The organism is Mucilaginibacter phyllosphaerae (assembly GCF_004378255.1).
Classification (GTDB): domain Bacteria; phylum Bacteroidota; class Bacteroidia; order Sphingobacteriales; family Sphingobacteriaceae; genus Mucilaginibacter; species Mucilaginibacter phyllosphaerae.
Window position 1 is genome coordinate 230,433 of sequence record NZ_SNQG01000003.1, and the last position, 57,671, is coordinate 288,103.

Consider the following 57,671-nt stretch of genomic DNA (forward strand, 5'->3'; position numbering starts at 1 on the left):
AACAGCCATTTGCCGGCTTTAATATCTTTAAACCAGGCGGTGTAGGTAGTGGTGTTTTTTATTTTATTGGGGTTTGCTTCTAATAAAAAAGCGTAGGTGTTACCTGCCTGCCATGGGTAGTGCAAATAGCTTTGCCCGCCAGATCCTTCATCGCCAAAAACGCCGCCATGCACTTTATCGCCTTTTTTTAATAATTTAATACGCAGGCTATCCGGGATGCTGTTAGGGTCATCAGTATTAAATGGGCTCCATACCGAGAACAATACCCTGCGCTCGGCAGCAGAATTTACCTGCATACCAAAGTAGCCCTCTTTAAAACCATCGGCCATAAAATAAGACCCGATCACATCCATTTTTTGGGGAACGGTGATCTCGTTGTAAAACCATTTTACCTCATTTTTTACAGCGTTGGGCACCTGGTAAGTTAAATGCACCGATGGCCCCCGCCTGCCAAAATGAAAGGAAGAGCCGGCAACTACGTAGGTTAGCGTATCCTGGGGTTTTAGGTCGTCTACAATCAAATCGGTAACCTGTGCATAAACGCTGTCTGTTTTGCTGATACCTTTTAGCGCCACTTTTACATAACCGGGCCGCCTTATATTTAAAGTACCCAGGCTTACAGTATCAAAAACAGCGTTGTTTAGTTTTTTAACAAAAACGATATTTGCCACTGTTGCAGCTATGGTGCTTTTACCGGCAGGCACACGCAATCTTAAAGCAAGCTTTAAGGGGTGCGCGCTATTTGTTTTAAAATAAATGTTGATGACATCCTGCCTGTTTTTCCAGTTAAACGCACCGCCATCTGTTATAACGGCATTGCCTTTTGCCCAGGCATTGCCCCCAAGTGGGATAGCCATTTTGGCCGACTGGCCAAATGCCAAATTGTTGAGTAATACAATTGCGGCAACAATAAATACGATTTTCATGAATTAGCTAATAAGCGGATAGGTAAAGATAAAAAGATAAACCCGTTTACATCCATTTTATCACGAGTGTCTCTTCTGCTTCTATACTAATATGGCCACCGCCAATTTTACCGCCGTTATTTGCAAATAGGATGATAGGCTGTAAGGCAGCGTCTTTTTGAATCAACTTAAATTCGCGCCGCACATCAGCTTTATTTACAAGGATAGTTACTGTTTCCTTGCCGTTTACCATGGTTTTCATTAGTACGCCATGTTGGGGCGCTTCAAAAACAAAGGGCATGTTACGGGTGCTGTAATCAAGCGCTTTGGCCATAAACATATTTAAATGCCCGTAATCGCCCAGGATACGGCTGCCTAAACCCACCAGGGATGGCAGCCAGTACACCGATCCTTTGCCTAATTCATTATGGGTTGCCATAATATCGTTATCGCGGGCAGCAATGCTATTTGCTGTGGTGCTTTTTAACAATGCCTTCCATTGATAGGCGGGTAAAGCTATGCTATCGACCACCATTTCTTCCATATCATCTATGGCTTTATATTCCAAAACATCTGCCCCAAGCAAATTACGCAGGGGGAAGCCAAGGCGTATCGTAGCAACAGCGTTCTCGTCGTAATAACCGGTTAAGCCATCGGCAATCAGTTTGCCGCCCTGTTTTACAAAACATTCTAATAAAGCCCGGTATTTTGACGGAATAGAGATTTGATGCGGAAGAATAATAGCGATGCCGTTATAACTGCTTTTGTTAAAATCAAACTCGCTTATTTCTTTAAAGTTAGCTTGCACGCCAGCCTCGCCCAAAGCCTCAAAATAGGCAATGGCTGATTTCATCACCCCACCTTCATCGCGTCCCTCATAGCTTTTGCCGCCCATTTGCAGCGTTTTTTCAATCCACAGGGATTCGCGGGTATAAAGTATGTTAATGCCCGATTCTACTTCCCTTGCGCCTTTAAAAAAGCTACTGTGTTCATTTAGGGCGTTAATAACATTGGTGGCAGCCAGTAACCTGTCAGATGGTTGGTTGTGATAGTTAAGCATAGCCCATTCCCCGGCTTCAATACCGGATGAGCGCGGGTTTAAGCACCAAAAAATAGCTCCCTTACTTTCGCTGCCTATCGCTATCCATAGCCACTGCGCAATCTCTTCTTTTGTTGGGCAGAGCGCTAAAAAGCCGCTGTAGGTATTGTTGCCGCCCTGCAACTCCGTCATAAACCAAGGGATCTCTCCTGCCCCCGAACGTAGGATCTCGCAGTTAGCCGCAACCGCCAAAGCATACTGCTGCCTGTTAAAGTATGCAAAATGCCAGCTGGCATGTGCCGAGCCGCCCAGGCTGGTTAAAAAATTGCGCCACGCAGGGAAATCATATTCGGCCACGTTTTTAAATATAGCGTGGTTATTTATGTGGATAATGCTGCCGGGGTCATGTTTATGGATCTCATCCGTTAGCCATTGTAAGAACCAGGTATTGTAATACAGATGAAAACGTTCGTCGGCAAAGTTAAAGCGATCGTAGCCGCCGCTGTTGTATTCGGGATTAGACTGGGCCGACTGCCATTCTTTAAATTTATCTGTCGCAAATTGTTCTTGTGGAAAATGCCCCACGCCCGGCTCGTTCACCGGCACCCAGCCATAGCAGGATCTGAACTGTTTAAAGTGGCCTACCACATTTTCTACATATCGCGCAATTGTACCAAGGTGTTTTTCATCCTTCGGGAATTTTAACCCGCCCAGGTCGGTAAAGGCCGTAGCCGGAAACAGGTTGCCATAAATTTTGATACCGTATTTATCGGCAGCCTTGTAAGCTTCATCAAATAATGTAAAATCCCAGGTTCCATCATCATTGTGCATATAGGTTTCAAACAGGCGGACGCGGGTAACCGTCATCCCGGCTTCCTGTAAACGTTTAAACCACAGGTCAATCTCCTGGGGTGATTGCCCGGGCTCTATAAAAACCTCGGCACCCAGCATTATCGGCGTAGCTTGTTCTTTTGATGAATAGGGCATAATAATTTACAGCGTTTATTTAGCTGCAAATTATTAACTTTTTAATACGCGAATGGTTTTAGGCGCTGTTTAAGTGGACTGTATATAGCTGTGCAACTGCTCTATGGTTTCTTTTTGTGAGTGAATGGTTTCGTAAACCAGATCGTTAATAGAGATAATTCCGCATAGCTTTTGTTCCTTATCAAACACGGGCAGGTAGCGAATGTTGCGCTCGCTCATGATGAGCATGCAATCATCTACAGACGATTCCGGAGTGATATGCGGAAACCCGTTGCTCATGATCTCGCCAACCGTAGTATCATCAGAATGTTTTCCCATCAGGATGATCTTACGGGCATAATCCCTTTCGGTTACCAGGCCAAGGTATTCATCGTTTTGGGTAACCACTACCGAACCGATATTTTTTTCGGCCATTAGTTTTAATACGTTTAAAACAGTGGTTTGCGCGGGTACGGCAATAACATTGCTCCCCTTGCGGGCAAGGATGTGTTTTACGCTTTTCATATATCAATTCAGGTTATTGGGAGACCTCAATTTACAAATAACTAATAGAAAAACAATAAGTTAGCAAAAAAAAATCTGCCCGCAGTTAGGTTATGGCGATTACCTTATCTTTTAATACGCCAAAAACACGATCGGCCTTTCTGCTCAAAATAGCCACTTTACCGGTAAACCTGCCAAAAGATGGTAGTATGGCCTGGTTTTTACCAAAAGCAAAACAAGGCAGTGTAACACTTTGCCGGCCCCTGCCAACCAGGCTCACGCCAGGGTGAATATGCCCGCATAAAACATAGCCGCCTTCCTCTTTTTGTTCCGGATTGGCAAGTGGGTGATGAAGCATCAGGAACGGCCCCATAATTAACTTTTTATGCAGGGTGATGCCCAGATCTATATAGTTTTTATCGCTGATAATGTCATGATTGCCTTTTATCAGGATGATCTGTAATTTAGGGAACTGACTGCGCCAAAGTACAAACCAATCCCAATCGTTATTCATATCGCTGTGGAATAGGTCGCCCAGAAATATAAGTTTTTGGGGTTGATGCTCGTGGATCAGGTCTGATAACATGGCAAGGTCATCCTGTTCCATATTGCGGGGTATGGCGATGCCCGCCTTACGGAAATGCCCAACCTTGCCAAAATGTACGTCAGCTGCTATCAAGGCATTTTCTTGTTGCCAGTAAATAGCCTTTTGCGGCAATAATAAAAGATCCTGATCTAAAAATTGGAAAGGTGTGCCCACACTCATCGTCATAACGGTTGCAAAGATAATGATTTGGTAAGCTTAGTGAGTGGAGAGTGGTTGATTTGTGAGTGGTTTTCGGGCGTTGAGTTCCTCATCCGTGGCACTAAGTTCTCAACCCTCTATTCGCGCAGGCAAAGAGCGGGTGGACGAGCGAAGCGATGTTGGGGTGAGTAAAATAGCCGCTATGCGCATAACCATGCCACCTCACCTTCCAAATTTTTCTATCTTGCCTTATGGAAATTAAACAAGCCCAGCAACTGGTTGATGAGTGGATAAAAACAACCGGGGTGCGTTATTTTAATGAATTAACGAATACCGCTATGTTGATGGAAGAAGTAGGCGAAGTTGCCCGCATTATGGCGAGGCAATACGGCGAGCAGTCGTTCAAGGCATCGGATAAAGAAGTTAACCTGGCCGATGAAATGGCCGATGTGCTTTTTGTGCTGATCTGCCTGGCTAACCAAACCGGGATTGACCTGACCGAAGCGCTGGAAAAAAACATGAAAAAGAAAAACATCCGCGATGCCGACAGGCATAAGAGTAATGAAAAACTAAAATAACACAGCTATTAAACGAGCTTAACCAGCTTTTCGCCATCCAGTACCGGGATAGCCGTAGTAAGATCTACCTGCAGGCAAAACGCTATATCTTTTTCGATGCCCAGCTTTTTGAGGCGTTCGCCATGGGATGTTTTGCTAAGGTATTGGGCTATATCCTGTTTGCCTATCCGGAACAGATCGTTTGCGGCAATAGCAGGGTCATCCAGTATAAAGCCGGTATCTTTCAATTGTTCTATCACGGCGCCGGCAAAAAGGGTGTCTTCCAGGTTAAAGTTGTTTTTCCAGCCCGCACAAACCAGCAGGATGTTTTCCTGCTGTGTTTTTAACCAGTTACAAAGTGCAGTTAAATTCAAAAAAGAACCTATCACTATTTTTTTGGCACTGCGCGATAAATGCAGCGCATGTGTACCGTTGGTAGTAGTAAGCACCACCGTTTTACCAGATACCTTTTCGGCCGTATAGGAGAATGGCGAATTGCCAAAATCAAAACCATCTACTACCTTACCATCCCGCTCGGCTGCTATCAAATAGTTTAGCCCCTTTTCACGATAGGCGGCGCATTCCTCTACTTCAGATACCGGGATAATGGCCTCGGCGCCATTTTCTATCCCATAGCAAATAGACGAAGTGGCCCGGAAGATATCTATGACCACTACGATATAATCCTGCACATTATATAACGGTATAAGGGCAGGGGTAAGGCAAACGTCTAACGAAGCCCCCCGGCCCCCTGAAGGGGAAGTAGGATTATTCTGATCGGTCATGATGTGCTAATCAATTTCTGTTTCCCCTGCAGGGGGTTAGGGGCTCTATTTATAAAACGGAGGTTTAGCAACCTTTGCTTTTACTTTATTATCGCGGATAAGGATGTAAATCTCCGTACCTTCTTTAGCAAATTCATTTTTAACATAACCCAGGCCAATTGCTTTTTGCAGCGATGGCGATTGAGTGCCTGATGTTACTTTACCAATAACATTACCATCGGCGTCAACAATCTGGTAATCGTGGCGGGGGATGCCGCGGTCTATCATTTCAAAACCGATTAACTTACGTGTTACACCCGCTGCTTTTTGTTCTTGTAAAGCTGCTGAGTTGGTAAAATCTTTATTGAATTTGGTTACCCAGCCCAAGCCTGCCTCTAACGGCGAAGTAGTATCATCAATATCGTTACCGTAAAGGCAAAAGCCCATTTCTAAGCGTAAAGTATCGCGCGCAGCCAAACCAATTGGTTTGATGCCAAATGGCTCACCGGCTTTAAATACTTCATTCCAGATAAATTCGGCATGCTCATTATCAAAGTAAATCTCAAACCCGCCGGCGCCGGTGTACCCGGTAGCAGAAACGATAACGTTTTCAATCCCGGCAAATGTGCCCTTTTTAAAGGTATAGTATTCCATCGAAGCCAGGTCTATATCTGTAAGGCTTTGCAGCGCATCAGCAGCTTTAGGGCCTTGTACGGCTAACAGCGAGGTGCGGTCTGATATATCTTTCATATCCACCCCATCGGTATTGTATTTGGCTATCCAGTTCCAGTCTTTCTCTATGTTTGAAGCGTTAACAACCAGCATGTAGGTTTTTTCATCTATCCGGTAAACCAGCAGATCATCTACAATACCGCCGTCCTCGTTTGGCAGGCACGAGTACTGCACTTTACCATCATAAAGTTTAGAGGCATCGTTACTGGTAACACGTTGGATCAGGTTAAGCGCCTTTTCGCCTTTCAGTATAAATTCGCCCATGTGGCTCACATCAAACACACCCACGCCCTTGCGCACGGTATCATGTTCGGCATTAATGCCAACGTATTGTACCGGCATGTTATAGCCCGCAAACGGCACCATCTTAGCGCCCAGATCTGTATGTACTTGTGTTAAAGCTGTATTCTTCATGGTTAAATTTAGTATTGTGGCAAAAATAGCAAAATAGCTGTAGTGCGTAGGTGTGTTTATATAATTGATTGGTAAAAGCCGGCCAGCTGCAGGGTAATGTTATTTATATCGTGTTGCTGCTGTACCAGGTGGCGGGCAGCATGGCCAACCTGCCTGCAATAATGCTCATCGGTAATGCATTTTTTTATGGCGTTATAAAATTCGTCTATATCATTAGCAATAATGATATTTTTACCGGTTTCGATATTTATGCCTTCTGCACCTAAAGTTGTAGATATGATGCATTTCTCCATCGCCATACCTTCTACGATCTTTACCCGCATGCCCCCGCCGGATAGCAGCGGCACGATCATGATGGATTTACTGTTCACAAACTCCAGCGCATCGTCAACCTCGCCATGTATAAATACTTTGCCAAGTACTTCATAATCGTCAAACTGCTCGGGGATGTTGTGGCCTGCCACATAAAACCGGGCTTTCAGGTCGCCGTCTGTAAGTTCTTTATGAAAGTTATCGATGAACCACTCTATCCCCTCCCTGTTGGGCAGCCAATCTAACGATCCGAGAAAAAACAGGCTCGGAAAATCATCTTTACTATGGTCGGGTTTATAAAGGCTCAGGTCAATACCTATCGGCAGCACAATAAGCGGTATCCTTGTACCAAAGGATAGCATGGAGGTTTTATCCTGCTCGGTAAATACTACCATGGCATCAAACTTATTAAGCAGCGCCAGTTCGTAATTTTTGATGCGCCGGGCCAATAGCTGCAGGTACCAGCGTTTAAAGGGGTCGCTTTTTTGCTGGGCCAGCTTTTGCCAAACCTGATGCTCGATATTATGCGCCCTGAAAATTACCTTAGCTTTTGAATTTTTGCGAATAACACCCAGATATGGCGCTACAAAGATGCCCTCTAACTGGATGATATCGTACCTGTTATCTATAAGAGTTTTAAAAAGCAGTTTCTCGAACCCGGCATGGTAATACTTATCAATGTTGTAAGAGTTATTGGTAAATAGGTTGCTTACCGCCTCTATGATGGTAACACGGGTATCGATATCGTACTCGCTGTAGGTGATCTTATCCAGCAGTGCATCGCGCTCCGCCGGTGATCTGTTCTTTTTTACGTTGAGGGATAATAACGTTACCTGGTGGCCAAGCTCAACCAGCCCTTTAATGGTATTGCCTACCACAATGGGGTAGCCGCCATTTTGGGGGAACGGTGCGCGGTGTGTTAATATCAGTATCCTCAAGGCCGGGCGTAATTGGTTCGTTCAAAGGTATTAAACCTTGCAGGGTTTGGCAATTAACTTTTATAATTCAACCAGTTCGGGGTCGGTTATCCGGAAAGTTTTACGATGGTATGGCGTATGCCCGCGTTCCATCACCATTTTACGGTGGCTGATGGTTGGATAGCCCTTGTTGCTTTGCCACTCGTATTCCGGGTGCTCTAAGGCAATTTGTTTCATATAATCATCGCGATAGGTTTTGGCCAGGATGGATGCTGCCGCTATACTAAAGTATTTTGAATCGCCTTTAACAATACAGGCATGCGGAATATCGCGGTATTTATTGAACCGGTTGCCATCAATAATTAAGTATTGCGGTATGCAAAGCAGCTTATCTATAGCACGGTGCATAGCCAAGAAGGATGCATTCAGGATATTGATCTCATCTATCTCCAAATTATCACACCAGGCAACAGCATGGGCAATGGCTTTTTCCTCTATTTCGGCACGCAGCGCATAACGCACCTCTTCATGTATCAGTTTGGAATCATTTAGCAGGCTGTGGTTAAAATCGCGGGGAAGGATAACCGCCGCAGCAAATACAGGCCCGGCCAGGCAACCGCGACCGGCTTCGTCGCATCCTGCTTCAATATATTCGTGCTGATACCTGGCTAATAACATATACGTTTATGGGGTGCTTGTAATGATACAAATATCTTAAAATAAGCTGCGGGCCTAAAATATTTTTATGAAAATAACTATAAACCAAACAAACAGATAAAACCAACAACTGCTAAGAATGTTAAAACAGGGGATGAAGAAATTAGTATTGATATTATTTATTTTTTGCGGGTTAAACGGGTTTGCCCAAAAAAAAGTAGCACTGCCGCACGGAATGGTTTTTGGCAATAAGCCCAAGGGCATTGCGCCCGTGCCGGCTACCAGGATAGAAACGCTGATGGGCAAAAAGATAAGGCAAACCACCGCGTTAAGCGGTACTATAATACGTGTAACCCAAGAAAAAGGCGGCTGGTTTGAAATGGATGCCGGCGGCGGGAAGATCATAGCAGCACATTTTAAAAACTACAATATTAAACTCCCGGTGCAGTTAAAAGGCCGTGGGGTAATTATACAAGGGGTAGCCCAACGGGTGTTAACAGCGGATGACCTGCAGCACTTTGCAGGCGACACGGTTACCGGATCTAAACAACACAAAGAAAAAGTTAACCCTAAAGCGCGGCTTACGTTTGAGGTATGGGGGTTAGTGGTGGACAGATAGTTTGTTATTACACTAATAACAGTATATAAAAAAAAATAGCGAGGAGCTTTCAACCCATCGCTATTAAATCTTTTCAATTACTTTTTAAATCATCTATGCAAACCTTGCTTCTTTTCTTAAGGAGGATGGCTCCACCGATAAGTAATCGGCAAAAAGGGCTTTTACTTTTCCTGCAATTTCTGCACGGTTAACGGATGATGCATCGCGGCGGCATTTTAAATAATGCTCGCGGGCAATTTTTTCGGCCAGGTCGCCAAGTGTTTTTACTTTAAGTTCGCGGCCAAATTTGCCAGCCAGGATCAATCCTGCAACAGAGATCACCATGCCGATGTAGCCTATAACGCCATAAACAAAGCTAAGGCTTATAAAAACAAGCAACGATATGGCAAACGCCCACACAATACCTGGTTTAGGGCGCAACAGGTTCATGTGCAAGCCCATTTCGTTCTCTACATCAGCAACAACCTCAATCCGGTTATCTCGCGGAAAAAGTTCGCAAAGTTTGGTTTGCGGCTTTAGGTCGCAGCGCTCTATAGGTTTTTTGGCGTTAATGGCACTGCGCAGCTTATAAAAGGCCTGCTGCGTTGTACAGCTGTCGCTTTGTACCTGTTTAACCTTATCCACAACCAGATCGCACAGGGCGCCAAAGGTTTTAATGTGGGTTAGGTCTTCATCTATAAACCTGATATTAAACGATCTTTCGATCTTTAACAAAACATCACCTACATCCTCCGGGTCGATATTACTTAAATTAACAACCGGCGCATTATTCTTTAAACTAACTTTCAATACAGTACTCCTAAATTAAACCATATTAACCGCCTAAAAATATAGGCGGCTAACCTTAAATTCAAACCTGATGCCAGTATGAATTTATTTGCTCAAATACATTGACTTTTCTTTATACAGGTGCCTGAAATATGGGTCTTGCAGATCAGGAATAAACCTGATAGCCTCGCCTGTTGATTTCATTTCGGGGCCAAGCTCCTTATTCACTTCCGGGAACTTATCAAACGAAAATACGGGCTCTTTTATTGCGTATCCCTTAAGCTTACGCTCAATGGTAAAATCTTTTAATTTGTTAACACCCAGCATTACTTTGGCGGCTATATTGATGTAAGGTACATCATAGGCCTTAGCTATAAACGGTACCGTACGTGATGCCCGCGGGTTGGCTTCTATTACATAAACCTTATCTTCTTTTACTGCAAACTGGATATTCAGCAAGCCGCGTACGTTTAAGGCACGTGCTATTTTGGCGGTATATTCTTCCATCTGGCTAATCACGTTATCGCTCAGGTCAAATGGTGGCAGCACGGCAAATGAGTCGCCCGAGTGGATGCCGGCCGGCTCAATATGTTCCATCATACCAATGATATGCACATCCTCGCCATCGTGGATAGAGTCTGACTCGGTTTCTGCAGCACGATCCAGGAAGTGGTCAATTAATACCCTATTACCGGGTAAATTTTTCAACAGGTTTACCACTGCTTTCTCCAGGTCTTCATCGTTGATCACAATGCTCATTCCCTGGCCGCCTAATACATAGCTTGGGCGAACCAATACCGGGTAACCAACTTCATGTGCAACTTCCAGTGCTTCTTCAGCACTTTCTGCAACCCCATATTTAGGGTAAGGAATATTTAGGTCTTTTAACAGGTCGCTGAAACGGCCGCGGTCTTCGGCCACATCCATATCATTGAATGATGTGCCGATGATCTTAATGCCGTGCTGATGGAGCTTTTCGGCCATTTTAAGGGCGGTTTGGCCCCCTAATTGGACGATAACGCCCTCCGGTTTCTCCAGATCGATGATCTCGCGTACGTGCTCCCAGAAAACGGGCTCAAAATAAAGCTTATCGGCCATGTTAAAATCGGTAGATACGGTTTCGGGGTTACAGTTAACCATAATGGCTTCGTAACCGCTTTCTTTAGCGGCTAATAAACCATGCACACAGCTGTAATCAAACTCAATACCCTGGCCTATACGGTTGGGGCCCGATCCTAATACGATGATCTTCTTTTTATCAGATACGATAGATTCGTTCTCGCCCTCGTAAGTGGAATAATAGTAGGGTGTTTTTGCAGCGAATTCGGCTGCGCAGGTATCCACCATCTTATAAACACGTTTAATGCCCAATGCTTTACGGCGCTGGTAAACATCCTCTTCGGTCACATTGCCTAAAATATAGGAGATTTGCGTATCCGAAAAACCACGTTGTTTAAGGGTGAAGAAAAAATCTTCCGGAATGTTATTTAAGGAGTAGCGGCGCAGTTCTGTTTCCAGATTCACTACATCCTGGATCTGGTTCAGGAACCAGCGGTCTATTTTAGTTACCTTGCGGATAGACTCGATAGGCACGCCGAGGCTCATGGCATCATAAATGTGGAATAGCCTGTCCCAGCTTGGATGCTCCAGGCTGTGCATAATCTCTTCCAGGTTGCGGCTTTGGCGGCCATCTGCACCAAGGCCGGCACGTCCAATTTCTAAACTCTGGCAAGCCTTCTGCAGGGCTTCAATAAAGCTGCGGCCTATACCCATTACCTCGCCTACCGATTTCATGGTGAGGCCCAGCTGGCGGTTAGCGCCTTTAAATTTATCAAAATTCCAGCGCGGGATCTTTACGATCACGTAATCCAGCGTAGGTTCAAAGTAAGCCGATGTTGTTTTGGTGATCTGGTTCTCTATCTCATCCAGGTTGTAACCAATGGCCAGCTTGGCAGCTATTTTGGCAATTGGGTAGCCGGTTGCTTTTGATGCCAGTGCTGATGAACGCGATACACGCGGGTTGATCTCGATGGCAATAATTTCTTCGTTAGCCGGGTTAACCGAGAACTGTACGTTACAACCGCCTGCAAAGTTACCAATGGCGCGCATCATTTTGATGGCCTGGTTACGCATTTCCTGGTAGCAGCGGTCGCTCAGGGTCATGGCAGGGGCTACGGTTATCGAATCGCCGGTATGGATGCCCATCGGGTCGAAGTTTTCGATAGAACAGATAATGATCACGTTATCATTATTATCTCTTAGCAGCTCCAGCTCATATTCTTTCCAGCCTAAAACAGCCTGCTCAACCAAAACTTCGTGGGTTGGCGATGCTTGCAGGCCGCGGCTTAAAGCGGCGTCAAATTCTTCTTTTTTATGTACAAAGCCGGCGCCTTTACCGCCTAATGTATAGCTTGGGCGTATCACCAGCGGGAAACCGATAGTTTGCGCAGCTTCTTTACCCTCTAAAAACGAGTTGGCAATTTTTGAAGTGGCTACCCCAACGCCAATATCAACCATTAACTGGCGAAAGGCTTCGCGGTTCTCTGTTTTTTCTATCGCGGCAATATCAACACCTACAATTTTAACACCGTATTTTTTCCAGATGCCGCGTTCGTCAGCCTCAATACAAAGGTTTAATGCTGTTTGGCCACCCATTGTAGGCAGCACGGCATCAATATGTTGTTCCTGAAGGATCTGTTCAATACTGTCGCAGGTAAGCGGCAGCAGGTACACGTGGTCGCCAATAACTTTATCCGTCATGATGGTGGCGGGGTTACTGTTGATGATGGAAACGGTTATCCCTTCATCTTTTAAAGACAAGGCAGCCTGCGAACCGGCGTAATCAAACTCGCACGCCTGGCCTATAATAATAGGGCCTGAACCAATAATTAATACGGATTTAATGGAAGTATCTTTGGGCATAGGGCTTTTTTAAGTCAAAAAGTTAAAATTCAAAAGTTAAAAATGGATGGTCCATTTAACATAAATCCTATGCGCTGAAAGGCGAAAAATCCCGACCTCAGCGTCGGGGTGCAAAGATAGTAATTTGCAGGTATTTGAGTAGTTTAATTTGCAATTTAATATAGCTATTGGCTTTCTATTAACCCAGCTAACTTATCTGATAAGTTTTTGCCCTTAATAACAAATTAAATTTGCTAATTATTAGCCATGGAAAACGTAATCGGCATACTGTACCTTATGGTTGCAGGGAACCCAAATTCATAGCCATTGATCCATGGGGAAGAAGCAGTTAGGGTTTTAACAGCCTCTTCGTCTGTAGTTGAACTCAAAGAGCTTAATATTTCCAAATTTGTTATTTTACCATCCTTTTCAATAATAAACGTTAATACTACCCTTCCCTGAACCTTATTTTGCAGGTCAATGATCGGGTAACGCATATGCGTTCCTAAAAATCTCCCGAAAGCAACATCCCCTCCAGGAAATTCAGGAACTATAAATCTTTTTTTATAGCTTGATTTTTGCCCCATTGATGAAGCTTCCCCGGATAGCAATTCACCATCTGTGTAAGTTTCTACGAAAGTGATATCCCTCTCTTTATAAGCCCCTTTCCATTCACCGTTTCGTTTCCCATTTTTAATAGGGCCACTTTCTGTGACATGGGTAAAATTCTGGTCGTACTGGCTGTAAACACCATTGCCATCTGTAGCGGTAACAACGCCTGTTGTATCATAAACATTTTGAATGGTGAAATTTAAAGAATCTGACGGGCCTTTTTTGAGCGTATATTCTTTATGAACGTACAGCTTGCCGGATGGAAAATACTCGTAATAAGAGCCAAATCTGTTACCATCTTTATAATTAGCCATTATTTTCCTTTTGGCGTTATTATAATACTCAATTACATTCCCATCAAATTTTAGTGATGTTAAAGAAATGGATTTCCCAATAAGTTTTGGTTGCCCGTTTTTATAGTATTGTTGTACAATAAAAAGTTTTGATGCGCTATCCGGTCGGATAGTTTGCATGTAGTAAATACTATCACTGCTTTTGGCTGGCCACCCATTTTTGTCATAATAGGTTCTGTCTTCAATTTGCGCCAAACATTGCAGAGAAAAAAACGAAAAGAGTAATAAGCAGTAAAGTTTCATTAATAAGGATTTAAGGGCCCCTAAATTACTTTATTAGTTTGTTATTCGCATCCGGAAAGATCAAAATAGGCTCATAAGCACGGGCTTCTTCGGCTTCCATGTAGGCGTAAGACATGATGATCACAATATCGCCAACCTGGGCAAGCCTGGCGGTTGCGCCGTTAAGGCAAATAGTGCCGGTACCGCGTTCGCCTTTAATAACGTAAGTTTCGAAACGGGCGCCGTTATTGTTGTTCACAATTTGCACTTTCTCATTAGGGATGATATTAGCCGCTTCAATAAGGTCTTCATCAATAGTTATACTGCCAACATAGTTCAATTCGGCCTGTGTAACCTTAACGCGATGAAGCTTTGATTTTAATACCTCAATAATCATATTGCAAAGGTAGGAATTATTTTAGTCCATATACGATAGCCAATATTTCAGTGGTTTGTAAAATATATCAGGCATCAAAACGCGCCTGTTTTACTATTTACCGTACTATCACATTATCTATCAACCTTGTTTTACCTACACGGGCGGCAGTAAGTGCCACAATGTTTTGGGTATCGGCTTTGGCCTGCAATAGTGTTTTGCCATCTACAATTCTAAAATACTCTGGTTCTACCTCATCTTCTGCGGCCAGTTTTTCTATAGCGTGCTGTTGTAATGTTGCTATATCATTGCTGTTAAAATTATCTTTTACCCAAGTTAATGTTTTTGATAACACTAACGAATGTTCTCTATCTACAGGGGTTAAATGGATATTGCGCGAACTCATGGCCAGGCCGTCGGCCTCGCGTTCAATAGGGCACATTACCATGTTAACCGGTATTTTCAGTAACTCTACCATGCGGCTTACTACCATAAACTGCTGATAATCCTTTTGCCCCATATAAAGGTTAGCCGGTTTTACAATATCAAGCAGTTTAAATACAACCTGCATAACCCCCTGATAATGGCCGGGCCTGAATTCGCCTTCGAGTAAATGCTCTAACCGGCCGATATCTAAATGCCATTGCTCATTATCGTCATACATTTCGCTCACATCCGGGGTAAATAAAATGTCGCATCCGGCTTGTTCCAATTTGGCTTTGTCGGCTTCAATCGGGCGGGGATACTTTTCCAGATCCTTCGGGTCGTTAAACTGGGTGGGGTTTACAAAAATACTGCAAACAGTAATTTGGTTGGCCTGTTTTGATTGCGCAATTAAAGACAGGTGCCCGTTGTGCAGCGCGCCCATGGTAGGCACAAACCCAATGGTTACATTGCCTTGTGAAATTAAATAACTGCGTACCTGCCGGCGTGTAGTAAATGTTTTCAAACTAAATAGATTGCAAAAATTTGGTAAAGGTGTATAAATAACTAAAAACTACCAAACGCTATTGCACAAGTGGTTGCCAGTTCATATAATAATGCTTATATTTGCAAACTCAAATTTTTGACTTCTTTACATTTATTAATAGATTAGTGATGGGTAAATCAAAACTACTGTTCATAACTCATGAAATGTCTCCTTTTCTCGAATTAACAAAAATTGCTGAGATCACACGCCAGCTTCCGCAAGCTATGCAGGAGAAAGGTTTCGAGATCCGCATTTTGATGCCGCGTTTCGGGAACATTAATGAGCGCAGGAACCGTTTACATGAAGTTATCCGTTTATCAGGGATGAATATTATTATTAATGATAATGATAATCCGCTGATCATCAAGGTAGCTTCTATCCCTGCAGCACGTATGCAGGTGTACTTTTTAGATAACGAAGAATATTTTCAACGTAAACATGTGTTTAATGATAAGGACGGTAAATTTTATGCCGACAATGATGAGCGCATGATATTTTTCTGTAAAGGTGCTTTAGAAACCGTTAAGAAACTGGGCTGGGCGCCTGATGTTATTCATTGCCACGGTTGGATGAGTGCTTTGGTACCGGCGTATTTAAAAACAACCTACAAGGACGATCCTACTTTCAAAAACTCAAAAGTAGTTTACTCTATTTATGAGAATGATTTTACGGAAAAGATGGATGCCGATTTTTCTCGTAAAGCGGTAATGGGTGACATGACCGAAGCTAATACCGAAGCGTACAAAGACGGAACCAATACAGCTATGTATGCAGGTGCTATTCAGTATAGCGACGCCATCGTTTTGGGCAGCGCCAATATTGATGCTGATGTGTTAAATAATGTTAAAAACAGCAATAAATCAGTTATGGAATACGTTTCTACCTCTGATTACGAAAATTATTACAATTTTTACGAAGAAATCACCAGCGAGCAACTGGTGGATGTTGCATAAGCTTTTAAATTATATATGAAATTTAACAAATTAGGCTTATTAACCCTGTTAATAAGTCTTTTTATTTTGGATAGCTGTAAAACCCAGGACAGTATCGGGTTGGATGTTGACCCGGCAACACGGATCAATGGTACGCTGATACAGGACACCAGTGTGGTTACCACCACTGTTAGGGAAGACTCTATTATAACTAACAATTTTAATACAAGAGCGCCACTGGCTTATTTTAAAGACCCGGATCTTGGCACTACCGAAGCTAATATTGCTGCTGTACTGCGTTTACCAGGCGGAACAGCTTACACCTTGCCAACCGGCACCGTTACAATTGATTCGGTAAGGCTGGTTTTGCCATATGCTGCCGGTGTTAGTTTTTACGGCGATTCGCTTTTGTCGAGCTATAAAATTGATGTTCATCAACTTAACGAACGAATTGTAACAACCAAAGCTTACGCCAATACCTATCACTTTGCCTCAAAGCCCGAATTGTTGGGCACAAAAACATTCTTTGCACGGTCGCATGATAGCGTAACCATTGCCAATATCAGAACCGGTAAAGTTGATACTATACAGAAGGTTCCGCCGCAACTACGCATACCCATCAGTAACTCATTTATCAACACTAACCTGTTTAGTGCAAGTTCATCCACGTTAAGTTCAAGCACAATATTTGAAAATACCGTAAATGGGCTTTATTTTACTTTAGATAAAAACCAGACGCCCGGTACTGGTGGTAATTTATTCTTCAACCTCGATTCGGCATCAGTAAAGGTTTATTACAAACGCGTAGATGGTACTACCATAGATACCGCAATTGCATCATTGCCTTTTGGCGTAAATGTTAATGAATTTAAACACACTTATTCGGATAAAGTTAAGGCTTCGTTAGATGGTACATCCACCGATGGGCTTGTTTATTTACAGGGGCTTGCAGGGTTAAGGGCTAAACTGTCCTTCCCGGATATAAAAAACCTGTTTACTTCATTAGATAATAAAGTAGTGCTTAACCGTGCAGAATTGGTTGTAAAGATTAAGCCCGGCACAGCTACGCCATTTGCACCCGCTAAAAGATTAACCCTTTACAAGTATAACATAGCAGGGCAGCGGGTAACTATACAGGATGCTTCAAGTTCTGATGCACGCGCTAATTCAGTATTTGGGGGCAACTATAATCCAACCACGGGTGAGTATCATTTTATTATAACGGCATTTCTTCAGGATCTTATAACCGGTAAAACGGTAGACTATGGAACTTATCTGGCACCGGTAGATCCTACCGGTACTGCCATCGTTGTTACACCCGAGGCAAATTATGCAGACCGGTCAATGATCGGGGGTAAAAATTCAGCATACAGGGTAAAGATCAATATCATTTATACCAAACTTACCCAATAAAACTTATTAAATTTTTTTAAAAACTTTTTAAATCAGGTTAAAAAAAGCCCCACATGGGGTATTTTTTTTTATATGCTGTTTTTAGCGTAGATAATATTATTTATCTGTTACTTTTGTCGCACAATCAATTCTAATTATTACCATAAAAATACTTTATTTATGTGCGGCATAGTAGGTTATATAGGTTTCAGAGATGCCTATCCGATAGTGATCAAAGGGCTTCACAGGCTGGAGTACCGGGGTTATGACAGTGCCGGTATTGCCCTGTACAATGAAGGGCTGAAACTTTTTAAAAAAGCAGGAAAAGTTATTGATCTTGAAAATTTCGTAAAGGCTGAGGACCTTAGTGGTTCTGCAGGTATGGGCCATACCCGGTGGGCCACGCACGGCGCCCCCAGCGACAGAAATTCTCATCCGCATACTTCTGGTGATGGGAAGCTAACCATTATACATAACGGGATCATCGAGAACTATGCTACGCTAAAAGAAGCCCTGTCATCAAAAGGGCACGAATTTAAAAGCGATACAGATACAGAAGTGCTGATACATCTTATTGAAGAAATTAAAGATGTTACCGGCCTGGGCCTGCGCGAGGCAGTAAGGCTTGCCCTGAACCGCGTGGTTGGTGCTTATGCCATCGTTATTATGAGCACAGATGAGCCCGACGAACTCATAGCCGCCCGCAAAGGCAGCCCGATGGTTATAGGTGTAGGCAAAGGCGAATACTTTATTGCATCTGATGCTACGCCGATTGTGGAATATACCAAAAACGTTATTTATTTAAATGATAACGAGATTGCCTATGTGAGGCGGGATGACCTGCTGATTAAGCATATCGACAATACGATACAAACACCGTATATCCAGGAACTTGAGCTTAAGCTGGAAATGCTTGAAAAAGGCGGCTACGACCACTTTATGCTTAAGGAGATATACGAGCAGCCCCGCTCCATCCGCGATTGCCTGCGCGGCCGTATAGACCCGGCGCAGGGCCTGGTTACACTGGGCGGGATAAAAGAGTATATAGAGAAAGTGAAAAACGTTGACCGTATTATTATTGTTGCCTGCGGTACATCATGGCACGCCGGTTTGGTTGGCGAATATTTAATAGAAGAGTATGCCCGTGTACCTGTAGAGGTAGAGTATGCATCAGAGTTTAGGTATCGCAACCCAATTATATCATCAAAAGATCTGGTTATTGCCATTTCGCAATCCGGAGAAACTGCCGATACCATGGCTGCTATTGAATTAGCTAAAGAAAAGGGCGCTACGATATTTGGTATTTGTAATGTGGTGGGGGCATCCATCCCGCGGATTACCCATGCAGGTGTTTATACCCATGCAGGACCGGAGATCGGTGTAGCATCAACAAAAGCCTTTACAGCGCAGGTTACCATTTTAACGCTTATTGCATTTTACATAGCACAGCAACGGGGCACTATTACGCAAAGCAAGTTTATAGAATACCTTACCGAGCTGGACGAGATCCCTGCGTTGGTAGAGCAGACCTTAAAATGCAATGATGCAGTTAAAGTAATTGCCGAACGTTTTAAAGATTCTGCCAACTGTCTCTTCCTTGGCCGCGGCAGCTCGTTCCCGGTTGCATTAGAGGGTGCGCTTAAGCTTAAAGAGATCTCTTACATCCATGCAGAAGGTTACCCGGCGGCAGAAATGAAACACGGCCCAATTGCCTTAATTGATGCAGATATGCCGGTTGTGTTCATCGCTACCAAAAATTCATCGTATGAAAAGGTGATCAGCAATATACAGGAAGTTAAAGCCCGGGGCGGCCATGTTATAGCTATCGTATCCGAAGGGGATACGGATGTTAAAGAAATGGCCGATTATATTATTGAAATACCGTTAACCGGCGAAACCTTTGTGCCTTTACTGGCTACTATCCCTTTACAGCTATTGTCATACCATATTGCGGTTATGCGTGGTTGTAATGTAGATCAGCCGCGTAACCTGGCCAAATCAGTAACGGTAGAATAGAAGCCTTTCTAACCAATCAATAAATAGCGGGCCGATAGTATATCTATCGGCTTTTTTGTGTTTATAAAAAAAACTGGAACAATACTTGCCTTATTAAAGTCAACTAAAATTAATATTATGGCAGCTAAAGGAAAAAGAGGATCGTGCTGGGCCGGGTATAAAATGGCAGGCATGAAAAAGAAGAAAGGCAGGCAGGTGCCTAATTGTATAAAAACTAAAGCTAAAAAGAAGAAGTAAAAAAAAGCGGTCTGTCACAAACAGGCCGCTTTTTGAATAACTTAATTGTCGGGTATGGTTACCCTTGCATATGGCTCATGGTTTCTGCAAGATCTAACTGCAGGCCTTGGGCAATGGCCATTCCTAAGCCTATATCTGCCCTAAACCAGTGGCAAAGCTGCCTGTTGGTTATCTCATCCTTTTTAGGGCCATCAATACCGCTCATAGAATGCACAATATTTTTGATCAAATCTTTTTTAGCCTCGTCGCTCATCAGTTTATATAAATTACCCGGCTGCGTATAGTGGTCGTTATCGCCTTCGGCATTGCGGTCATACCAATCGGCAACTTGTGCGTTCACATCCCAGGCGGGCTCTCTGTAGTTTTGGTCGGCTATGATATTGTCAAAGCTGTTTGGGAAGTAGTTAGGATTTTTGCCGCCGTTGCCATCAATCCGCATCTGCCCGTCACGCTGGTAGTTATTCACCATAAAAGGGCAGCGGTTTACCGGTATTTGCTCATAATTAGCCCCCAGCCTGTAGCGGTGCGCATCCGGATATGATAGTATGCGGCCCTGCAGCATTTTATCTGGCGAATAGCCTATGCCATCTACAATATGCGCGGGTGCAAAGGCAGCCTGCTCTACATGTGCAAAATAGTTGTCAGGATTTTCGTTAAGTTCTAAAACGCCAACATCAATCAGCGGGTAATCGCCATGCGGCCAAACCTTGGTCAGGTCAAATGGGTTGATATGATAAGTTGCAGCTTCGGTTTCGGGCATTACCTGTATTTTCAGGTCCCATTTAGGGAAGTCGCCGTTATCAATATGTGTTAGCAGGTCGTGCTGTGCAAAATCAGGGTTTTTACCCCGCATGTCGGCTGCATCTTCATCGGTAAAGTTTTTAATGCCCTGTTGTGTTTTAAAGTGAAACTTTACGTAAAAGCGCTCATTATCTTTATTGATAAAAGAAAAAGTATGGCTGCCAAAACCATCCATATGGCGATAACCGTATGGTGTACCCCGGTCGCTCATCAGGATAGTTACCTGGTGAAGGCTTTCGGGGTTAAGCGACCAAAAATCCCACATCATGGTTGGGCTTTTACAATTAGTGTATGGGTCGCGTTTTTGGGTATGTATAAAATCACCAAACTTTTTGGGGTCTTTCACAAAAAATACCGGGGTGTTGTTACCAACCAGGTCCCAGTTGCCATCCTCCGTGTAAAACTTGAGGGCAAAGCCGCGCGGGTCGCGCTCGGTATCTGCCGATCCCTTTTCACCGCCCACGGTAGAGAAGCGCAAAAACGTGCGGGTTTGCTTACCTATTTCGCTAAAAATTTTTGCGCGGGTATATGGGGTAATATCGTGTGTAATGGTTAACGTGCCATAAGCGCCGGACCCTTTTGCATGTACTACCCGCTCGGGGATGCGCTCGCGGTTAAAGTGAGCCATCTTTTCGTGCAGTATAAAATCCTGCAGTAAAATAGGGCCGCGTGGGCCTATCGTTTGCGAATTCTCGTTCTCTGCATAAGGCTTGCCGGATGCCGTAGTAAGCTTGTTTTTTACAGGTTCCATAAATGGGGTTTATTATATTATCAAACTTCCACAAAAAAGTTCAATAGAAAAAATCAATAATTACTATCTTTAGATAGGATATATTGATAATGACTATAACTCAGCTTGAATATGTAATTGCAGTGGATACCTACCGCAGTTTTGTTGCCGCCGCCAATAAATGTTTTGTAACCCAGCCTACCCTTAGTATGCAAATACAAAAGCTGGAAGATACGCTTGGCGTAAAACTTTTTGACCGCACCCATCAACCAGTTATCCCTACAGAGATAGGCGAAGAGATAATTGCCCAGGCAAGGGTTTTACTGGCCGAAAGCGAAAAGATAAAAGAGATCATCAGCGACAGGCAAAAGGAGTTGTCGGGCGAATTGCGGGTGGGGATCATCCCAACGGTATCTCCTTATATATTGCCCAAGATATTGAATGGCTTTATCCAAAAGTATCCGCAGGTTAAACTGATTGTATGGGAGCAAACAACAGAGCAGATCATTCAGCAGTTAAAAATGGGCACACTGGATTGCGGTATCCTGTCTACCCCGCTGGCTGAAAGCAGCTTGACAGAGATCCCGGTTTTTTATGAAAACTTTGTGGCGTATGCTTCAAAAAACAGCAAGCTTTATAAAAAGAGGACCATTACACCCGAAGATATTGATATGGAAGAAATTTGGGTGTTGAATGAAGGGCACTGCATGCGCGAGCAGGTGCTTAATATTTGCCAGCGGCGCAAGGCAACCAAGGGTTTTCAGCATTTTGAGTATAATACGGGCAGTGTGGAAACCCTGAAACGGATGGTAGATATGAATAACGGCGCCACTATTTTGCCTGAACTGGCCCTCGCCGAAATGAGCGACCGCCAACGCGACCGTGTACGTTATTTTAAAAGCCCCGAACCGGCCCGGGAGGTAAGCATTGTGATACACAGGAATTTTTTAAAACGCCGTATGATCGAAGCCCTAAAAGTGGAAATTCTTGATTTTGTACCGAAAAGGCTGCGCACCAAAAAGAAGAAAGAGATAATGGCGATATAGGCTGATAAGCCCGTAGATGCGCAATACTTCGACTTTGACTTGGAAGACGCGAAATATCGCGCCTCTACATTTATTACGCTTTAATTCGTTACTTCCCGCAATGCCTCAATAATTTTTTGAGCTGTTTCTGCTAACTCATGTTGCGTTGGCGTAAGTTTGGGCCTTGCAAAGTTCATGTCGTCTACCCTGTTCAGGGGTATTAGGTGGATATGTGCATGGGGCACTTCCAGGCCAATTACGGCTATACCAACCTTTTTGCATGGAATAGCCTTTTTAATGCCTGTAGCTACAATTTTGGCAAACATCTGCAAGCCCATATATACCTCATCATCCAGATCAAAAATATAATCAACTTCGGTTTTAGGGATCACCAGCACGTGGCCTTCGGCTAACGGAGAAATATCCAGAAAAGCTAAAAACTCGTTGGTTTCTGCAACCTTGTGCGCGGGTATTTCGCCAGATATTATTTTTGAAAAGATGCTCATAATGGGTGAGTGGTTAATAATAAAAGTTGGTTAGGCGGGTGGTTACTCGCCCAACCAATAATTCTTTATCGGCTAATTTCTAATACCTCAAATTCTATTTTACCTGCTGGTACGGTTATCTCGGCAACCTCGCCAACAGATTTGCCTAACAGGCCCTTTGCAATAGGTGATGTTACCGATATTTTGCCGGCTTTCATATCTGCTTCGCTTTCTGATACCAGCTGGTAGCTCATGGTAGCGCCGCTTTTAACATTTTTTATCTTTACAATTGATAGTGCAAGCACTTTAGATACATCCAGTTTCGACTCATCTAACAGGCGTGCATTGGCAAGCGTTTCCTGCATCTGCGCTATTTTACCTTCGTGCAGTCCCTGCGCTTCTTTAGCCGCATCGTATTCGGCGTTTTCAGAAAGATCGCCCTTGTCGCGCGCCTCTGCTATTGCGGCGCTTATATTGGCCCTGCCTGTAGTTTTTAAGTATTGTAATTCTTCTTTTAATTTTTCTAAACCTTCTTTGGTATAGTATGATACCTCTGCCATAACACAATTATAATTAGTATTGATTATCAGTTTACGCCAAAAAAAACCGCCCCCCTACTTTCTGATAGAAGAGCGTGATGGCCTTAAAAACAAACAAGACTACGTGGGAGTGCCTGCATAGTCTTGTTTAGTGTAAAACGAAGATAATATAATTAAGTTTTAATATCCAAATTTTTGTTGTGCGATTTCACCGATCTTTTTTTGTAGAGGCGATATACTTCGTGCCTCTAAGATAAGCCAAGCTCGCCCAGTTTACGGGCCATTACTTCACTTATTTTGCGATAGCTTTCAAATGTCCAGCCGGCTACATGCGGGCTAAGTATAACTTTTCCGCTTTGGCGCAGCTCTTCAAACCATTCCTGCTCGGCTAATGAGGGGAATTTTTCTACCTCGAGCACATCCAGGCCGGCAGCTATAATTTTACCTTGTTTTATAGCATTTAGCACAGCCTGTGTTTTTACCACTTTGCCGCGGGCCGTGTTCAACAAAAATATGGGCTTTTTAAAGTGGAACAAATACTCATCATCTACCAATCCGCTGGTTTCTTTAGTAAGCGGGATGTGCAGGCTTAGTACATCGCTGGTGCGCACAATCTCTTCCATGCTAACCTCACGGGCATATTGGTTGCTAAAGCCGGTTTTATACTTGTCATAAGCAATAACCAGTACCCCAAAGCCCGATAGCCTTTTGGCAAAGCTGCTGCCCATGTGCCCGTAACCGATAATGCCAACGGTTTTGCCTTTTAATTCATGCCCCCTGTTCTCTTCGCGCAGCCATTTACCGTTACGTATCTCGGCATCGCCGCGGTTAATGTTGTTCATCAGGGAGAGTAGTAAACCCATGGCATGTTCTCCTACGGCATCCATATTGCCTTCTGGTGCGTTAATAAGTTTAATGCCTTTTGCCAAAGCATAATCCTCATCAATATTATCCATACCTGCGCCGGCGCGGCAAATAAAGCGCAGGTTTGCCCGGTCAATAAAAGCCTTATCTACCTGGAATTTTGAGCGGATAGCCAGCCCGTCATAATGATGGATGATGGCGCAGGCCTCTTCCAGCTTCATGCCGGGTTGATAATTGCAGGTAAAGCCAAGTGCTTCGGCCTGCTCCATAAAAGCCGGGTGCAGATCGTCGACTATCAGTATGTGGTTTTTCAATGGCGTAACAGATTAATGCTGTAAAACTACAAAAGCGTTAACTAAACGGCGAAGCCCTGTTTAAATAATCGTTCAATTATATACTTTATATTTAGTCCTCTTCTTTAAGGCCGGCAGCATAAGGCCACCTAATCTTGGCACGTAAATAGCAATGCCTATACTATAATAGAGATACAGCCATGATACTTCCATTTAAAAAGAAAAGAATTGATATTAAAAAGTTTGCCGATAGATTATCTACAGATGGCTTTAAACAGATTTTTGACCACATAGACCAGCTGAGTATTAAAAGAAGCGTAGACAGAATGGGGCTTGACAAATTTATTAACCAGTGCGCCTATGTAGCAGCAGGCTCTGGCGCAATTGCCGGGAGCGGTGGTATTATGACCATGCTGATAGGGATGCCCATAGATTTTGTTAATCTGATAACGCAACAATTTAGGGTTACCATGGCCATTATGTATTACACTAAAGGTAATTATAAAATAAGCTTTGATGAATTTATGAAACTGGTAGCCACATCTTTTAAGGTAGAAGCCGGTGTAGCTGTTACCAAAACTATGATGGAGGGAATAGCCGAAAAACTGTTGCTTGCTTTTGGCGTACGTGCAGCCGAAAGGTTGGTGCCGGTAGTGGGGGCTGTAATTGGTGGAACCACAAATTACATTTTTGTAAAGCGTATGGCGCAGCAAATAAAAGAGCTGAAAGGGGCAAATAAAACGGTCATCATCCCGATCAACTAATTGATTTTTGATAGTAATAATAGATAGTTATTTAATCTATAATAGATAAAAACTATAGTTTATAGATATTAACAATAAGTTTGGAAGGGTTTTTGTTGGTATATTTGTTGCATAAATTTTAATAAAACAATCAACATGTTAACGATAGGACAAAAATTCCCTGAATTCTCTAAAATTGCTGTAACAAGCCTTGAAAAAGGTAAAGAGTTTGAAACGATAACTTCTGAATACCTGGTTAATGATGATAACGTTTGGACCGTAATGTTCTGGTGGCCAAAAGATTTCACTTTTGTTTGCCCAACCGAAATTGCCGAGTTCAATAAAAATTTTGGCGAGTTTCGTGACCGTGACACCCGCCTGATCGGTGCATCTACCGATAGCGAATTTGTACACGCTGCCTGGAGAACACACCATGATGACCTGCGCGATCTTAAATTCCCGATGCTGGCCGATACTTCCAAATCATTAGCGGAAAACCTGGGTATTTTGGAGCCGAACGAAAAAATTGCTTACCGCGCTACCTTTATTGTTGATCCTACCGGCATCATCCGTTGGGTATCAGTAAACGACCTGAACGTAGGCCGTAATGTTAAAGAGGTTTTACGTGTGCTTGATGGTTTGCAAACCGACGAGCTTTGCCCTTGTAACTGGGAAAAAGGCCAGGAAACTTTAACAGCATAACTTTAAAAATCATCAAAAGCCTTGTACTTAATTGTGCAGGGCTTTTTTATTAATTTATATTGATCATGAGCGAAAGCACCGAAATAGTGCAGGAACTGCTGGAAGCAACAGGCCTGGACAAAACATACCGCACACTCGCCCTAACATTGTTAGAGGCCGGCGAATCGCGCTACCTGCGCGACCTTAAATTGAACTTTAACAGCACCCTAACCTCAGAGCATCTTAGTGCAAAAGAATGTGCCCTGCTGGGTTTAAGCACCGCTGTTAATAACCACAATGCACCGCTTACTGCCTATTACACCAACCTGGCCAAGCAAAATGATGCTACAAATGCTGATGTGGCAGAAGCTGCAGGCTGTGCCTCGTTACTGGCATCAAATAATATATTTTACCGGTTCAGGCATTTTACCCAGAAGGAAAAATACACACAGATCCCTGCACGCATCCGTATGCAGCTGATGATGAAACCGGTAAGCGGTAAAGAGTTTTTTGAATTGATGAGCCTTGCTATTTCGGCAGTTAACGGTTGCGAAATGTGCGTTAATGCACACGAGGATTCGTTAATAAAATTGGGTACCACCGAAGAGCGCATATTTGATGCGGTGAGAATAGCATCCCTGGTTACAGCTACCGGTAAAATAATTTTCTAATAAAAAGAAATTATTTTCACTCTATTAAAATAATATCGAATAAAATTTGGGTTTGTTAATTTAAAACCCTTAATTTTAAGGCTTAGATTATTACGAATTCCTGTTATCAGCCTAATTTTAGCTTAAAATTACCAGAGCCAGGAAGGAATACAAATTTAATTGTTGATTTTTTGGAGAAGCCATTCCGTTCGTAAGAACAGAATGGCTTTGTTTTTTAGTGGGCATCGGTAACAGCCTTTAGCTTTTTAAATGGCTGCAGGTATAATAACGGTATTGAAAATAGCATCACTAAACCAGAGATCCAGTAGGCATCGTCATAAGTCAGCAACATGGTTTGGCGGATAACCGTACCTTCAATAGCCGCATAGGCCATGTGGGTAGCATCTATTACAGATTTGCCCTGTGCCATAAAGCCATGTATGTATTGGTTAAGCCGATCGGTAAAGGCCGTATTATAAGGGTTTACATGTTCAATCAGGGTACTTCTGTGGAAACCCTGGCGAATGTGTATAATGGTTGTTAAAGCCGCGATACCAAACGATCCGCCCAATTGGCGCATCATATTGTTTAAGCCCGATCCCTGCCCAATTTCCGGCCCTTTAAGATCAGCCATGGCCAGGGTGGTTAAAGGCACAAATAATAAGGCCATACCTACACCGCGTATCAGCAAAGGCACTAATACGTCTTTTTCGCCGGTTGCCAGTGTAGAGTTACTCAGCATCCAGGTAAATACAAAAAACAAAAACATGCCCGCGGTAGCCATAAATTGTGCAGGCACACCTTTATTAAGCATTTTACCAATAAATGGCATCATTAAAATTGTACAAACCCCACCGGGGAACAGCAGTTCACCCGTTTGCTGTGCATTAAAGCCCAGCAAATTCTGGCAAAACACCGGGAACACAAACACCGAACCGTACAACCCAAACCCAAGAATAAAAGATGTAAACATACCTACCGAAAAACTACGGTGCCGCATAATGGCAAAGTTCACTATCGGGTGGTCTGTACTTAGCTCTCGCCATATAAACAGCAGGGTACCAATAACTGCAGTAACGGTTAATACAATAATATAAGTTTTAGCAAACCAGTCTTCAGATTCTCCTTTTTCCAGGATAGTTTGTAAGCTGCCTACAGCAATTGCCAGCAGGGCTATACCCCACCAGTCAATAGGTTTCTTTTCTTCCTTGGGTGTTTCTCTAATGAACGTATAGGTAAGAAATGCTGCTAAAGCGCCTACCGGGATGTTTACATAAAAGATCCATGGCCACGAGAAATTTTCGGTTATCCAGCCGCCAATGGTTGGGCCTACAGTTGGGCCTACTACCGCGCCTAAGCCAAATAAGGCTGTAGCGGTACCAATCTGTTCGCGGGGCCAGGTTTCCAGCAGTATAGTTTGCCCGGTAGATATTAAGCCGCCCCCCGCAATCCCCTGTATAATGCGAAATACAACCAATTCATCAAGCGAGTTTGCATTACCGCATAAAAAGGATGCAATGGTAAATACAATAATAGAGGTAAGGAAATAATTTTTACGACCGAAGCGCCCGCCCAGCCAGCCAGACATAGGCAGGATGATAACGTTTGCTACGGCATAGCCGGTAACTACCCAGGCAACATCCTCAAGGGTTGCGCCCAGGTTACCCTGTATATGCGGGATAGCTACGTTTACGATGGTGGTATCAATCAGCTCAAGCAATGATGCCATGATCACCGTAATTGTGATAATCCATTTTTTAAAGCCAGTTTCAGCCATTTTATTTAGTCTTTAGTAATTACCGAAACATCTACGCTCATACCGGGGCGCAGTTTCGCTATGTCTTCTTTGCTGCCGGTTAATTTTATCTTAACAGGCACACGTTGTACAACCTTTACAAAGTTACCGGTAGCATTATCCGGTGGCAATAAAGAGAATTTAGCGCCTGTAGCAGGCGAAAAATTATATACCGTGCCTTCAACCTTAAGATCCGGGTAAGCATCAACTTTAAGATCAACCTTCAGCCCGTTCTTAATTTTATCTAACTGGGTTTCTTTAAAGTTTGCCGTTACAAACAAGCTGTTGTCATTCACTACAGAAAACAATGTTTGCCCGGCCTGTACCAGCTGGCCTACCTGCACATTCTTTTTTGCAGCCAAACCGCTTGCCGGCGATTTAATGTTGGTGTAGGATAATTGCAATTTGGCATAATCAATATCAACCTGCCTTTGGCTTACACCGGTATTGGTAACCTTTAATTGGCTGCGGCTGGTAGCTACCTGCTCTAAAGCGGCCTTATACTTGTCGCGGGATGCGTTATAGTTTGCCTGCGCCACTTCCAGGTCGGCTTTGGCCTGGTCAAACTGCTGGCGGGTGATAGATCCATCCTGAACCAGGTTAGCGTAACGGTCGTAATCCTTGCGTACTTTATCTAAACGTGCTTTTGCAGATGTTACATCGGCCTTAGCACTTGATGAATTTGCCGCAGTAGTAGAGATCTGCGATTCGCCAACATTAATACCGGCGCTTGCACCAACCTGCGCCGCCTGGGCCTGCTCTAACTTAACCTGGTAATCGCGCGGGTCTATCTTAACCAGCAATTGTCCTTTGTTAACATGTGTGTTCTCTTCAAACATAATACTGTCAACATAGCCGCCAACCCGTGCCACCACGGGGCTTATATCGCCATCAATCTGCGCATCGTCGGTATCAACGTGTTTGCTGAAGTATATATATTCCTTTACACCAAATATGATCCCTGCTAAAAGAACCACTCCCAGGATAATAGGGAGTACCTTGTTTTTCTTTTTAGGTTCTGTTTCTTGTGTTTCCTTTGCCATCGCTTTATGTATTGTAATTATTTGTTAAGTTTTCCTGTTGATTTTAATAAAGTATAGTATGCCAAACCTGCATCGGCCTTAGCCAGTTCCAGGTTAATTTCGGCCTGGTAAAGCAAGGTTTGCGCATCGGCACGGTCTGTAGCCGATGAAATATTGCTGCGGTATTTAGATTCCAGTATCCGGTTGTTCTCCAGTGCCTGGTTAATTGAGGTTTGCAGCAGTGCAATCTTATCCAAAGCCATTTTGTAATTCTGATAACTTTGGTTAACCTCATTTTTTACATTATCCATGGTGATGCCGCGGTTTATTACCACTTCCTCACGCTGTAATTTAGCTTCGTTAACTTTGTTTTTATTAGTCCAAAGGCTGCCAAAATCCCAGCCTAAAGTTAAGCCTACAGATATTGGGGTAATGTAATTACCGCTTTTGGGCAATGGGTTTGCAGATACCCCTACATAGTAGGCGCTGCCCGATGCCGAAAGCGTGGGGGTAGTATTTGCTTTAATGCTTTTTATGTTAATATCGGCAACCTGTGTGCGTAAATCTGCCTGTTTAAACTCGGGGCGGTTGGTCATGGCCGAATCTAAATAAGATGCTAAAGGCATAGCAGCCCTGTCGGCTTCTGTTATCTGTGCGATATTCAGTTCGGTACCTTCGGGCAAGCCCAATAAAATATTCATGTTGTAGTTAATGATCCGGCGGTTGTTTTCCAGATCAATACCATTCAGCTCGATGTTTGAGCGCTGTAACTGAAAACGCAATACATCATTTTTAGTAACCAGGCCCTGTTCAAAAAAGCGTTGCGATTGTTTGATCTGGGCATCAATGGTTGCTAAATTTTGCTGAACCACCTTTTTGCTTTGCAGTACCTTATACAGGTTATAATAAGCGTTAATAATGCTGTAAGCTATCTGGTCCTTATCGTTAACGGCGTCTAAACGGGCAACCTCGGTTAATAATGTGGTCGATTCGCGGGCATATTTTAACTTATTACCTGCAAAAATTACCTGGTTTAAAGATAGTGTACCTAAATAAGCGTTTGCACTGGTGGGCAACCTCAGGCTTTCTTCGCCAAAATTTAATTTGTTGGCGGGTATCTGCGCACGATTATAACCAAAGCTGGCACTGCCTGTAGGCAACGACCGGTCTTTTGCCTGCTCGTATTGAGATACGGCCTGGTCGATGCGAGATTGCGAAAGCTTGAGTACTTTACTGTTGTCTATCCCCAGTTTAAGGGCTTCTTCAAGCGTAAGGGTACGGTCCTGTGCGGCGGCGGGGTTAGTAAACAGCAAAGCTATAATTAACATAGCCGTACCGCCCGCGGCTTTTAGGGCCTTGTTGATGAGTGAAGGTTTCAATGGTTTATAAGTTATTGTTGTCATTTTCATTCTGTAAGTAAGCTTTTAACAGTGTTTTCATATATTTTTTAAACCGTGGTTTAAGCAGGTCATTCTGTACACCGGCGTCCAGCACATCAAAACCAAGCACCTTTGATGAAATATGCGGTGTATTTACGATGTAGTTTTTTGTGCCAAAAATGGTGGCGACTAAAAGCTGCTGATCGGCATCCTTGTTAAAGTCACCCTTTTTAATACCCTCGGCTATAATGTTTTGAAAAACCGTCACGTTTTTCATGATAATATCGGTGATCTGGTCGGTAAGATCTGTTTTTTTAGATTTAGAGATCTCGCGGTTAAGCATAATGTGGAAGCAATTGTTGGTTACTACCTTATCTATATAACTATCAAGATATTTATCCAGTTTTTCCCAGGAATTAATGCTTTCATCATTACCTATACTAAGCAATACATTTTGGAAACTGGTGATCCTGCGATCAAATATGGCCAGGAAAACACCTTCTTTTGATCCGAAATAATAATTGAGCATAGCCATGTTTACACCGGCTTCACCAGATATCATACGGGTTGATGCCCCGTCGTACCCGTGTTCTGCAAATACACGCTCGGCAACATCAAGTATGTGATCTTTTTTATCAGTTTTATCCTTTTCCATTTTCTTTTTAACGGCACAAAATTAATCAAACGATTGATTAATGTAAATATCAATTTATCATATTTATGTAATCGTTTTACAGGTAATTCAAAAAATCAATCCGATAATTAATTGGGCGGGCTATATCTTATCACGCAATAATTATCATACCAATTATTGCATCGGGGTTAGTTTAAGATATATTTGTTTTATGAAGCGTTTTCTACCTGTACTCATTGCCCTGTTATCAGTTTGTTCATCCGGATATCCACAAGCATCGCCACCGGCAGATATAGGCAGCATACAGCAAAATCTAAAAAAGCTGAATGTGCTTGGAAGCGTGCTGTACATTGCAGCCCACCCAGATGATGAAAATACCCGTTTACTGGGCTATCTGGCGCAAGAAAAGCATTATCGCACCGGCTACCTGTCGCTTACCCGCGGCGATGGCGGGCAAAACCTGATCGGCACCGAGCAGGGCGAACTTTTAGGTTTGATACGCACACAGGAACTTTTGGCAGCACGCAGGTTAGATGGTGCAGAGCAATTTTTTAGCCGTGCCAATGATTTTGGTTTTTCGAAGAATCCCGAAGAAACCCTGAAGTTTTGGGATAAGGATAAAGTGCTGGGCGATATGGTTTGGGTGATCCGCAACTTCAGGCCCGATGTAATGATCTGCCGTTTCCCTACTACAGGCGAGGGCGGGCATGGTAACCACACCGCATCAGCCATATTAGCGCAAGAAGCTTTCAGCGCAGCTGCCGACCCTAAGCGCTATCCGCAACAGTTAAAGTATGTAAGCGTGTGGCAAGCCAAACGCCTGCTTTGGAACACCTTTAGTTTCGGGTCTGTAAATACTACATCGCCAGATCAGTTTAAGATAAATGTTGGCGGTTACAACCCGTTATTAGGCAAAAGTTACGGAGAAATAGCTGCCGAAAGCCGCAGCAACCATAAATCGCAGGGGTTTGGTTCGGCAAGGCAGCGGGGAGATGCCTTTGAGTTTTTTAAGACCATTTTAGGCGATGCCCCCAAAGCCGACCTAATGGACGGCGTAGATGTTAGCTGGAACAGAACGCCGTTTGGCGCCCCGATAGCCGTACAAATTGAAAAGATAACCAAAGCCTTTAACAGCGATGCGCCGCAGGCATCGGTACCGGCTTTAGTGGCTTTGCTGGGCGATGTAAACCAAACTGTTGCAACTAACAAAGCCTTCCAAACCGTTAGATTAACGGAGGGTGCTAATACTGCTTATGACTATTGGCATAAACAAAAAACAAAGGAGTTAAAAGAATTGATAGCGCAATGCGCAGGCTTATGGTTTGAGGCTTATGCTGATGAGCCTGCCTACGCTTTGGGCGATGTGATAAAGATCCGCGCGCAAATTATAAAACAAAGTGATGCTGCCGTAAATTTTGGAGGTGTTAGTATCGTAGAAGGAGGAATTGCAGGTACTAATACGCCACTCGCCCAAAATCAGCTTCAAACATTTAACCTTACTTTAAAGGCAGAAAAATTATCCCAACCTTACTGGCTGGAATCGCCTCATGGCATAGGCAGCTATACGATTAATGATGATCTTAAAGTGGGCAATCCCGAGAATCCGGATGCGCCTGCGGTTATCTTTTTATTTAATATTAACGGCAAACCAATTGAGTTTGATCGTACCGTTCAGTTCAAATATGTAGACCCTGCCCGCGGCGAGATCTACCAGCCGTTAGCGATAGCGCCCCCGGTAACCGCCAACATTGCCGAACATGTTTACGCTTTTAACAATACACAACCGCAAACGGTACAGGTAAAACTGAAAAGCTTTACCAATGCAAGCGGCAGCATCAGCCTAAAACCTTTGGCGGATTGGCAGATCAGCCCGGCTAAAGTTGATTTTGACGGCAAAAATAAAGGCGATGAATGGATAGTGAATTTTAACGTATCGCCTGCAAATACTAAAACCAGCACTGCTGTTTTGCAGGCAAATATTACCGCCAATGGCAAAACATTTGCACAGGGGTTACTGGATATAAGGTACAACCATGTGCCCGCAATCACCATTTTTCCACCTGCTGAGGCAAAACTTGTAAATATCGACCTGAAAACTGCCGGTAAAAAAATCGGTTACATAGCCGGGGCCGGCGACCTGATACCCGAATCTTTACGCGAGATAGGATACGAGGTGCACCTGCTAACCGAAAGCGAGGTCATCAATAGCAACCTGGCTGTTTATGATGCCATTATAACCGGCGTACGTGCTTATAATGTAAACGAACGGCTGGCTTACGAGCAACCCAAGTTAATGGAGTATGTAAAAAATGGCGGTAACCTGCTGGTGCAATACAATAACAACAATGGTTTGGTTACGCGTAATATTGGCCCCTACCCTTTTACGGTGGTTAACCAGCGCGTTACCGAAGAGGATGCCAGGGTGACATTTTCAGACCCCTCCAGCCCGGTGCTTAACTATCCCAACAAAATAACCGATGCGGATTTTAATGGCTGGATCCAGGAACGCGGGTTATATTTTGTAGATAATATAGATAGCCGGTACAATACCCCCCTGCAAATGAATGATACCAGCATGGCGCCAAATAAAGGAGCGTTGATTGTAACAAATTATGGTAAAGGGCGTTTTGTGTACACATCGTTTGCATTCTTCAGAGAACTGCCTGCGGGTGTGCCGGGCGCATATCGCCTGTTTGTTAATTTGTTGAGCAAGCCAAAAAACTGATAATTCAATTAGGCATCAATGGTTTAATAACATAAATTTGCAACAGAAAATTTAACATATACACTATGTCACATCATCATCACCCGCACCACGAAGAAGAAAAAAACTACGATTACATATTTTATCTTGTTGCTTTACTTACAGGTATGTTTGTAGGTGCAATTGTTGAAAGAGGCCTTATCTGGATCCCGGTAGGTGGTGTGCTGGGTTTATTAAGCGCAGCCCTGTTTATCAAATTCCTGGTGAAAGGCCGTGAAGAGGTCTGATCATACCGACCTCCCTTCTTTTATAAAAAACTGGAACCAGTTTTACGGTATCGTTATCGTATGGCTGGTTTTTTTAATTCTTGTATTTTGGCTCATCACTAAATTTTTTGAATGAGCTTAACCGACTGGATAGTATTGGCCGTTACCTTGCTGGGCATTGTTATTTACGGCATCCGGAAAAGCGGCAGCAGCAAAAATATCGATCAGTACCTGGGTAACCGTTCGCTGCCGTGGTACCATGTGGGCTTATCTGTTATGGCCACACAGGCCAGCGCTATTACCTTTCTTTCTGCACCCGGGCAGGCATATAGCGATGGAATGCGCTTTGTGCAATTTTACTTCGGTTTGCCGCTTGCCATGATTGTGCTTTGCGTAACCTTTGTGCCTATCTTTCATAAACTTAAAGTTTATACGGCCTACGAGTTTTTAGAGCAACGCTTCGATCTGAAAACACGTGCGCTTACTTCTACTCTGTTCCTTATCCAAAGGGGGCTATCTACGGCTATTACTATTTATGCACCGGCCATAATCCTCTCCGGCATTCTGCATATCAATACTACTTACACTACGCTTTTTATAGGTGGCTTGGTGCTTTTTTATACCGTTTATGGTGGCGCAAAGGCCGTTTCGTACACGCAACTGCTACAAATGAGCATCATTTTTACCGGGATGTTCCTGGCCGGTGTTTTTGTGGTAATGCTGTTGCCTGATAATGTGGGTTTTGGCAAAGCTGTAAAACTGGCCGGTAACCTGGGCCGGATGAATGTTATCGACTGGAAGTTTAACCCCAACAATCGCTACAACATCTGGAGTGGTATCATCGGCGGATTTTTCCTGCAGTTATCTTATTTCGGTACAGATCAAAGCCAGGTAGGGCGCTATCTAACAGGTAGTTCGGTAGGGCAAAGCAGGCTGGGGCTGATCATGAACGGGCTGATCAAGATCCCGATGCAGTTTTTAATATTGCTGATAGGGGTACTGGTATTTAGCTTTTACCAGTTTAACCGGCCGCCGGTATTTTTTAATAATTACGAGGTAGAGCAGGTGAAAAAGGGCCCTTACGCCCCGCAGTTTAACCAGTTTGAAAAACAATATGCCGATGCATTTGCCCAAAAAAAGGAAAAAACCGAGCGCCTGATAAAAGCATTTGACAGCAAGAACGAGCGGGAAATTACCATAGCCAAAAATGACCTGAAAACGGCCGAAAAACGTACCGATACCGCCCGTAAAAGTGCCATAAACCTTATTAAAAAAAGCAGCGGGAACAATGAGGTAAATGATACCAATTATGTGTTCCTCACCTTTGTTACGCATTACCTGCCCAGGGGGTTAATAGGTTTGCTTATCGCTATTATCTTCCTCGCATCCATGGGGTCTACCGCGAGCGGGTTGAATGCCCTGGGCTCAACCACGGTGATAGATATTTATAAACGCATCATCAAACCCGGCCAAAGCGAGCAGCAGTACGTTAATGCATCGCGCCTGGCAACAGTATTTTGGGGTTTGGTTTGTATTGGCATGGCGCTTTACGCAAGCAAAATAGGCAACCTGCTGGAAGCCGTTAACCAGTTGGGCTCTTACATCTACGGTACCATTCTGGGGGTATTTATTGTGGCTTTCTATCTAAAAAAAGTTAAAGGCACCCCGGTATTTATTGCGGCCGTTGTTACCGAAGTAATGATTTGCATTATGGGCTATTATGGCACGGTAGCTTACCTTTGGCTTAATGCCATTGGTTGTTTTAGCGTAATTATTATTGCCTGTGTACTTAATAAACTTGCACCCGCCAAAGCGGTATCTTCTTCATAAAACTTTTTAAAAACACATTGGGGTTTTTGGCATTAGTACTATGTTAACGTATGAAAGCTAAAAACAATGCATCCATTTACAGCGCCTTAGCTGCCAACCTGCTAATAGCCGTAACTAAATTTATTGCAGGAGGGTTTACCAACAGTTCGTCCATGATATCAGAGGGGATCCACTCTATGGTTGATACGGTTAACCAGGTGCTGCTTTTATACGGCTTAAAGCGCAGCCATAAACCGGCGGATGTAAAGCACCCCTTTGGTTATGGGCGCGAGCTTTATTTTTGGTCGTTCATCGTATCTATTTTAATTTTTGGCCTGGGCGGCGGGATCTCTATTTACCAGGGCATCAATCACATTATCAAACCGGAGGAGTTGGGCAACCCATTCTGGAACTATATCGTCCTGGCATCATCTTTCGTGTTCGAGGGCACCTCGCTTTTGATCGCTATCAAAGAATTTAACAAGGTACGGAACGGACAAAGCTGGTGGTCGACAATTGTAAAAAGTAAAGATCCGTCGAGCTTTTTGGTGCTTTTTGAGGATGGCGCCGCTGTATTAGGTTTGTTTATCGTTTTTGTATTTATGCTGATAGGCCACCATTACAATATGCCTTATATGGATGGTATCGCATCGGTACTGGTTGGTTTGCTGCTGGTATTTGTATCGGCTATATTGGCCCGCGAAAGCCGCAGCCTGCTGATGGGCGAAGGCATTGCACCTGTAACCCAGCATAAAATAAGGGTATTGGCCGAAAAGGATGAGGCCGTTATCCGGGTAGTGAACGTACTGTCCACCTATCAGGCGCCGGATGATGTGATATTGATGCTGATTGTTGAATTTGAACCCGATATTGACACCGAAGATATTACCGCATCTATAGAACGTGTAAGGCTGGCAATTAAAACAGCCTTCCCGCTTATTAAACTGGTTTTTGTGCAGCCGCAAACCTACACCCGTATCCCCAGTAGCCTGTTCAGCACAAAAAAGCCCTGAGTTTTTTGTTGAGGGCTTAAATTACTTACGGGGTACCTGTACTATTCTTTTGCCTGGCTTATAACGGCTTCATTCAGGCGAACGTACTCATCATCATTGGTTTCTTTAGCCAGCTTTATACCTTGCTGGGCAGTTGCTATGGCAGCGGCTTTATTGCCGATTTTTAACTGCACGCGTGCTTTCCATAGTTTAAACCAGGGCGCCTGCGGCTCCAGCTTTTCGGCCTCTAATGCCCACTGCATGGCTTTTTTAAGGTCTTTATCGTTTTCGTAATAGTATTGTATGGCGTTAAAGTAGGGCCGCTTTTTAATATCGCCCTGCATCAGTTTATCAATATTGGCGGTTATCTGCGCATCGTCATCCGTTTGCATGCGGATGGGTACCGCCGTGCGGTCCCAAACAATGTACAATTCTGTAGATTTTGTGGTTGAATTGGCAAACTGCATGGTTAAAGTTTCGCGCTTCTCTTTTACATCCACAGGTTTTACCTTAAAGCGTAAAAGGTCGGCTTCCTGCTTGTAGCTGTAAGCCCCCCATTGTTTGGCGGTTTTATTCAGAATGATGGTCCAGCTGTTTTTTTCGGGGATGCTGAATAAGGCATAAGTGCCTGCGGGTACCTTATTGCCTTCTACCAGTACGTTCTCGGTAAAGGTGATGGTGGTGGCAGCGTTGGCCCCGGTGCGCCAAACTTCGCCGTAGGGGTTAATGCCGCCAAATATTTTGCGGCCTTTAACATTTGGGCGCGAATAAGTGATGGTGATTTTACCCAGCCCAAAATCCTGTATCAGGGTTTGTGTTGAACTGGCTTCGGGAATGCGTGGCTGCTCTTGTGCGTAAATATTTAAGGTTACACATGCCAGTAGCATGGTAAATGCATATATAATTGTTCTTTTCATTCGTATAATTTACCCACTAAGGTAGCAATTGTAAGATGAATTTTTAGTGAAAAGGTTTAACGCGATTGAACGTAGGCGGTATAAAAAAATAAAAGCCTCCCAACCTTGCGTCGGGAGACTTTCAACCTAAACCTTATCACAATTAACCGGCAAGATTGCCGGTATGCATAAGTAATAACAAATACTATACCAAAATTACATTCATATGCAAAAAAAGCATAAATGTGTCCTGGTGACACAAAAACGCATATTTTTATTAACTTAACGCCATGTTAATATTGCAGAATTGGAAAAGCTGTCATCCTTTTTGTACACAAAAAGCTGACAGTTACGGCCTTTTTGCCACTGTTTTGCGGCGCAGGTAGTTGTCCAGTAAAAATAAACCCATTACTAAATCAAAAAACAAAAATGCCTTTACAACCGGGCCTTTAAAATAGTGGTTGGCATCTGTAGCGCCTGTAATTAACTGTTGGGGCATTTCAAAGCTGTTGCCGGCTGCCCAGTTTACAGATGATAACGCATAGATTAGCAATGCCGCTATAGTAAGTACAAAAAAGCCGGTTATGGCCATAATAATACGTTTATCTATGGCAGCTTTTAAGGGCTTCATGGCATTTTCTGTACGTATGGTTTCCATTACCTTGTAGGTGAAGGCCATGGCGGGTTCATCCAGGTCCATGTTCGCAAACTCCTGGTTAAACTGCAGCAATTCATTGTATTTTGAACGATACATCTCGTCCTGTTCAATAAGCAGGGCAATGGCTTGCTGCTCGGCAGCGGGCAGGGTGCCATCAATGTAGTTCCAAAGTTTTTTTTCTATACTGTTCATATCAGTTCGTTAACTTCGTTTTTTAAATTGCGCTCCAGCTTTTCTTTTAAACGCTGGCGCGCTCTAAATAGTTTTACTTTAACCGTGTTAGCCTCCATCCCCAGGGCCTGTGCAATCTCTTCCAGGGATTGTTCGCCTTTGTAAAACAGGGTAATAATCGTAGCATCATCCGGCAAAAGCTGTTGTATGGCCTGGTTAAGGTAGTACGATCGTGATTTGTGCTCCACATTATACTCATCATAACCGCTTGGCTTACCTGCTATTTGTATATAGCTTTCATCATCATCAATTGATGAGGTGCTTACCCGCTTCTTCCGCAAAAACGTCATGGCGGTGGTATAAACTATACTGTACAGCCAGGTGCTGAATTTTGACTGCTGCTGAAACGTGTTTAAAGACCGGTATGCCTTTATAAAACAATCCTGCGCTATTTCTTCGGCATCTTCGCGGCTTTTGGCAAAACGCAAAGCCAGCGTAAATACAAAACGCTGATGGCGCTTAACCAGGTCTGCATAGGCCGATTGGTTGCCATTTAAGGTTTGCTGTATTAACTCGATGTCTGAAAGCTTGCTTTGCATAGGATACAACCCCTATGACGACACTTTTGCCGGCCAGGTTACAGTTTAATTAACATTTTACAGGTAAACATTACTTTGATGATGCATCACGCTGCTTTAATAAATTTAAGCATTAACATTCAGATATATAGCATAAATGCGCACCTGTATATATTGTAAGCCCGAATTTTAAATATTTTTTTGGCCGGGTGTAACCTATGCAAAATAGGTGTGGTCATAGCTTACAAATACACTGTAGTGGTGTAACAGAAACAAAAAAATTAACTTATTAAATTTATATTATCATGGAAGGTGTATTAGTACCAATTTTAATTTCCCTGGGGCTTTTTGCAATGATCTTTGGGATATTTTATATCCGTAACCGCGAACGTATGGCAATGATAGAAAGAGGCATGGACCCACGGGCCTATAAAGCGCAGCCCGCGCCTTACCAAAACCTTAAATGGGGCCTGTTATTAATAGGCTCAGGGTTAGGGTTGTTTCTTGCCTACTTGCTTGACCGTACCGTTTTTGCAAACACACACGACGAGAATGAAGCCATTTACTTTGGATTGATAGCCGTTTTTGGAGGCCTTGGCCTGGTGTTTTCTTACCGGATAGAAAAGAAGGAAATTTACGACGTAGAGCACAAAAAAGAACACAATTGATTTGGTGTAAACCAAAAAGCGGCTGCATCATTTAATTTACGATGCAGCCGCTTTTTTTTTAAAACCGCTGCCTAAGCAACGCCCATGGCAGGGATAACTAAGGTTTATTACCTTTTAAATAACAAGCAATAGCCTTAAAAAAATTTTACCGGTTGCTCTTTTATAAATTTAGCAATCTGTGCATGGCGGGCAGCCACCTACAGGCTGGCATAAATTATTAGCGGTACATTTAATAAGCCCTGTACAGCACCCTAATGAGTAAGCATCGCCTCTTTGCCCTTGTGCGGCGCATCCTGGTAATTTACCACCTTGAACTTGCTTCATCTCTTTTCTTGTAAGAGCTGTTCCTAAATTTGATTTCATAAAATTAATTTATTTTGGCCATGGTTTTTAAAGAGGTACAAGGCTCGCTACCTTTTGGGCTGATCTGTATTTTAAAGGAGATCATCATCAAAAAATAAAATGGCCTTAAGCAAGCACCTGGTAAATTGATGTAATTGCGTTTAGGTTTCTATAAACATACAAACACTTATTTGGCAAAACAAATTTTATTTATCGTTTAATTTGGGGCGGGCAGATAAAAAAGGAATTTAATAGCGGCTGTTTGATCGGCAGATGATGCCCGGTGCCAAATGCAATTTTGAGTTATATGTTCAGACGGCGAACAGATCATTTCCGGATAATACGGAAAATGAGAATATATGATTAATCAGGATCAGCCTCTGTTATTTATGCCTTAAGATAACGGTCGTTAATAATGTTAAGGTGATAGATCTCGTGCCCGGCGGTAAGATATACCAATGCCCCTACTTTAACCAGCGCGCCGCTGGCTACACCGCTGCGCATTAGCTGCTCTTCGCTTAAGGAGTTAAAAAGATATAAAGTGGCTGCGCGCACGGCCTTAAACTCATCGGCCAGGCTTTGGATGGTGCGGCTGTTAAAATCGGTACTGTTAACATAGGTTTCCTGGTCAAACCCCGGCAGGGAGATATCCTCGCGCGAGAAAACAAAAGCACGGAAAGAAAACACCCGCTCGGTATCTATCATATGCCCCAACACCTCTTTCAATGTCCACTTGCCGGCCGCGTAGGCGTGCATAGCCTGCTCATTGCTCATGTTATAAAACAAAGCATGGGTTGATGCCTGGTTATCTGCAAGCACCTGTAGTACATTGGCCCCGGCGGGCACTGCGTTTACGTAGCCTGCTGCATAAGGTGCATATTCATCAGAGTTTGGCCTGTTTATCATATCGTATGGTTTTTAATATAATACGGAAGGTGGTGCCTTTGCCCACTTCACTGTCTTTTACAAATATTTGCCCGTTATGGTAGTTTTGGATGATGCGTTTGGTAAGCGATAAGCCAAGCCCCCAGCCACGTTTGCGGGTAGTGTAACCCGGCTGAAACACCGTATCGAACTTAGACCGCGGGATGCCTTTACCGGTATCGATAATATCAATATATATCAGGTTTTTTTGCTTGCTGCCGGTTATCTGTACCTTAATGCTGCCACTTTCGGCAATGGCGTTCACTGCATTTTTAAGCAAGTTTTCCAGCACCCAATCAAACAGCGGCACGTTGAGGCCGGCATGCAAACGGCGGTTGCCGGTAAGCTCAAAGGCAATTTTATTACTTACGCGCACTTTAAAATAATCTACAAAATCTTTTACCACTTCGTAAACGGAGTGGTCTTCTAATTTCGGGGTCGATCCTATTTTCGAGAAGCGGTCGGCCACTATTTCCAGCCGCTTTACGTCATTCTCCATTTCGGCCATCAGCGGGTCGTCTTCGGCGTTAAACTTATCCTTAATCAGCTCTATCCAGGCCATTAAGGATGATATGGGTGTGCCCAGCTGGTGTGCGGTCTCTTTAGCCAGGCCTACCCAAACCTGGTTCTGTTCTGATTTTCTGGAGGAGCTGAAAGCCGTGTAAGCCACCATCAAAAATATGGCAATAACCGATAGCTGAATGTAAGGGAACATCCTGAGCTGTGTAAGCAAGGCCGAATCTTTATAGTAAACAAACTGAGGCTCGTTCAGCATGGTGAATTTTATGGGCGCGTGCTGTTCTTTCATGTATGCCAGCTCGTCCTTAAAATACCCGGGGTCGTATTGCAGTTTACGTTGCTTCAGCTCTTCCTTATCAAGCTTGTAGTTGGTTTTAGATGGGTCCAGCCCGCGCCAGTTGGTAATTTCACTTCTCGAATCGGTAATAATGGCCGGCACCACCAGGCTATCCCTTACCGCAATAACATAGGTTAAAAAATCATTATCATAAGTATTAACCAGCTGTTTCATGCTCAGGGCCCATACCTGCGCGCGGGTACGCTCAGACCGGGCAATGTTACGCACCAGGTAGCTGGTATAAAAAACAGAACCGCTGGCGATAACCACGGCAAAGGCAAGTAAAAAATATTTCCAGCGGCGTTTTTGTTGATACGGGTTCATAAGTAGATGCTCAAATAACGAAAAAAATTCCGGTATGTAAATTCCGGCATAAAGGTGATCAGCGCCCGGCCTCTACCTGCTCAATTACGTTGGATATTTCTTCTGCACGTTTATCCCAGGTATTATTTTCGGCTGTTTTTAGTCGCTCCCGGCGCTTTTCGGCGCTGTCCTCAGCAATTTCAGATCGTACGTATTGCAAAAACGTTTCCTTATCGTCGGTTATTTTAATCAGGCCGGTAAAGTCGGCAATATCACCAAAGGCGGTACTTACCACAGGCAGGCCTGCTGCCAGGTATTCATTAATTTTCATGGGGTAAATGCCCCTTGTCAGGTCATCCTTAACAAAAGGGATAATGCCTGCCGAAAAGCTTTGCAGGTATGCCGGGAGCTGATCGGGCATCTTTGGCCCTTCTATTTTTACGTTAGGATATTTTTTCAGTATCGCCAGCCCTTTGTCGCTTAATATGCGGCCTACAAAAACAAATTCGGCATCGGGCATCCCGGTAAACAGGTGCTGCAATATATTGTAATCGCTGCGGTCGTCAATCGTACCAATGTAGCCCACCACTTTTTTACCCGGGTTGGGCAGGCGGTTAAAGCCTTTTTTAAACAGATCGACCTTAACGGCATTTTTAACAATAAAGCATTGTTTACAAAGCGCGTTCTTACTTTCATACAAGCCCTGCGAAGTAACAATTACCGCATCTGCTATTTTCATAACACCGGCTTCCAGGCGCAGGCCATGGCGCGATAACCAGCTGTGCGCACCTTTGATCTCGTCATAGCAATGATAGATAAGGGTTTTTTCGCCGAAGGCATGGCCGTTCATCAAACCCATGGCGGGGTTAAAAGAGGTAAAATTGATAAGGTTATGCTGCATGTTTAGCTTTTTTAAAGCTTTTTGCACCACCCGGCGCAATAGCCAGGCGTTAAACTTTAGCAGCGTATTATACAACCCGCCCGCCGGTAAAAAATTTACCGGGAAAACCAGCGGCGGGAAAAGAATATGTACGGTACCGCCGCCATCTGTTTGCAGCGTACGGATACGGCTTTTAAGCCCGAACACTTTTTTAAAATCAATGGCATCTTTATCGCTTACCCCTTTTAGTGCATCTTTATAGGTATAAGCATTCTCTACAAAAAGTACATTATTGGTATCCGCTAAAACTTTCATCAGTTCAACCACAGCCTTAATATAATTGCCGTTCCACTCGGTGCCGCTGATGCAAAGTATATTACGGTTGTTTAACATAATTTAATGTATTTATGGCTAAAATAATAATAAAACGGGTTGTTGATAACCTTATACGGTTAAAATAGCTTTTTGTGCTAAGTATGTATTTTTAAATATATCCGGCTTATGTTTTCTTGGTGTGCATTTTATTAGAGTATAAAATAAAAGCAAACATTATATGCCGGTTAAGGTATAAATTAAACAAAATTTATAATTATGCCGGCATAAGTACAGCTTTGGCAGGTAGGTGTTTTACCATAACTATCAATTGCGTATATTTAGTGTTGTATAAAAGGAGTTATGATCGCGATTGCAAATACAGACAGCCAAGAAATTATTACCCTGCTGCATGATGCCTATGCAAACCGCATCCATAATTTAAAGCATAGCTTATTGCTGGCTAACGAAGCCCTTGCCCTTAGCCGCAAAATAAATGATAAAGCGCTGATCGGGAAAAGCCTTAACCAGTTATCCTTATTTAATATGATACGCGGTGCTTACAGCCGCGCAGTGCAAATGGCTAAAGAAGCCATCCGCTGTTTTGAAGAATTAGAAGATGAACGCGGCGTTGCCGATGCCAAATACAATATTGCCGGCGCGTATTATAAAACAGATAATTATCATTTAGGCCTGATTTATCTTTTTGACAGCCTGGCTATATACCGCAAATATGATGATCATCATAACCAGGCGCGCACCTATAAATCATTAGGTACTATATATGAGTATTTTGGCGACAGTAAGAATGCCGTGCGTGCATATAAAAATGCCATTGATGCCGCCCGTAAGGTAAGGGATATCAATATGGTATCTAACGTTTACAATCCTTTATCGGGCATTTATCTTAAACAAAAAAAAGTGGCCAAGGCTTTGCGCATCATTGAGCAATCAATAGCCATGAAAGCTAAAACAGGCGATATCAGGGGGATGGCGTTTGCCTTATACGGCCGTGGCAAGATATATACCCACCAGGGGCGTTTTGAAGAGGCCGAAAGCGACTTGTTGAGTGCTATTGAAATACACCTTGCCGCCGGCGAAAAGCTTGGCCTGGGTATGGCCTATCATAAAATGGCCGCCTTATATATTGAAATGGGCTTGCTGGATAAAGCCCGCGAACTTTTAAAAAAGGGGCTAACCTTTAGCACCAAATATAATATTGCCATCACCAAGTTTAAATGTAGCTACCTGCTTTACCGCATCAGTAAACTTGAGAAGAAACTGGAAAGCTCTTTAGCCTACCTGGAACTTTATTTACAGCAAAAAGAAGCGGTTATTAATACGCAAACGTTAAAGGTGATAGAGAATTATGAGCTGATAGCCAAAATGGAATCGATGGAGAAGGAGGCCGGGCTGCAGAAGGAGCGGGCCGCCATTATAGAAAAGCAGGAACGCGCAGAACAGGCAGCAAGGATGAAGCAGGATTTCCTGTCGACCATGAGCCATGAAATTCGCACCCCGCTTAATGCCGTAACTACCATCACATCGATGCTTACCGAAAAAGCCGGCAATGAAGATGGCCTGCTGGAATCATTAAAGTTTGCCTCGAATAACCTGCTGCTGGTAATTAATGATATACTTGATTTTACCAAGCTGGATACCGGCAAGGTGCAGATAGAAAATGCACCCTGTATGTTTAACGAATTAATGGGCCGGATAATTAAAACATACAACAGCCTGGCGCATAAAAAAAACATCCGGCTGTTACTGGAAACGGATAAAGACCTGGCCGATTGCTATGAGATAGATGAAACCAAATTATCACAGATACTGGGCAACCTGATAAGTAACGCCATTAAATTTACCGACCACGGCCATGTAAAGCTAACGATAGAAAAGCTGGACAGCCTTATTGATACCGATGAGCTAAAGTTTAGTATTGCCGATACAGGCAGCGGCATCAACGAAGAACATTTTGACGAGATCTTTGAAAGTTTTTCGCAGCCAAAATCAATTACCACCCGCAAGCAGGGCGGCACAGGTTTAGGCCTGGCCATTGTAAAAAAACTCACCGAGCTTTACGGCAGCAAGGTGCAAATAGAAAGCAGCGTTGGTATCGGGTCGGTATTTTCATTTAAGCTGAAACTGAAAAGGGCCGGTGCGCCGGGTAAAATTGCTTTAAAAACAGCAGACGGGCTAAAAGGGAAAACCGTTTTACTGGCCGAGGATAACCTGATCAATGCCATGGTAGCGCGCAAGCTGCTGTCAAACTGGGGGATGATAGCCGAGCATGTAATAGATGGTGTGCAGGCGGTTGCCCAATCAAGGCTAAAGGCGTTCGATTTTATTTTGATGGATATCCATATGCCCGAAATGAATGGGTTTGATGCTACCCAAAGCATCCGTAATACTCAAAACCCCAATGCCCATACCCCCGTTTTTGCCTTAACTGCAGATATAACCGCCGAAAGCAATATAGATTATAAAGGCTATTTTGATGGCTTTTTACGCAAGCCGATAGAGATTGACCGCCTTTATGAAGCTCTGATGAAGGCATCCGCTTAAAACATAATAAATTATAAAACCTGCCGCAGAGTTGCTAATATTACATTTTATAAAAAACGCCGGCAATGAAACATTATGGCCTTATAGGGTTCCCGCTTTCGCACTCGTTCTCTAAAAAATATTTTACCGATAAATTTGCGGCAGAAGGTATCACCGATTGTACCTATGAGCTTTACCCGATCGAAAGTATAGAAGACCTGCCAAAATTATTGCATCAGTACCCCGATCTTTGCGGCCTTAACGTAACGATACCGCATAAGGTGAAGGTTATAAAACAGCTGGACTGGGTAAAGCATGATGCCAAAGGGGCGGGTGCTGTAAATTGCATCCGTATTACATCAGAAAGCCCGGTGCTGGCGGCATTCTCCGGAGAGGTGGGTGTGCAGGGGCATGATTTTAGGCTGGAGGGTTATAATACCGATATTTATGGCTTTGATATGTCGCTTACTCCCTTGCTGGAAGACCATCACGACAGCGCCCTGATTTTAGGGGACGGCGGCGCAGCACGTGCGGTAAAATGTGTATTGGATAATAAAGGCATCAGCTACAAATGCGTAACCCGCAAGCCGGCAGAAGGTAACCTGTTATTTAGCCGGCTTACCGCAAAAGATATCAAAAACACCAAGCTTATTATTAATACGACCCCGGTAGGCACCTATCCGGATGTAAACGAGTGCCCGCCTATACCTTATGAAGCGATAACGGATGAACACCTGTTGTTTGACCTGATCTATAACCCGGATAAAACCCTGTTTTTGAAAAAGGGAGAAGAACAGGGGGCTACCATTAAAAACGGTTACGAGATGTTAGTGTTACAGGCCGAGAAAGCCTGGGAGATATGGAACTCGAAAGAAAAACACCCGTGAGATATTCAGCGCTTATTTTAATGGTATTATTTATTGCCGCCTGCGGCGGCAATGCAGATTATGCGCCCAAGCCGCGGGGGTATTACCGTATTGTACTCCCTAAAAAAGATTACCGGGAATATACCGGGGGTTGCCCCTTTACCTTTCAATATCCTAAGTATGGCAAAATAGAGCAGGATAAGTCGGCTAATGCAAAGCCCTGCTGGCAAAACATACAGTTTGCGCAGTTTAATGCCACGCTGCATTTAAGCTACCAGCCCGTAACCTCAAAAAAGGAATTTAATGAGCTGATTGAGGATGCCCATAAATTAAGCTTTAAGCATACGGTTAAAGCAACGTCTATCGATGAAGGGATCATCCGCTATCCGGATCGTAAGGTGTATGGCATTTACTATACCATTGATGGTAATGCGGCATCGTCTGCCCAGTTTTACTTAACAGACAGCACCCACCACTACCTGCGTGGCGCGTTGTATTTTAATTCCGAACCGAGGCTTGATTCTATCCAGCCCGTTCTTAACTTTATTAAGAAGGATGTGGATGTAATGATCAAAAGCTTTAAGTGGAGATAGCAGGAAAGTAACATCGAACATCCAATATCAAATGCTGAATGATGAAGTATTTGTTTCTTCATTATTGGAAATTCAACATTCGTTATTCGATATTATCTGATTTGCGATTACCATTCACCTTTAATAAGCTACTTTTGCATTATGGCGAATGTTAAGTGCTTTGTAAATAACCCCTACCAGGAAAATACTTACCTGTTGTTTGATGAAACCGGCGAATGTGCAATTATTGACCCCGGCATGTATAATGCAGCAGAACAGAACGCGGTTACCGGTTTTATAAAAGATAACAGCCTGAAACCGGTGCTGCTGCTGAATACCCATTGCCATATAGACCACGTACTGGGTAATAAGTTTGTGTTTGACCAATATGGTTTAAAACCGCAGTTTCACCAGGGCGAAACAGATGTGCTGGCAGCAGTGGTAGCCTACGCGCCGGCAATGGGCTTAAGGTACGAGCCTTCGCCCCTGCCGGATGAATATCTGCCGGAAACCGGTACCATAAAATTTGGGAATACCATATTGCAACTGATATTTGCGCCCGGCCATTCACCCGCACACTTGTGCTATTATGATACCACCGCAAACCTGCTGATTGGCGGCGATGTATTGTTTAGAAACAGTATTGGCCGTACCGATTTGCCCGGCGGCGACTTTAGCACCCTGGTAAAAAACATCGAAGAAAAGCTTTTTGCCCTGCCGGATGATTGTACGGTTTACCCGGGCCACGGCCCCCAAACTACCATCGGGTTTGAGAAACAGACCAATCCATATTTGTAAAGCATTAAACATTTGAACACCTCCGTCTACATAGCCAAAAGGTACCTGTTCTCTAAAAAACAGACGCATGCCATCAATATCATATCGGGCATCTCTATACTGGGGGTGCTGGTAGGCAGCGCAGCTTTAATTATCATTCTTTCGGTGTTTAACGGGTTGGAAAAAGTGATCCTGTCGCTTTACAGCAACTTTACGCCCGAGCTTAAGATAGAGCCGCGCTACGGCAAAACTTTCGACCCGCACTCGCCTTATTTTGAGGGTCTTGGGCGCGATAAACGCGTAGTATCTTATACGCAGGTGTTGCAGGAAAAAGCATTGATCCGTTACGGCGACAGGCAGTTCATTGGCACGATTAAAGGAGTAAGCAGCGATTTTTTAAAAGGCCGTACGCTGGATAGCACCATCCAGTTCGGTTCGTTTACGTTAAAGGATAACGGGCAGGATTTTGCTGTGGTTGGTTCTACCGTACAGGGTAGTTTGGGGGTAAGCTTAAAAGATCAGTTTACGCTGCTGCAGATCTTTTCGCCCAAGCGCAATGCGGGCAGCTCCACCAACCCCATGAATGATTTTGTATTCCGGTCTATCCAGCCGTCGGGCGTGTTTGGCATCCAGGAGGATTTTAATGATCTGATCATTACCCCCATCGAGTTTACCCGCAGCCTGCTGGATGAGCCGAACATGGTATCCTCCATCGAAATAAATTATAAAAAGGGCACAGATCTGAATGCAGTGCAGGAAGCAATTATAGATCGTATCGGTAAAAATTACACCATCCGCAACCGTAAAGAGCAAAACACTGAATTGTATAATACCATTAATTTCGAGCGCTGGTCGATATTTATGATACTAACCTTTGTGTTGATCATTGCCATATTCAACATCATCGGCTCGTTAACCATGCTGGTGATAGATAAGCGGAAGGATATTGCCATTTTAACCAGTTTGGGGGCCAACAAGGGGTTAATACAGCGCATCTTCTTTTTTGAGGGGATGATGATATCGGTTATCGGCTGTGTAAGCGGCCTTGTTTTGGGCCTTATCGTATGCTATGTACAACAACAGTTCGGCTTTATTAAAATGGGTTCAACCATGTCTGTACTGGATGCTTACCCTGTGGCCTTTAAATTGGGCGATATTGGCCTGGTGTTTTTAACCGTAATTGCAATTGCTACAATTGCATCGGGCATCAGTTCCAGCCTGAGTGTAAAACGGCTGGATGAGATAAAACAGGAGCTGTAGGGGGGCTAATTTGCCTATTGGCGAGTTTACTCCTCCCCAGCCCTTCTTTGCGCAGCAAAGAAGGGAGTAAAATAAAAAGCTTTCTCCTCACCCTTTTTGCGCTTGCGCAGAGAGGGTCGGCAAGCGAAGCGATGCAGGGGTGAGTAACTGCAGCAAGAGGCATCGCTCCTGATATTTTTTACAAATACAATTTGCAGGCCGCTTTCAATTCATTAGCTTTAACCATACCTTCGCAAATAATAAATTCAAACTCATTCGCCTAAGCAGCGTTACTAAATACTATGGAATCAAAACGTCAGCAAAAATTTGCCGGGGTAATACAGCAGGACCTGGCCGCAATATTTCAACGCGAGGGGATGAACTATCTTCCGCATACCCTGGTTACCATAACCAAGGTGCGCGTAACGCCCGATCTGGCCATTGCCCGTGTATTCCTCAGCTTTTTTAACAATACCGATAACCAAACGGCACTGCAAACCATAAAGATGCATGCGTCAGAAATTCGCTACAAACTGGGTGCGCGCATCAAAGATCAGGCGAGGATAGTACCCCAGCTGGAATTTTTTGTGGACGATACCAGCGAATATGTAGAGCGTATGGATAAGATATTCGACAAGATAAGCAAGGAAGACCGCCAGCCGGATACCGAGTAAACAAGATGCATGCTACCGAAAAATTAGCAGCTTACATTAAAGTCCGCCCCGGTGCTATTGGCAAAGTGGTGGACTTTGATATTAAAAGCGACCGCCTGTACCCGCTTGACCTTACTGCCGCCAACGCCGAACTAACTACAGAAATGGTTGCCGATACACAGGCTTTTGCTGCCTGGATAAACAATAAACTGGCCGGCAGTAACGCCCGCTACTCCATTGGCGGTTATATGGAGCACCGCACCATTTATACCCGCAGCGCATTGTTTGATACCGCTGATGAACCCCGTCGCCTGCATTTGGGTGTAGATATCTGGGGCGATGCTGGCTCGCCTGTTTATGCGCCATTACCGGGCACGGTGCACAGCTTTGCCGATAACGATAACTTTGGCGATTACGGGCCAACGCTTATTTTGCAGCATCAGTTGGATGGGTTAACCCTATATAGCCTGTATGGGCATTTAAGCCGCGAAAGCTTAACTGGTTTGCAGATTGGGCAGTATGTTAACATCAATCAGCAAATAGCAGCATTTGGCAACGCTGATGAGAACGGGCACTGGCCCCCGCACCTGCATTTTCAGCTGATGCTGGATATTGGCGATGCCAGGGGAGATTACCCGGGCGTGGGGCAATATTCCAAAAAAGACCAGTATCTGCAAAATATCCCCAATCCCGAATTGATCTTGCAGTTTACCGGCGTTAATTTATTATAATCTGACCCGATTGCATTTTACACATTAGTGATTATATTTGCGGTCGTAAAAAACTTCATTTTTAATAACATAATGAGAGAAATACAATTCAGGGAAGCGCTAAGAGAAGCCATGCAGGAAGAAATGCGCAAGGATGACAGCATATACTTAATGGGCGAAGAAGTTGCCGAGTATAACGGTGCTTACAAAGTAAGCCAGGGTATGCTTGATGAGTTTAGCGCTAAACGGGTAATAGATACGCCTATATCTGAATTGGGCTTTGCCGGTATCGGCATTGGTTCGGCCATGAACGGCTTAAAACCGATCATCGAATTCATGACGTTCAACTTCTCGCTGGTAGCTATCGATCAGATCATCAACGGCGCAGCCAAGATCATGTCTATGAGTGGCGGCCAGTTCTCTGTGCCAATTGTATTCCGCGGCCCAACCGGTAATGCGGGTATGTTAAGTTCGCAGCACAGCCAGTGTTTCGAAAACTGGTATGCAAACTGCCCCGGCTTAAAGGTGATCGTCCCGTCAAACCCTTACGATGCTAAAGGCCTGCTAAAATCAGCCATACTTGATCCGGACCCGGTTATCTTTATGGAATCTGAGTTGATGTATGGCGATAAAGGCGAGGTGCCCGAAGAAACTTATTATATAGAAATAGGTAAAGCAAAAGTAACCAAAGAAGGTACTGACGTAACTTTAGTAGGTTTTGGTAAAATAATGAAAGTGGTTAACGCTGCCGCAGCCGAACTTGAAAAAGAAGGCATCAGCGCAGAGGTGATCGATTTGCGTACTGTACGCCCTATCGACTATGATACGGTTATTGCTTCGGTTAAAAAAACTAACCGTTTGGTAATTGTAGAAGAAAGCTGGCCTTTAGGCTCTATTGCTACCGAGGTTGCCTTTAAAGTACAAAAAGACGCCTTTGATTATTTAGATGCACCGGTATTGCGCATCACCGGCGGCGACGTTCCGTTGCCTTACGCACCTACCCTGATCCAGGAGTACCTGCCAAACCCCGAGCGTGTGGTAAAAGCAGTAAAAGAAGTAATGTACGTTGCTAAATAATCAGCAACTAACAAATATCTGAAAGCCTTCCGCGCATTAGCCGGGAGGCTTTTTTGTTCCTGAACTTTATAAACTAAATTTGAGCATACACATATATAATTAACAGGATATATACCGAAGCAAGAAAACTCCACCTCATTTTTTAATACCTATTTATACCGGCATCAATCATTTTAGTATGCACACAATAGATGGTAATTTGCGTTGTGTTAACAAAAATAATTTACATGAGCACCATCCTCCACGTTTTAAACGGCGACGCCACCCTTAACGGATTTGAACAAACCAGCCTTGACGGTGATATATTAGTTTGGCGCGAAGTATTATCTGAAGGCCCGGTATCTGTAAACATAGAAGGTGGCGAATTTTGGAAGAACCGTACATCCTGGATCATAAATACCTTTGATGAAACCTCCGAAGGCTATCAAACCAAAGTGATAGAGCCGCTGGCAAAGCTTAATGAGCCTTATGAAGAAATTAACCTTTGGTTTGAGTTTGATCTGCACTGCCAGGTAAACCTGTTGGGTATAATGATGCTGCTTTCGCAGCAAACAAATTTATCTGGGCCCGCCGTGTACCTGATATGCCCGGCAGAATATCCGGGTGTGGAAGATTTTAGGGGTATGGGCGAGCTGGACGGTGGGCAGCTGGAAGATCTGTACGATAACACCCGTGTACAACTAAGCGATTACGATTTTGAACTGGCTACCGAAGCCTGGAGCCTGTACATCAACGGCGATGCCAGCCGTTTACAGGGCTGGCTTAACAGCGTACAATTCTGGGCCAATATGCAATGCCTTAAGCCCGCTTTGCAGGCGCATCTAAAACGCCTGCAGACTGATCAGCAAGGCCTTAATTATATTCAGCAAACTTTGCTTGATATTTATAACCGGGGTATTAAAACCAGGCCCGAAATTTACCGGGCTTTTTGGCAGGCCAATAAAATATATGGCATGGGCGATAGCGAGCTGAACATTTACCTGAATGAGTTACAAGCCCGCAAACTAATAAATATATGATGTTACGGAACCGTTACCGCCATGGTAGGGGTGCGGTCGCTTTCGTTTTTTAATCTATCCAAGGCCGTAATTACATAAAAATAAGTTTTGCCGGGCTGCACATTGCTGTCAAAGTACAGGGGTGTGGTATCATACTGAATATGCAGGATGTTTTTAGGGTCGCCCAGGTCAAACTTTTCGCTTTCCTGGAAACGGTACACCACATAGCCGTAAGTTGGTTCGCCATCTTTAGCCGGTAAAGGCGCCTGCCATTTTAGCATCACGCCTTTGTTTTCGGCACGGGCAACAAAGTTTTGCGGTGCATTGGGCGGGATAGAGTCCAGCCAGAGCATGGGGGGCGGCAGGGCCGGGTAACGGTAAAAATCTTTTTTTAAGGTATCGGCCAAATGGTTGGCATTGGCAATTAACGATTGCGACCTAAAGTAAACGCTGCCCTGCACGCGCGGGTTTGCCCTTATCAACCGTAGCTGGTTAGGAATTTCTGAAGGGTTTTTAAATGCCGGGCTGCGCTGTTCATAAAAACGGTAGGGTGCCTGGCCTATATATAAATGGCGGTTGTAAGTATTGTTGCTCCACCAATCCAGCAATATATCAAATGCCGCCGCGCGGTTGCCTATCTGCCAGTAAATTTGCGGGTTTATATAATCTATCCAGCCTTCCTGCATCCACTTGCGGGTATCGGCAAAGTTTTCGATATATGACGAGCCTCCGTTGGTAGCAGAGCCATCAGGGTGCTGGCTTTTATTGGCCCAGATACCAAACGGGCTGATCCCGAATTTCATGTTGGGTTTATACTTGTGGATGCTGTCGGCCATCATGTGTATCAGCTTATCCACATTGTCGCGCCGCCAGTCTTTTATATTATCAAAGCCTTCGCCATATTTGGCAAAAGTTTCGGCATCGTTTATTACCTGCCCCCTAACCGGGTAAGGGTAAAAGTAATCATCCATGTGGATGCCATCCACATCATAGTTCTTAACTACATCCAGCACCACCTGTACAATATACTCGCGCACCTCGGGCAGGCCGGGGTTAAATAGCTTTATGCCGTCGTATATAAAAAACCATTCGGGCTTGGTACGGGTAATATGCTCGGGCGCCAGGGTAAAAAATTTGTTATCAAAAGTAGCGCGGTATGGGTTAAACCAGGCATGCAGTTCCATATTGCGTTTATGCGCCTCGGTAACGGCAAACTCCAAAGGGTCGTATCCGGGTGCCTGGCCTTGCTTGCCTGTTAAATATTTCGACCACGGTTCGCGGCTTTTGGCGTAAAAAGCATCGGCAGCGGGCCTTACCTGAAACATAATGGCGTTAATGCCATTTTGCTGATGAATGTTCAGTTCATCGGCCAGTTGTTTTTTTTGCGCCTCGGGGGTTGCACGCGCGTTGGTTGGCCAGTCCAGGTTTACCACGGTAGCTATCCAAACGCCCCTGAATTCGTATTTAGGCTGTGTGGTGCTAAGTTCTTCTGGGGTAACGGTTTGCGCAACTGAAAGGGATTGTATTACTGAAAATAAAATAAGCGTAAGCAGATATCTGTATAATTGCATTAAGCGGATGTGTTATTTTTTAAAGCCTCAAAGATATAAACTCATAACTAAGCAGTTTTAGTATTAGTATAATAATTGAGCCTGTTTTGTGTTTTAATGATATTGTATTTATTTTAGCCAGCATGTAACAGGCACAAAACGGCAGGCTTTTTACTGCTGATGTTAGTTTTTTGCCTATATTTATATTAAAAATGTAAAAAAGACAGATAGTGCCGGCAGGTTACAGCCTGTTACATTATCATAACCTTTAACTATTTACTATGGAATACCAACCAGTAGAAAATCAGCCCAATCAAGCCCCCAAAAAAAACTCTAACGTAATTTATTTTTTGATAGCCGTTGTGGTTGCCTTATTGGGTACCGATGTTTACCTGTACACGCAAAAAAAGCAATCGGATGTGAAGGTTGTTTACCAGAACGATGAAAAAACCAGGCTGCAGACCGAGCTGGACAGCCTGGAAGCGCAGATAGAGCAGGTTAACGCGGGGAGGTCAAAAATGTCGGCTATGATGCAGGCAAAGAATGATTCATTGCGCCTGAAGATCCGTGTATTGCGCAGCGAACTGGCTAAAGGCAAACTTACCGTTGCCGAATTAAGCAAGGCACAGGAAGATATTAAGCAATTAAGGTACTTTGTAACCAAGTACACTGCCGATATAGAAGAACTGAAAAAACAAAACACCACCCTGATAACCGAGCGCGATACCTTAAAAACCAACCTGGCTACCGTTAGCCAAAAGGCTACCGACCTGGAGCAAAAGAACCAGGAGCTGGATACCAAAGTTAAGGTTGCATCGGCCATTAAAGTAGCTACTGCCGATGTTGTTGCCTACAAAGTAAAAAACAGCGGCAAAGAAAGCGACGTTACCAAAGCCAAACAGGCGCAAAAAATAAAAATAAACTTTACCGTTGCAACCAATGCCGTTGCAGAAAAAGGCCTGCATGACGTATATGTACGTATTATTGACCCCACCGGTAACCTGATCACCCAGACAGATTCGGGCACGTTTAACGCCGATAGCCAGGACCTGCAATACACCTATAAAACATCAATTGATTTTAGGGATGATGGCAGCGGTTACACTATCGACTGGATAAACCCTGCGCCATTCCAAAAAGGTACCTATACCGTGCTTTTATATGCAGATGGTTATACTATGGGTAAAACAAGCATAACGCTTAAATAAAAAATTACAGATACAGAGAGCGCCCCGTTTGCCAAGCAAGCGGCGCTTTTTTGTGAATATACATGATGGAGGGATTTTTGATTGCTGTATTGCCAATAGCTCTATGGATGTAGATCAACCGGGCAAAGGCTACAGCTTGCCCAAACAGCCTGCGATACTTGCTTAACAGGCAGGGATAAAAAGCTAAACTTTTACCCTTATACCGGTTCCGCGCTTGCAGCAGGCAGGCTTAAATAAAAGGTGGTGCCTACATCAATAGCCGTTTCGAACCAAACCTTGCCGCTGGCATTTTCTATAGAGTTTTTAACAAAGGCAAGCCCCAGGCCCGTGCCCGAGCTTTTGGTGGTAAAGTTGGGCTCGAATATCTTTTCGCGCATTCCTTCGGGGATACCACTGCCACTATCTTTTATGGTAAGCAGTATGTTTTTTGAGGTGATGAGATAATTGATGTCTATCTGGCAGTTGGCCCCGGCGGGGGTAGCCTCTATGGCATTTTTAAGCAGGTTGTTAAAGCAGCGCAACAGCTGGTCGCGGTCTGCGCCTACATAAAACGGGGCGTCGGGCGGGGTAAAGTTTATCGTAACGTTATCCATTTGTTTAAAAATGGTAACGGCCTGGTTAAGCATTTCAAAAATATTGATACGCTCTATCCGGGTATCGGGCATTTTTGCAAATGCCGAAAATTCCGACGCTATAGACGACAGGCTTTCTATCTGCTCTACAAATGATTTACTGAAGCGTTCAAACTTCTGGTCAAACTTAGGGTCCTTATCCTTCCACGACTTGTCGAGCAGCTGCAGGCCCAGTTTTAAGGGCGTAAGCGGGTTTTTTATTTCATGGGCAACCTGTTTGGCCATTTCGCGCCAAGCTGTCTCACGTTCAGATTGTGCAAGCTTCAGCGCGCTGTTTTCCAGCGCGGCTATCATGTTATTATACTCTTTCACCAGCGCGCCAATCTCGTCGTCGCGGTCCCATTTAATGGGCTCGTTCTTTTTACCGTAAATGGTTTTACTTAAATTGTATTGTATAAAATTTAGGGGGGCAGTAATCTGTCGGGCTATAATTACCGCAAATAAGCCAATGGCTATAAATATCAGCGCATAAACATTTATCATAATGTTCAGCAGCGAGCCAATGCGCTCGGTATAATCTGTGGCATTGGCAAAGTAGGGTAATTGTAAGTAAGCAACAGTTTCGTGCTTTACATTGCGTATGGGGGTGTACGCCGCTTTATACGTTAACAGCCCTATTTTTTCTTCGTTAAGCTCCTCTGATTTTTGCAGGCCGTTTAAGGCAATAAAGGCCCGGCCGTTCATTTGGCGGCACAGCAGGCCGTAATCATATATTTTGGGCTGCGTGGTTAGCAGTAACCGGCCATCCAGATCATAAAGGGAAAGATCGGCCGAGTAGGTGCTTGCCAGTTCATCAAACCGTATTTTGCTATCCTCGGTAATGTTATTGATAAAACCGTTTATCGTACCGGCTTCAAACGCAGATGCTATCTGCATGATTTTTGACCGGATGAGTTTATCCTGCTGTACCTGGTATTGTTTACTTATAGATATAA

Annotated in this window: 53 protein-coding genes (2 of these 53 cut by a window edge); 24 read left to right on the forward strand and 29 right to left on the reverse strand. The window is 43.8% G+C overall.

The genetic code is table 11. The features are described 5' to 3' along the window. The 4 genes from E2R65_RS09210 to pdeM all read right to left on the reverse strand — a co-directional run. Positions 1–926, reverse strand: partial view of a DUF3472 domain-containing protein gene (locus tag E2R65_RS09210; protein ID WP_134336203.1) — the 5' portion only. It extends 349 nt beyond the left edge of the window; only the first 926 of its 1,275 coding nucleotides appear in the window; the start codon lies at positions 924–926; its stop codon lies beyond the left edge, outside the window. Positions 927–972: 46 nt separating this feature from the next. After that, positions 973–2,931 (reverse strand): beta-galactosidase trimerization domain-containing protein, encoded by a 1,959-nt coding sequence (locus tag E2R65_RS09215; RefSeq protein ID WP_134336204.1) that lies wholly within the window; start codon positions 2,929–2,931, stop codon positions 973–975. Positions 2,932–3,000: 69 nt separating this feature from the next. Further along, positions 3,001–3,435, reverse strand: a complete 435-nt coding sequence (locus E2R65_RS09220) for a CBS domain-containing protein (RefSeq protein WP_134336205.1) — start codon at positions 3,433–3,435, stop codon at positions 3,001–3,003. Between the two features lie 85 nt (positions 3,436–3,520). Further along, a complete protein-coding gene (pdeM, locus tag E2R65_RS09225) occupies positions 3,521–4,186 on the reverse strand; it encodes a ligase-associated DNA damage response endonuclease PdeM (RefSeq protein ID WP_229704629.1) in 666 nt (221 codons plus the stop codon). Between the two features lie 224 nt (positions 4,187–4,410). Between pdeM and E2R65_RS09230 the strand changes: the two genes are divergently transcribed. Next, a complete protein-coding gene (locus E2R65_RS09230) occupies positions 4,411–4,737 on the forward strand; it encodes a nucleotide pyrophosphohydrolase (RefSeq protein WP_134336206.1) in 327 nt (108 codons plus the stop codon). 8 nt (positions 4,738–4,745) lie between these two features. Here E2R65_RS09230 and E2R65_RS09235 read toward each other — a convergent pair whose 3' ends face one another. Genes E2R65_RS09235 through E2R65_RS09250 form a run of 4 tightly spaced genes read right to left on the reverse strand, consistent with a single transcriptional unit; the run spans position 4,746 to position 8,533 of the window. Beyond that, positions 4,746–5,501 carry a 2-phosphosulfolactate phosphatase gene (locus E2R65_RS09235; protein WP_134336207.1) on the reverse strand — a complete coding sequence of 252 codons (756 nt, stop codon included), beginning with the start codon at positions 5,499–5,501 and terminating at the stop codon, positions 4,746–4,748. A gap of 45 nt (positions 5,502–5,546) precedes the next feature. Continuing rightward, on the reverse strand, positions 5,547–6,626 hold the full coding sequence (gene gcvT / locus E2R65_RS09240; protein WP_134336208.1) for a glycine cleavage system aminomethyltransferase GcvT: 1,080 nt from the start codon (positions 6,624–6,626) through the stop codon (positions 5,547–5,549). A 56-nt stretch (positions 6,627–6,682) separates the two neighbouring features. After that, positions 6,683–7,876, reverse strand: coding sequence for a glycosyltransferase family 4 protein (locus E2R65_RS09245; protein WP_134336209.1), 1,194 nt, complete (start codon positions 7,874–7,876; stop codon positions 6,683–6,685). A 60-nt stretch (positions 7,877–7,936) separates the two neighbouring features. Continuing rightward, positions 7,937–8,533 (reverse strand): ribonuclease HII, encoded by a 597-nt coding sequence (locus E2R65_RS09250; RefSeq protein WP_134336210.1) that lies wholly within the window; start codon positions 8,531–8,533, stop codon positions 7,937–7,939. Between the two features lie 133 nt (positions 8,534–8,666). Between E2R65_RS09250 and E2R65_RS09255 the strand changes: the two genes are divergently transcribed. Further along, the gene (locus tag E2R65_RS09255; RefSeq protein ID WP_158285245.1) at positions 8,667–9,131 is read left to right on the forward strand and encodes a DUF4920 domain-containing protein; all 465 of its coding nucleotides are present in this window, start codon (positions 8,667–8,669) and stop codon (positions 9,129–9,131) included. 93 nt (positions 9,132–9,224) lie between these two features. On the opposite strand, the gene E2R65_RS09260 is transcribed toward E2R65_RS09255, so the two are convergent. The 5 genes from E2R65_RS09260 to panC all read right to left on the reverse strand — a co-directional run bounded on the left by E2R65_RS09260 (position 9,225) and on the right by panC (position 15,312). Beyond that, positions 9,225–9,920, reverse strand: coding sequence for a hypothetical protein (locus E2R65_RS09260; protein ID WP_134336212.1), 696 nt, complete (start codon positions 9,918–9,920; stop codon positions 9,225–9,227). 84 nt (positions 9,921–10,004) lie between these two features. Next, entirely contained in the window at positions 10,005–12,821 is a 2,817-nt protein-coding gene (gene carB, locus E2R65_RS09265; RefSeq protein ID WP_134336213.1) for a carbamoyl-phosphate synthase large subunit, read from the reverse strand. Positions 12,822–13,054: 233 nt separating this feature from the next. Beyond that, the gene (locus tag E2R65_RS09270) at positions 13,055–14,008 is read right to left on the reverse strand and encodes a TonB family protein (RefSeq protein ID WP_134336214.1); all 954 of its coding nucleotides are present in this window, start codon (positions 14,006–14,008) and stop codon (positions 13,055–13,057) included. A 25-nt stretch (positions 14,009–14,033) separates the two neighbouring features. Continuing rightward, positions 14,034–14,384 carry an aspartate 1-decarboxylase gene (panD, locus tag E2R65_RS09275; protein WP_121245233.1) on the reverse strand — a complete coding sequence of 117 codons (351 nt, stop codon included), beginning with the start codon at positions 14,382–14,384 and terminating at the stop codon, positions 14,034–14,036. Between the two features lie 97 nt (positions 14,385–14,481). Next, the gene (panC, locus tag E2R65_RS09280; protein WP_134336215.1) at positions 14,482–15,312 is read right to left on the reverse strand and encodes a pantoate--beta-alanine ligase; all 831 of its coding nucleotides are present in this window, start codon (positions 15,310–15,312) and stop codon (positions 14,482–14,484) included. Positions 15,313–15,461: 149 nt separating this feature from the next. Here panC and E2R65_RS09285 point away from each other — a divergent pair, with 149 nt between their 5' ends. From E2R65_RS09285 to glmS, 3 genes are all read left to right on the forward strand, one after another. Beyond that, positions 15,462–16,286, forward strand: coding sequence for a glycogen/starch synthase (locus E2R65_RS09285; RefSeq protein ID WP_134336216.1), 825 nt, complete (start codon positions 15,462–15,464; stop codon positions 16,284–16,286). 15 nt (positions 16,287–16,301) lie between these two features. Then, complete coding sequence (locus E2R65_RS09290; protein WP_134336217.1) at positions 16,302–17,678, forward strand: DUF4270 family protein; 1,377 nt, start codon at positions 16,302–16,304, stop codon at positions 17,676–17,678. A gap of 159 nt (positions 17,679–17,837) precedes the next feature. After that, positions 17,838–19,673, forward strand: coding sequence for a glutamine--fructose-6-phosphate transaminase (isomerizing) (glmS, locus tag E2R65_RS09295; RefSeq protein ID WP_134336218.1), 1,836 nt, complete (start codon positions 17,838–17,840; stop codon positions 19,671–19,673). 295 nt (positions 19,674–19,968) lie between these two features. On the opposite strand, the gene E2R65_RS09300 is transcribed toward glmS, so the two are convergent. Beyond that, on the reverse strand, positions 19,969–21,462 hold the full coding sequence (locus tag E2R65_RS09300; RefSeq protein ID WP_134336219.1) for a catalase: 1,494 nt from the start codon (positions 21,460–21,462) through the stop codon (positions 19,969–19,971). An 89-nt stretch (positions 21,463–21,551) separates the two neighbouring features. Here E2R65_RS09300 and E2R65_RS09305 point away from each other — a divergent pair, with 89 nt between their 5' ends. After that, on the forward strand, positions 21,552–22,487 hold the full coding sequence (locus tag E2R65_RS09305; protein ID WP_134336220.1) for a hydrogen peroxide-inducible genes activator: 936 nt from the start codon (positions 21,552–21,554) through the stop codon (positions 22,485–22,487). A gap of 80 nt (positions 22,488–22,567) precedes the next feature. Here E2R65_RS09305 and E2R65_RS09310 read toward each other — a convergent pair whose 3' ends face one another. The 3 genes from E2R65_RS09310 to E2R65_RS09320 form a co-directional block, all read right to left on the reverse strand. Beyond that, positions 22,568–22,975, reverse strand: a complete 408-nt coding sequence (locus E2R65_RS09310) for an HIT family protein (RefSeq protein WP_134336221.1) — start codon at positions 22,973–22,975, stop codon at positions 22,568–22,570. 62 nt (positions 22,976–23,037) lie between these two features. Further along, on the reverse strand, positions 23,038–23,511 hold the full coding sequence (gene greA, locus E2R65_RS09315) for a transcription elongation factor GreA (RefSeq protein ID WP_134336222.1): 474 nt from the start codon (positions 23,509–23,511) through the stop codon (positions 23,038–23,040). Between the two features lie 227 nt (positions 23,512–23,738). Then, a complete protein-coding gene (locus E2R65_RS09320; protein WP_134336223.1) occupies positions 23,739–24,668 on the reverse strand; it encodes a 2-hydroxyacid dehydrogenase in 930 nt (309 codons plus the stop codon). A 179-nt stretch (positions 24,669–24,847) separates the two neighbouring features. Between E2R65_RS09320 and E2R65_RS09325 the strand changes: the two genes are divergently transcribed. From E2R65_RS09325 to E2R65_RS09335, 3 genes are all read left to right on the forward strand, one after another. After that, positions 24,848–25,411 (forward strand): hypothetical protein, encoded by a 564-nt coding sequence (locus E2R65_RS09325; protein ID WP_134336224.1) that lies wholly within the window; start codon positions 24,848–24,850, stop codon positions 25,409–25,411. A 135-nt stretch (positions 25,412–25,546) separates the two neighbouring features. Beyond that, positions 25,547–26,092, forward strand: a complete 546-nt coding sequence (locus tag E2R65_RS09330) for a peroxiredoxin (protein WP_134336225.1) — start codon at positions 25,547–25,549, stop codon at positions 26,090–26,092. A gap of 65 nt (positions 26,093–26,157) precedes the next feature. Continuing rightward, the gene (locus E2R65_RS09335; RefSeq protein WP_134336226.1) at positions 26,158–26,742 is read left to right on the forward strand and encodes a carboxymuconolactone decarboxylase family protein; all 585 of its coding nucleotides are present in this window, start codon (positions 26,158–26,160) and stop codon (positions 26,740–26,742) included. Between the two features lie 214 nt (positions 26,743–26,956). Here the strand turns inward: E2R65_RS09335 and E2R65_RS09340 are convergent, their stop codons facing one another. Genes E2R65_RS09340 through E2R65_RS09355 form a run of 4 tightly spaced genes read right to left on the reverse strand, consistent with a single transcriptional unit; the run spans position 26,957 to position 31,572 of the window. Then, positions 26,957–28,498 (reverse strand): DHA2 family efflux MFS transporter permease subunit, encoded by a 1,542-nt coding sequence (locus E2R65_RS09340; protein WP_134336227.1) that lies wholly within the window; start codon positions 28,496–28,498, stop codon positions 26,957–26,959. A 5-nt stretch (positions 28,499–28,503) separates the two neighbouring features. Then, entirely contained in the window at positions 28,504–29,559 is a 1,056-nt protein-coding gene (locus tag E2R65_RS09345) for an HlyD family secretion protein (RefSeq protein WP_134336228.1), read from the reverse strand. A gap of 17 nt (positions 29,560–29,576) precedes the next feature. After that, positions 29,577–30,947, reverse strand: coding sequence for a TolC family protein (locus tag E2R65_RS09350; protein WP_134336229.1), 1,371 nt, complete (start codon positions 30,945–30,947; stop codon positions 29,577–29,579). Further along, positions 30,922–31,572, reverse strand: coding sequence for a TetR/AcrR family transcriptional regulator (locus E2R65_RS09355; RefSeq protein ID WP_134336230.1), 651 nt, complete (start codon positions 31,570–31,572; stop codon positions 30,922–30,924). Before E2R65_RS09355 ends, E2R65_RS09350 begins: the two co-directional genes overlap by 26 nt. Positions 31,573–31,762: 190 nt before the next feature. Between E2R65_RS09355 and E2R65_RS09360 the strand changes: the two genes are divergently transcribed. From E2R65_RS09360 to E2R65_RS09375, 4 genes are all read left to right on the forward strand, one after another. Then, positions 31,763–34,276 (forward strand): PIG-L family deacetylase, encoded by a 2,514-nt coding sequence (locus E2R65_RS09360; protein WP_134336231.1) that lies wholly within the window; start codon positions 31,763–31,765, stop codon positions 34,274–34,276. Positions 34,277–34,341: 65 nt separating this feature from the next. Continuing rightward, positions 34,342–34,542 (forward strand): hypothetical protein, encoded by a 201-nt coding sequence (locus E2R65_RS09365; RefSeq protein ID WP_134336232.1) that lies wholly within the window; start codon positions 34,342–34,344, stop codon positions 34,540–34,542. 111 nt (positions 34,543–34,653) lie between these two features. Further along, positions 34,654–36,351, forward strand: coding sequence for a sodium:solute symporter (locus E2R65_RS09370; protein WP_134336233.1), 1,698 nt, complete (start codon positions 34,654–34,656; stop codon positions 36,349–36,351). A gap of 50 nt (positions 36,352–36,401) precedes the next feature. After that, complete coding sequence (locus E2R65_RS09375) at positions 36,402–37,343, forward strand: cation diffusion facilitator family transporter (RefSeq protein WP_134336234.1); 942 nt, start codon at positions 36,402–36,404, stop codon at positions 37,341–37,343. A 41-nt stretch (positions 37,344–37,384) separates the two neighbouring features. Here E2R65_RS09375 and E2R65_RS09380 read toward each other — a convergent pair whose 3' ends face one another. The 3 genes from E2R65_RS09380 to E2R65_RS09390 all read right to left on the reverse strand — a co-directional run bounded on the left by E2R65_RS09380 (position 37,385) and on the right by E2R65_RS09390 (position 39,646). Then, positions 37,385–38,239, reverse strand: coding sequence for a DUF2911 domain-containing protein (locus tag E2R65_RS09380; protein ID WP_134336235.1), 855 nt, complete (start codon positions 38,237–38,239; stop codon positions 37,385–37,387). A gap of 328 nt (positions 38,240–38,567) precedes the next feature. Next, positions 38,568–39,068, reverse strand: coding sequence for a hypothetical protein (locus E2R65_RS09385; RefSeq protein ID WP_134336236.1), 501 nt, complete (start codon positions 39,066–39,068; stop codon positions 38,568–38,570). Beyond that, positions 39,065–39,646, reverse strand: a complete 582-nt coding sequence (locus E2R65_RS09390) for an RNA polymerase sigma factor (protein ID WP_134336237.1) — start codon at positions 39,644–39,646, stop codon at positions 39,065–39,067. Before E2R65_RS09390 ends, E2R65_RS09385 begins: the two co-directional genes overlap by 4 nt. Before the next feature lie 284 nt (positions 39,647–39,930). Between E2R65_RS09390 and E2R65_RS09395 the strand changes: the two genes are divergently transcribed. Next, positions 39,931–40,293, forward strand: a complete 363-nt coding sequence (locus E2R65_RS09395) for a DUF6249 domain-containing protein (RefSeq protein WP_134336238.1) — start codon at positions 39,931–39,933, stop codon at positions 40,291–40,293. 729 nt (positions 40,294–41,022) lie between these two features. Here E2R65_RS09395 and E2R65_RS09400 read toward each other — a convergent pair. From E2R65_RS09400 to E2R65_RS09410, 3 genes are read right to left on the reverse strand one after another with little or no spacing between them, the layout of a single operon-like run. Further along, positions 41,023–41,541 (reverse strand): DinB family protein, encoded by a 519-nt coding sequence (locus tag E2R65_RS09400; RefSeq protein WP_134336239.1) that lies wholly within the window; start codon positions 41,539–41,541, stop codon positions 41,023–41,025. Continuing rightward, positions 41,519–42,739 carry a sensor histidine kinase gene (locus E2R65_RS09405; RefSeq protein WP_134336240.1) on the reverse strand — a complete coding sequence of 407 codons (1,221 nt, stop codon included), beginning with the start codon at positions 42,737–42,739 and terminating at the stop codon, positions 41,519–41,521. The genes E2R65_RS09400 and E2R65_RS09405 overlap by 23 nt, the downstream gene beginning before the upstream one ends. A 58-nt stretch (positions 42,740–42,797) precedes the next feature. Continuing rightward, positions 42,798–43,991, reverse strand: a complete 1,194-nt coding sequence (locus tag E2R65_RS09410) for a glycosyltransferase (RefSeq protein ID WP_134336241.1) — start codon at positions 43,989–43,991, stop codon at positions 42,798–42,800. A gap of 282 nt (positions 43,992–44,273) precedes the next feature. Here E2R65_RS09410 and E2R65_RS09415 point away from each other — a divergent pair, with 282 nt between their 5' ends. From E2R65_RS09415 to E2R65_RS09455, 9 genes are all read left to right on the forward strand, one after another. Next, entirely contained in the window at positions 44,274–46,475 is a 2,202-nt protein-coding gene (locus E2R65_RS09415) for a tetratricopeptide repeat-containing hybrid sensor histidine kinase/response regulator (protein WP_134336242.1), read from the forward strand. Between the two features lie 65 nt (positions 46,476–46,540). Next, the gene (locus tag E2R65_RS09420; RefSeq protein ID WP_134336243.1) at positions 46,541–47,341 is read left to right on the forward strand and encodes a shikimate dehydrogenase family protein; all 801 of its coding nucleotides are present in this window, start codon (positions 46,541–46,543) and stop codon (positions 47,339–47,341) included. A gap of 20 nt (positions 47,342–47,361) precedes the next feature. Then, positions 47,362–47,913, forward strand: a complete 552-nt coding sequence (gene gldD, locus E2R65_RS09425) for a gliding motility lipoprotein GldD (RefSeq protein WP_240043117.1) — start codon at positions 47,362–47,364, stop codon at positions 47,911–47,913. A 141-nt stretch (positions 47,914–48,054) separates the two neighbouring features. After that, positions 48,055–48,690: an MBL fold metallo-hydrolase gene (locus tag E2R65_RS09430; protein WP_134336245.1), complete on the forward strand. Its 636-nt coding sequence runs from the start codon at positions 48,055–48,057 to the stop codon at positions 48,688–48,690. 12 nt (positions 48,691–48,702) lie between these two features. After that, a complete protein-coding gene (locus E2R65_RS09435) occupies positions 48,703–49,929 on the forward strand; it encodes an FtsX-like permease family protein (RefSeq protein WP_134336246.1) in 1,227 nt (408 codons plus the stop codon). A gap of 281 nt (positions 49,930–50,210) precedes the next feature. Next, positions 50,211–50,582 (forward strand): 30S ribosome-binding factor RbfA, encoded by a 372-nt coding sequence (gene rbfA, locus E2R65_RS09440; protein WP_134336247.1) that lies wholly within the window; start codon positions 50,211–50,213, stop codon positions 50,580–50,582. 5 nt (positions 50,583–50,587) lie between these two features. Beyond that, complete coding sequence (locus E2R65_RS09445) at positions 50,588–51,292, forward strand: peptidoglycan DD-metalloendopeptidase family protein (protein WP_134336248.1); 705 nt, start codon at positions 50,588–50,590, stop codon at positions 51,290–51,292. A 72-nt stretch (positions 51,293–51,364) separates the two neighbouring features. Continuing rightward, complete coding sequence (locus tag E2R65_RS09450; protein ID WP_134336249.1) at positions 51,365–52,348, forward strand: pyruvate dehydrogenase complex E1 component subunit beta; 984 nt, start codon at positions 51,365–51,367, stop codon at positions 52,346–52,348. A 227-nt stretch (positions 52,349–52,575) separates the two neighbouring features. Further along, positions 52,576–53,367 carry a DUF1835 domain-containing protein gene (locus E2R65_RS09455; protein ID WP_134336250.1) on the forward strand — a complete coding sequence of 264 codons (792 nt, stop codon included), beginning with the start codon at positions 52,576–52,578 and terminating at the stop codon, positions 53,365–53,367. Positions 53,368–53,369: 2 nt separating this feature from the next. Here E2R65_RS09455 and E2R65_RS09460 read toward each other — a convergent pair whose 3' ends face one another. Beyond that, positions 53,370–54,917: a glycoside hydrolase family 10 protein gene (locus tag E2R65_RS09460; protein WP_134336251.1), complete on the reverse strand. Its 1,548-nt coding sequence runs from the start codon at positions 54,915–54,917 to the stop codon at positions 53,370–53,372. A gap of 260 nt (positions 54,918–55,177) precedes the next feature. Here E2R65_RS09460 and E2R65_RS09465 point away from each other — a divergent pair, with 260 nt between their 5' ends. After that, on the forward strand, positions 55,178–56,104 hold the full coding sequence (locus tag E2R65_RS09465; RefSeq protein ID WP_134336252.1) for a hypothetical protein: 927 nt from the start codon (positions 55,178–55,180) through the stop codon (positions 56,102–56,104). A gap of 197 nt (positions 56,105–56,301) precedes the next feature. Here E2R65_RS09465 and E2R65_RS09470 read toward each other — a convergent pair whose 3' ends face one another. After that, positions 56,302–57,671: the final stretch of a sensor histidine kinase gene (locus E2R65_RS09470; RefSeq protein ID WP_134336253.1), read on the reverse strand. 2,377 nt of this gene lie beyond the right edge of the window; the window shows 1,370 of its 3,747 coding nt (coding positions 2,378–3,747); its start codon lies beyond the right edge, outside the window; its stop codon occupies positions 56,302–56,304.

Excerpts from the sequence above, each read along its gene's own strand:
- E2R65_RS09215 (WP_134336204.1), bottom strand. The coding sequence starts at position 2,931 with ATGCCCTATTCATCAAAAGAACAAGCTACGCCGATAATGCTGGGTGCC.
- E2R65_RS09220 (WP_134336205.1), bottom strand. The coding sequence starts at position 3,435 with ATGAAAAGCGTAAAACACATCCTTGCCCGCAAGGGGAGCAATGTTATT.
- pdeM (WP_229704629.1), bottom strand. The coding sequence starts at position 4,186 with ATGACGATGAGTGTGGGCACACCTTTCCAATTTTTAGATCAGGATCTT.
- E2R65_RS09230 (WP_134336206.1), top strand. The coding sequence starts at position 4,411 with ATGGAAATTAAACAAGCCCAGCAACTGGTTGATGAGTGGATAAAAACA.
- E2R65_RS09235 (WP_134336207.1), bottom strand. The coding sequence starts at position 5,501 with ATGACCGATCAGAATAATCCTACTTCCCCTTCAGGGGGCCGGGGGGCT.
- gcvT (WP_134336208.1), bottom strand. The coding sequence starts at position 6,626 with ATGAAGAATACAGCTTTAACACAAGTACATACAGATCTGGGCGCTAAG.
- E2R65_RS09250 (WP_134336210.1), bottom strand. The coding sequence starts at position 8,533 with ATGTTATTAGCCAGGTATCAGCACGAATATATTGAAGCAGGATGCGAC.
- E2R65_RS09255 (WP_158285245.1), top strand. The coding sequence starts at position 8,667 with ATGAAGAAATTAGTATTGATATTATTTATTTTTTGCGGGTTAAACGGG.
- carB (WP_134336213.1), bottom strand. The coding sequence starts at position 12,821 with ATGCCCAAAGATACTTCCATTAAATCCGTATTAATTATTGGTTCAGGC.
- E2R65_RS09270 (WP_134336214.1), bottom strand. The coding sequence starts at position 14,008 with ATGAAACTTTACTGCTTATTACTCTTTTCGTTTTTTTCTCTGCAATGT.
- panD (WP_121245233.1), bottom strand. The coding sequence starts at position 14,384 with ATGATTATTGAGGTATTAAAATCAAAGCTTCATCGCGTTAAGGTTACA.
- E2R65_RS09285 (WP_134336216.1), top strand. The coding sequence starts at position 15,462 with ATGGGTAAATCAAAACTACTGTTCATAACTCATGAAATGTCTCCTTTT.
- E2R65_RS09290 (WP_134336217.1), top strand. The coding sequence starts at position 16,302 with ATGAAATTTAACAAATTAGGCTTATTAACCCTGTTAATAAGTCTTTTT.
- glmS (WP_134336218.1), top strand. The coding sequence starts at position 17,838 with ATGTGCGGCATAGTAGGTTATATAGGTTTCAGAGATGCCTATCCGATA.
- E2R65_RS09300 (WP_134336219.1), bottom strand. The coding sequence starts at position 21,462 with ATGGAACCTGTAAAAAACAAGCTTACTACGGCATCCGGCAAGCCTTAT.
- E2R65_RS09305 (WP_134336220.1), top strand. The coding sequence starts at position 21,552 with ATGACTATAACTCAGCTTGAATATGTAATTGCAGTGGATACCTACCGC.
- greA (WP_134336222.1), bottom strand. The coding sequence starts at position 23,511 with ATGGCAGAGGTATCATACTATACCAAAGAAGGTTTAGAAAAATTAAAA.
- E2R65_RS09325 (WP_134336224.1), top strand. The coding sequence starts at position 24,848 with ATGATACTTCCATTTAAAAAGAAAAGAATTGATATTAAAAAGTTTGCC.
- E2R65_RS09330 (WP_134336225.1), top strand. The coding sequence starts at position 25,547 with ATGTTAACGATAGGACAAAAATTCCCTGAATTCTCTAAAATTGCTGTA.
- E2R65_RS09335 (WP_134336226.1), top strand. The coding sequence starts at position 26,158 with ATGAGCGAAAGCACCGAAATAGTGCAGGAACTGCTGGAAGCAACAGGC.
- E2R65_RS09340 (WP_134336227.1), bottom strand. The coding sequence starts at position 28,498 with ATGGCTGAAACTGGCTTTAAAAAATGGATTATCACAATTACGGTGATC.
- E2R65_RS09345 (WP_134336228.1), bottom strand. The coding sequence starts at position 29,559 with ATGGCAAAGGAAACACAAGAAACAGAACCTAAAAAGAAAAACAAGGTA.
- E2R65_RS09350 (WP_134336229.1), bottom strand. The coding sequence starts at position 30,947 with ATGAAAATGACAACAATAACTTATAAACCATTGAAACCTTCACTCATC.
- E2R65_RS09355 (WP_134336230.1), bottom strand. The coding sequence starts at position 31,572 with ATGGAAAAGGATAAAACTGATAAAAAAGATCACATACTTGATGTTGCC.
- E2R65_RS09360 (WP_134336231.1), top strand. The coding sequence starts at position 31,763 with ATGAAGCGTTTTCTACCTGTACTCATTGCCCTGTTATCAGTTTGTTCA.
- E2R65_RS09365 (WP_134336232.1), top strand. The coding sequence starts at position 34,342 with ATGTCACATCATCATCACCCGCACCACGAAGAAGAAAAAAACTACGAT.
- E2R65_RS09370 (WP_134336233.1), top strand. The coding sequence starts at position 34,654 with ATGAGCTTAACCGACTGGATAGTATTGGCCGTTACCTTGCTGGGCATT.
- E2R65_RS09375 (WP_134336234.1), top strand. The coding sequence starts at position 36,402 with ATGAAAGCTAAAAACAATGCATCCATTTACAGCGCCTTAGCTGCCAAC.
- E2R65_RS09380 (WP_134336235.1), bottom strand. The coding sequence starts at position 38,239 with ATGAAAAGAACAATTATATATGCATTTACCATGCTACTGGCATGTGTA.
- E2R65_RS09385 (WP_134336236.1), bottom strand. The coding sequence starts at position 39,068 with ATGAACAGTATAGAAAAAAAACTTTGGAACTACATTGATGGCACCCTG.
- E2R65_RS09390 (WP_134336237.1), bottom strand. The coding sequence starts at position 39,646 with ATGCAAAGCAAGCTTTCAGACATCGAGTTAATACAGCAAACCTTAAAT.
- E2R65_RS09395 (WP_134336238.1), top strand. The coding sequence starts at position 39,931 with ATGGAAGGTGTATTAGTACCAATTTTAATTTCCCTGGGGCTTTTTGCA.
- E2R65_RS09400 (WP_134336239.1), bottom strand. The coding sequence starts at position 41,541 with ATGATAAACAGGCCAAACTCTGATGAATATGCACCTTATGCAGCAGGC.
- E2R65_RS09405 (WP_134336240.1), bottom strand. The coding sequence starts at position 42,739 with ATGAACCCGTATCAACAAAAACGCCGCTGGAAATATTTTTTACTTGCC.
- E2R65_RS09410 (WP_134336241.1), bottom strand. The coding sequence starts at position 43,991 with ATGTTAAACAACCGTAATATACTTTGCATCAGCGGCACCGAGTGGAAC.
- E2R65_RS09415 (WP_134336242.1), top strand. The coding sequence starts at position 44,274 with ATGATCGCGATTGCAAATACAGACAGCCAAGAAATTATTACCCTGCTG.
- E2R65_RS09420 (WP_134336243.1), top strand. The coding sequence starts at position 46,541 with ATGAAACATTATGGCCTTATAGGGTTCCCGCTTTCGCACTCGTTCTCT.
- gldD (WP_240043117.1), top strand. The coding sequence starts at position 47,362 with ATGGTATTATTTATTGCCGCCTGCGGCGGCAATGCAGATTATGCGCCC.
- E2R65_RS09430 (WP_134336245.1), top strand. The coding sequence starts at position 48,055 with ATGGCGAATGTTAAGTGCTTTGTAAATAACCCCTACCAGGAAAATACT.
- rbfA (WP_134336247.1), top strand. The coding sequence starts at position 50,211 with ATGGAATCAAAACGTCAGCAAAAATTTGCCGGGGTAATACAGCAGGAC.
- E2R65_RS09445 (WP_134336248.1), top strand. The coding sequence starts at position 50,588 with ATGCATGCTACCGAAAAATTAGCAGCTTACATTAAAGTCCGCCCCGGT.
- E2R65_RS09450 (WP_134336249.1), top strand. The coding sequence starts at position 51,365 with ATGAGAGAAATACAATTCAGGGAAGCGCTAAGAGAAGCCATGCAGGAA.
- E2R65_RS09455 (WP_134336250.1), top strand. The coding sequence starts at position 52,576 with ATGAGCACCATCCTCCACGTTTTAAACGGCGACGCCACCCTTAACGGA.
- E2R65_RS09460 (WP_134336251.1), bottom strand. The coding sequence starts at position 54,917 with ATGCAATTATACAGATATCTGCTTACGCTTATTTTATTTTCAGTAATA.
- E2R65_RS09465 (WP_134336252.1), top strand. The coding sequence starts at position 55,178 with ATGGAATACCAACCAGTAGAAAATCAGCCCAATCAAGCCCCCAAAAAA.